Here is a 57671-nt window from a genome sequence, read left to right on the forward strand (position 1 = left end):
GGATCCCCAGGTCATTCCTTTCCTGAACTCCTTCTGGCGATCACTGGAAAAAGGCAGACCCTGTAGTATTACCTACCAGTTAACACCCACTACTTCGGGCCAAGCAACGGTTACACCCATTAACGGGGGCTATTTAGTCGAGTTTTTAACGCCTGACCCGGCCCAGCCTGTCAGTTCCCTTGGGGAAGCAATAAGTGGTCAGCTCCAGGGTGATGAGCGCCACCGGTTGTACACGTCGTTTCTGCAATCGCTCCACCAACGCGTGTCCTGCCAGCAAGCCATTATTTATACCCTGGATGAGCTACAGCAGACGCTTCAACCACTAAATCAATGGGTGACGGATAAACTGCCAAAACCAATTCCCAGGGCCGGGGTCAAGATGCTCCGGGAGCAACAGGTGATTAGTTGCCAACAACTTGAGGCTCACACCCCAGGTATGGCCTCCATATTAGGTTTGTTTGAAAGCGGCTATCGTTGCTTTATGATGGTACCCCTGCTCAAGCAGGAGCAATTGCAGGGAGCTTTAGTGGTCGCTCACCAGCAGGCCCATTTTTTTACCAGCCGCCATCAGAAACTTATCCAGAAAGCGGTAATGGAATTGACTGATAACTACCTCACCAGTTTAGCGCCAGCGTCAACACCACTCCAGCCCGGGAAGGCAACTCATCAATTACTGGACGCAATCCTATCCAACACACCGGTTGGGCTCACCCTTTTCCAACCCCTTAAACAAAGGGGAAAAATTACTGATTTCGTCTATTTGTTGACCAATCCCGCCAATGCTGCAATGTCGGGTCACCGCATAGCAGACATGGTGGGTCAACCCCTTAAAACCTTGTTTCCCGGCACGATTCGAATGGGCCTATTTGACCGGCTGGTGAACGTTGCTCAAAGTGGTATCCCCCAACAGTACCAGGAACAGGCCGAGTTTGATGGCATTTCGATGTGGGGGCACTTTTCTTTAGTCCGGGTGGGCCAGAACGTCCTGTTCACGGTCATGGATATAACGGAGCTCAAACTCACTCAGGCCCGGCTGGACCATAAAAATGTTCAGTTAGAGAAAAGCGTTGTGGCGCGTTCGAAACAGATTCATAACCTGACGGTTCTGCAAAATGCCATCCTTAAGCATGGGGGGCAAGCTATTATCTCTACCGGCATCGATGGGGTGATCCAGACGGCCAATCAGGCTTGTGAGAAATTACTGGGCTACTCGGCTCAAGAGCTACTCGGGAAGGCCGTACAGGTGAGGCCGGGCACCGCTGACAGCCCGCTTCCGGTTATTTCCTTTCAGGCCATCCACCAAGCCCATACGCTCACCGCTGCCACTCTTTTGCAACAGACCCTCAATGGGGAGGCCTATCGCTACCTGGAAGGGGTGGCCATCACCAAAATGGGCACTACGGTCCCCATACTGTTAGCCGCGATTGCGTTACAGGATGAGCATGGACTCACTATCGGTTACCTGGGAATCGCCTCCGATATCTCGGCCTTAAAGACAGCCCAGGCCCGGCTTCTTCAGAAAGACCAGGAACTGAGTATCTTCTTTGAGAATGCGCTAGACATGCATTGCATTTCCGATAGTGGGGGCGTTATTTCGAAGGTCAACAAGGCTTTTCAAGCCACTCTGGGTTACTCGGCGGCCGAGCTGAGGGCGTTTCCTTTTTTACAACTGATCCATCCTGACGAGCAAAAATGGGTGTATCAGCACCGACTGCAATCGATCCTGGAGAAACCAGTTCGCAACCAGATTAACCGAATGCGTTGTAAGGACGGTACCTACCGAATTATTGAGTGGAATGCTATTGGGATTGATCAGGTGGTGTACGGATCGGCTCATGATATTACTGAACGCCAACAGACTGAACTTGACCTAAGGAACCTCTCGCAACGGTTGCAATTAGCTACTCAGGCGGCAGGCCAGGGCATCTGGGAAAATGATATTAGGACGCATACACTACTTTGGGACGATCGCTTGTGGCAGCTCTATGGCCTGGAGCCCCGCCCGGCTGGATGGAGCTTTCAGGAGTTTACCAAATTAATTCATCCGGAGGACCTGCCTGCTTTTCTAGCGAAGGCCCAACAGGAGCGATTTACAACTCGAATTACCAATGTGTTCCGCATTATCCGCGCCGATGGTGCCATTCGATTCATCGAAACCAGTGGGTTAGTGGTTCTTGACGAACACGGTTATCCAGTCCGTACAATTGGGGTTGCCTGGGATGTCACGGAGCGGAAGCTGGCTGAAGAAGCCCTGCGGGAGAGCGAACAGCGGTTCCGGGAGATTGCCGAGAATGTCGACGAGGTATTCTGGATACACTCGGCGGATCCGTTTCGCTTACTGTATATCAATCCGGCCTATGAACGGATCTGGAACCGTACCCGTCAGAGTATCTATGACGATCCTACTTCCTTTATGGAAGGAATCTTGGAAGAAGATCGGCCGGCTATGGCTGCTTTTTTTCAATCATACCGAGCGGGTCAGGAAGGTCAGCTGGAGTACCGGTTACGCCGACCCGATGGATCGATAAGCTGGTTATCGGTTCGCACGTTTATCATTCGTCATGGGGCCGGCAATCCCGCTCGCTATATTGGGATCGTCAATGACATCACCAGCCAGAAAGAAAAAGAACTGGTCCTCCACCAATCCCTCCTGCGGGAACAGGAGCTCAACCAACTCAAATCCCAGTTCGTCTCCACGGCCTCCCACGAGTTCCGCACCCCCCTGACCACCATTCAAACCAGTACAGAACTGATCGAGCTGTATCTGGATGTACCCACCGGCCAGGCCTCGATCCGGCAACATATCGGCGTGATTTACAAACAGATCGAGCGCGTCAGTGAGCTACTTTCGGATATGCTGACCATTAGTAAAATTGAAGCGGGTCGGGTCAGTTTTACGCCCCGCTGGCTGGATCCCGTGGCGCTCTGTTCCCAGTTAATAACTACCCACTTTAGCGCCCGCAGCGACCACCGCCGGGTACAGCTTCAACTGGTGGGAAAACCCTACCAGGCCTATTTGGATGAGAAACTGATGAGTCATGTGCTGATTAACCTCCTGACCAATGCCTTCAAATTCTCAGCTCAGGACCCCCAGTTGACCATTTGCTTTGGGGCCAATGACTTGCGCCTGGAGGTGGCCTCCGCGGGTATTGGCATACCCGCGGAGGATATGGCTAACTTATTTCAGGCTTTTTTTCGGGCCAGTAACACGATCGGCATACCGGGTACGGGGTTAGGACTGGTCATTGCCCGGCAGTACGTGGAGCTCCATCAGGGGCGGCTTACGGTCCAGAGTAAAAACAAAAAAGGAAGCATCTTTACCATTTGGTTACCACACGTACCGGAAGATGTTTAGCCCTTAGTAGTCGACAACTAGTTTTTGAATTAACTGTGCTTAACCGTGCTTCGCTATGCCCACTAATATCCTACTGATTGAAGATGAAGAGCAAATTCGAAAAAACTTGCTGGAAATTCTACAGCTGAAGGGCTATCAAGTTACGGCGGGGGCCGACGGCCTGGAGGGTATCCAGTTAGCCAACCAACAACCGCCGGATCTAATACTTTGTGATATTATGATGCCCCATCTGAATGGGTATCAGGTAGTAGAGCATATTCGTACGCAAGAATCGTTATCACTGGTTCCATTTATTTTCTTAACGGCCAAATCGGATATGGTAGACTTGCGCCGGGGAATGGAATTAGGGGCCGATGATTACCTGACCAAGCCATTCAGTACAAAAGATCTACTGGCGGCCATCGAGAGTCGACTCAAACGGCATCAACAAAAGCCCACCCGTCAACCACGCCCTGTTGGCTTACAGACCATCCAGGCTCACAAAGCGGGTGGGAATATAATTCTAAATGTTGCCGATTGTCTTTACTTTTATGTGCACACCAGCGCCTATTATGTATGCCACCCGCTGGGGACCTTTCAGATCGACTTAACCCTGGCTGAATTAGAGACCCAACTCGATTCGACCCAATTTTTCAGAGCGAATCGCCAGGCTATTATTCACCGCAAAAGCATTCAGAAATACGCTTATTGGCAACTGGGAAAGTATTGTTTATACCTAATCAATGGAGCAAAAGGTAAAGAAATTATCATACCCAAGGCTCGATTTAGACCATTAAAAAAATGGCTAACCGGCTAGTGGCGCCAAAGCCACCGACTACCCTGCTGTTTTCGGCCCTACAAGTAAACATTTATGTTTACAATTTTTAACCAAATACTTGAAGGGACCTACATTTGACGATTTACAATGGCCTTTAGGGCCGATTTTATAAGCGGTATCACCCTCGCACAACAGTTGGGTAGCTAGAATCAACCGTATCATGAACAGCTACAAGCCTTGAGTCATCCCCCTACAACCCTGTCCTTATCGGCATTTATGATCCACTTTGCCACTCAATTGATGAATAAGCGGGGCGAATTGATCCGAACTGATATCACAGACCATTTCATTGATGATTTGATTAGGGCGGGCTATATAAGAATCAGCCCCTGAGCGGTAGGGCGTTAAGGACTTACTTTTGGCCTGTTCAGCATGATTCGCTATAAAGCTTTGCATACAGTAGCTGTATTCGCTTTCGACTTCGCCTTAGTCGCATCTTGACCGCACTGGGCTTGAGGGCGTATAAATTGGTAAGCTCACCAATGGTTAAACCATCATCATATTTTAAACGAAGCAACGTTCGCTCCTCATCCGAAAGCCGTCCCATCGCCTGTCTGACAGCCTGAAGCGTTTCTTCATGCAGGTCAGTTTCTGGGGTATCCGCCCGGTCATGGGTAGGGTTTTCTGGCAACCAGCTCGTGGTGGGTAATCGTTTGGCCAATCGAATCTGGTCAGCACAATAGTTGTAAGCAATCGAATAAAGCCAGGTGGAAAAAGAGGACCGATTTTGAAACGAATCAAACTTTTCAAAGGCTTTGATGAAAATGTCCTGGGTGTAATCCTGGGCCATGTCCGCATCCTTAGTCATACTCAGGCATTTTCGATAGACCTTACTGGCGTATTGATTGTAAAGGGATTCAAATGTGTCAGGTGGTGAGCTAAAGCCATGCCGACTCGGCAGCTGGTTAGCTGTTAAGGAAGTGCGTTTCATGGAAGAGCTATTTTATGGGTTAGATACTGGTAATGGTTACAAAACGAGGCTGGATGTATAAATAGTTTAGAAGATGTTATACCAAATAGTGTTCATACAATTAGTGTCTATACGTATGGTTAGTCTAAAATATAATCTACCGAATAATAAATTGGCCTATTTTTAGTGCTAAGTAAAATATATACTTCTAATTAATTAATAGCACTTTATTGAAAGCGTTTGGATAGCCTACGTGAAATTTACTAGACGGTAGGAAGATTACCCCTCCTGGGATTGAGTTATGTAGTCATTTTGGGGCTAAGGCCAGGTTGGCTGAAATTGGCTCAAACCCACGACTTATCGATTCATTTCCGCCTTCTAGTCACTACTAGGTTAAGGGTAGCTGCAATAGTGGTTGCTTTGTCAGATAGGCAAGCCCAGCTTAAAACGGTGATGAATGGGCCTATCGCAGAGGAATACTATGCAACTACTTGGATACATTTTCTTTACCCTCACGGCCATCTTCTACTATTATCCAATTGTACACAGACTAAGGCAGGCCTTGAACACACCACCCCCCAAACAATTCAAAGGCATCCGGTTTACGGTAAGCGCCGAGATGGATCGGGGGCTGGTTGACCATAAGAAATAAGGCCTTTATATCCTAAATCTTTAATATCTATCTATGGTCTTTCTAAAACTGAGCACTAAAATTAGCTCAGGTTAACTTAATGAATCGACTTATAACGAAGAAAAGTATAACTGCTAATTCAAATTAAATACAAGGCTACCGTGGTGTTCGAAAATCTACAAGTTGGTTAGATTTAGCGACGGAGACTACTAATTAGTCGTAAAATTCCCTATTAGTAATGAAGAACTGAATACCGTGTATTTGAAGTGGATAAAACCCTCTATGCTGTTAGGAGAATCCTATTACTTGTGGTGCAATTCCCGGTGTGCATAGTCATAAGAAAGCAGTAACTACGAATCACAACTAAGTGAATAGTCTTCTTAAACTGGGTATTAAATATCTAGCCCTTTTAGAGTTAGGACATTTGGTTACGATAAGAGGTTTGAACATACATTTTAGGGTTTATGTCCGCTTTAATCAGTCCCATTGTCTAACTTCTTCGGCATTAAAATCTCCCAAGTCCAATCATATATTTATCTGGTTGATACAATCGAATTAATCGGATAGTATTGTAGGCGCACAAAAGTCCGTTTACCCTCAACAATCGATAGCAATTCATTTATCTGATGTACGCACCTAATCTATCCATAGTTAACACGACTTCATTACCTATCCCATGGCTGTCACACTACGCTTAGTAGTCTATACTATTCTCATTAGTACTGCAACTAGTAGCAGCTTGTCTGCCCAGGATTCGACTCATCGGTGGCACAGGCCAAACGCCCTAAAAACGAATTTGCTGGCGCCTGTATCCCTCTTTTATGAACGAGCGCTCACAGAGCGATTTGCCCTTCAGGGAAGTATCCGCTGGTTGAGCTATACTGAACGGCATCCTGTCCAGTTTGTCAATGTTGCCCTAGAAGCACGATTTTATTTGAACGATGCCCATTGGCTGGCCAAACAAGCGCATCCTGCTGGTTTATATGTAAGTCCTTATCTAAAAGCCCGCTCGCTGAAGTACATCAATGAAATTGGTTGGGGGGCTAACAAAGTTGGTGAACTGGACGAGGTGATTATTCAGTCAATTGGGTTTGGAGGAATGGTCGGTTATCAGTGGGTAGGCCGAAGCGGCTTTACAGGCGATCTATTCTTTGGACTTGGATCTATGCCTGCCGGATTAAGCAACTACCAGCATACCATGCGCTACAGTACCGTCACTTCCACCAATGGCTTCGATTATCATCGCCTGGATTTGCGGGCAGGGGTTAGTCTGGGCTATTCGTTTTGAGCGTATGACTACCCTCGCATTGATCTAAACATCAGGGTGTACAGGTTATTGACTAAGGTTGGGCAGTTGTCGGCAAAAGGGTGGTATCGTGCCAGTATGATCGTAGACTTGACACATAATTCTTCCATTGCTGTAATTGGTCAGGCTTGTGGGTATAGGCTACTGCTCCCTTTTCATACGCCTGCTTTACGACAGGTGGCTCAAGTGTGGAGGTTAACATGACAATAGGAACCCGTCCTTTTAAGTGATCATTCAGTTGAGGGATCAAGTCTAGCCCATTAATCGAGTGGCCAAGATCAATATCTAACAAAATCAATTGAGGAGGTTCTTCATAATGCTTATCTAAATAAGAAAGCGTTTCCTGGGCCGATCGCGCATTGACAAACGAAGCTTCAGGAAAAAGCTGATTGGCTAGTCTGGCCAATAACTCGCAGATAGGTGGTTCATCATCCACTACTAAGATTGTAAAGGGCTTTACGTCTGGCATACTAGATGACTATTGAAACAAGGTAGGAATTAACAGGCGAATTACCTAACATATTTTTGGCGTGAGGCTGGTAAAGGATGTGAAGTCAACTCAGCTTCTTTTGGGCGATTGACCTGGCAACGTTGATGATCGTACTACCTGAAATAGAGTTTGGGAATTGTAGCTGTCTCAAACCAGTAAAGCCGAAGCTGTTCGACGTACATTTTCCAAGCCTGATAGGTAAAGGGCTTGACCGTGAAAGCGGTAGCTCCGCGATTATAGGCCTCTAAAGATAAGGCTTTGGTTGAGGTAGCCGTCAGGATGATAATGGGCACTAGACAACCAATGGGATGATTGCGCATTAAGGTTAAAAATTCGAAACCGCTGGGTTCAGTCTGTAGGTGGATATCCAACAGGACGACATTTGGCCCAAGGCCATCCAAATTATCAAGGTATTTTACGGCATCGGCGAAGTGCCTAACATGGATAAACCTGGCTTCTGGAAATGATTTGATTGAAACCCGCGTTAAAATGTCAGCTATTTCGGGATCATCATCGACAAGAAGAATGGTAAAGGTAGTGGGCATTGAACCAAATCAGGGAGTCATACACAAATATACTTGTTTACCCATAAGTTGCTTAGTGTTCCCTAGCTGTTTATGTGGTTTTTCTTATGGATAAGTGTCAACATTAGTTTCTACAACGTTCATGATCCAAAGCTATGGCTAGCTGGCAAACCATCATTAGGTGTCGGATTAAACGTTTGCTAGCCTCCCTGTCTTCTTGGAGGCTGCCGGAAGTCCAATAGGCTGTATTGTTGAACAAATAAGCTGCCTATTAACTACTGAAAATTGCTCCACTTAAAGTAGGCCCGCCAACCCAGAATTTATAAAGTGGTCTGACAATTACACCGACGTATTACCCCAATTGCGATTAATCACAGCCACATAAACAGGCCATCGTCGCTTTTCCAGGTCTAAGTGTATAAGTCGCTAAGGTAGAGTTTAGGGAATAACGGATCGTCAATAGGTTGCCATTGAGAGATACTTGACCGCTGATAGTGATCGGGATGCCAGCGAAACCGGCCCCAGTAAAGGTAAAATAGGTTCCTTGGGTAGAGAATGTACGATTATTGTCCAGCTTGATTTCTGGAAGAATAATGTATTCACAGCAAAGGCCCGTCAGCCGGTATGCTCCCTGATACGGAGCCAGTTCAATACAACCATCTGACCAGGTCTGCGTTGGTAATGGATCTTTTTTAGGCGAACAGCTGGCCAAAACAGTCCATACCAGAAAAAATAAAAATAGACTAGTTTTCATAAATAGGAGCGTGATCTTACCAAGAGCTAATTGACTTACAAAAGGTTGTAAAGGATATTCGGAGTTAATCCATTCGGAAGAATTTAAATGTCTGATGGACAAGCGGAAAAGTTAATCGGTAGGAGTAATATTTAGAAACTTTAATGTTATCTCCAAAGCTTAGATCGGCTACAATTGTCATTCATTTATTTGGTTTAAGCTTGATTTATTCAATTGAAGCATGGACACCCAAACTTTAATATGCCCTATAGCGACTTTATTGGTAACACAAAACGAATTATGGATACTTTTTTAAAAGCATTGTCTGAATTACCTGCAATGTTGATTCGCCTTGAAGCCCAATTAGAGGCCAATACGCGGGCACTGACAGATGCTCGTGAGCAACTCGATAATGTAGAAATCTACGAACGTGAGGCTTGTGCGTATTTGAATGTCGAGCCCAAAACTATGTATAACTATCGGCAACGGGGCCTTAACTACAAAAAGGTGGGGCGTATCATCAGTTATACACGCAAAGATCTGGACAAATGGCGTAATGCCGGAAAGGTACATAGTCATTAATATACTTCTAGATTCGATACCCACTGATCAAATAGTGTAGACGTCAAATAGGTATAATCAGGTAATCGAAACCCAGAATATAGTCCTGTACTTTCACCGGAATCAACGTGAAATACCAGCTGGCGACTCTGGTATTCTTTCGGTATGTAAACAACAGATACAGATCAAAGTATGTGGCCTCCTGGGTGATCATAGCCAGATACCACTCTTTGGTCAACGGATCCGGGAATTCTAAACCATGACGGATACATTGCCAACTATCCAGAAAGCCACATTCCTCAATTTCTTCCGGTGTTGGCTGATAATCGAATATCGTCTCCATAGCTAGTATTAGGCAATTAGTAGGAGGAAAGCAAGATAGTAAAATAGGAAACTATCCCCAGATTTGCTAGTGGACTCTGGGGATAGTTTCCTATTTAAAAGGGGGATTAGATGACTATCCGGCCAGTTTTCGCAACTGACTAGATTCTCGAGCAGTTGGGCGAACATTGGAAATCTTCAGATTTTGAAAGGCATTCAACCCACGAGCGGAGGCTATCGCCGACAAACCTTGTTCGTTGGCAGTAATTCGTATCAGCTCGTTCATGGTCAATGATGCGGAAAGAGTGAAAAGAATTTCCGCATATGATCGTACCACTTAACAATCTTATCAATTTCCCATATTCGCTTCACCTGATTTATGGGAACTGACCAATCACCAATTGGCTCCTTTAAGTCCTCATCGTCAAGATGAAGTGCAAGTCTCTGATTAGTGACACCATCAAAGTAGCCGATTCGATAAGTGATGTATTTTCTTCCAACAACTCGACATTCAATAACAACGAAGGTACCTGGTTCGGGGAGCGTGTTTTGTGGAATTGGGAGACAATGCAAGTCATATCCTCTCCACATAATAGGGGCCAGTGAATCACTACTTACTATGAAGCGCTTCAAGGGAATATCTTTGTAGAACTTTCCGCTGATAAGTGGTGTCTGAATCGGCTTACTATTCATAACTCACCCCCTTTTCGTAGTTTTTGGTGTATCCAGAATTGTTATTGAAACATGGAAAGGTGTCTCGGATTTGCTCAATAGATGAAATCAGACCAATAAGAGGGAGAACTACTTTAGTTTTTCTGTCGGGATTGCCATTTGTAGAGGTAAGCCAAAGATGCAACAGGGTGCATATTTCCGGTATTCCACTTTCACTATCGCTTAAGTCCCATATCAGGCGAAGTAGCTCAAACAGGTCATCTTTGGCTTCGTAGTCACTGGAGATCTTTTGCAAAAAGGCATCTCGCCATTCTTCCCGTGTGATAGGGGTCGGGGTTTGATGGTTAGTCACGATACACCTCCTGTTCCTGATCGATTATACAGCTTAGGCGTGTCCAATCCTCTCCGATTTCTGTAAGGAAATTAACCAGACGTAAGGCGGCAAACAATTGTTCCGAATTGGCATCTTTGGCTAAATCAACCTTTCCGCTACCGATCCAAGCGTAAATCAGGCTATTAATAACTTCAACCAGATTGCCAGCACCCTGCTTGTCAAGTAGACTGTCAACTGATATTAATACGCGAAGCTGATTGCTGTAAACATTTTGATTTACCCTCACATAGTGGGACTCCTTGTTGATTGGCCGATTATCAGCCATAGGAGGGGTTTTGGCCGCATTTTGGGCCACTGGTGGAGGGGTGCTAACCGTTGAATCAATAGGGGCACCATTTTCGTGTGGTAGGGTTGTAGAATCCCCTACCGGTGCATACTTTTGCTCCGTCATCTTTTAATTCGTTAAAAGGTTGATACTTGACCCCTCCGCTCCTACTTTCCACGGCTGAAGCAGAGGGGTTTACTGTTTTTTAGGCACAACGAAGCATCCTACAGTCCAGCGGGCAACCATCCTTCAGGTACTATTTCGCCTTTTCTGATCCTTTTTTGTGACTTACTTAGACAAATATACTTAGACCGTACTTCATTGCAAAGCAACGTACTACAATTATTTTACAAAACTGATCTCCTGCCTTGAAAGCGTGTTCTTAGGGATGCTGCTTTTGGGTATCTGAAATCCTCTGATCCATATCGGCCTTTGCAATCCTTTCCCTATCGTCAAAAAGGAGTTTTACGGCTCGTTCCAATATTTCCGTTTGACTCTCTTTAAACAGAAGAGCAAGAATCTCTAGGTGCTTTTTCGTCTGATCAGACAATCGAAAGGAAGTAGTTGATTTTGCCATTATAAAGGTAGTATATGGCAAATATATAGCACATATGCTTTACAAGCAATACAAATGTATTACTGTTGCGCATGCGGCTTATATATGGATTTTCACGCTCAGAATTGGATTCGTTTTTGATTCGCTATCGACGAAGACGTTCGAGATAATAGACTAAGAATCTCCAGTCAGATATTTAAGTTTGCTTGAACCATTTCAAGTTTAATTGAGAAACCTCAACGTCTGACTTTCCTGCGATGCCTGGCCATAAATCCATCAAATTCAGGGCGAACAATCCAAACCCGACTGCCATATTCCGATGGAGTTAGCTCTCCTTTCTTCAAATATTGATGCAGCGTTGAGCGGGCAACCTTCAAATACTGAGCAGCTTCTTCTAGAGTAAAGGGATCATTCCCTTTTGCCTGGTGGCGTGCTTTCTCTAGTCAAGTCTACATGCCTCAAGTGTAGACTGTAGAGTGCCCAAAAGCTCTTCTTCGACGGGTATTTTCATATTAACTGTTAACTAATCTGCATCACAATCTCTCTCCAGTAGCCACCCAATAATCTGTCAATATGGAAAAAGCCAACGACTTCTAATTCAAGTAGCTACGATAAGTATACTGGGCTCAATGTTGAGCTTACTGAAAGGGCACTACTTGTATTATAAGTAGCTATGTTAACTGCTTATAATACAAGTAGTTGACTTTGAAGAAATAATTTTCTAACTAGCCATACTATGCAAAATCCATTTGACGAATTGCACAAACAGATTAGCCAGCTGGAAGGGATGATTAGTCAGCTACTAAGCCAAAAAGCCGAAAGTTCGAATCAGGTATCGGTTCACAATCCGCTTGATGTTAAGGGTGCCTCAACGATTTTAGGTATTGCCATAGGAACGATCTATCAAAACATTGAAGTTATTCCACATTATAAAAAACATGGAAGGCTTTATTTCTTTGAAAATGAGTTGCTTGATTATCTGAAGTCTAAACCTAATAAAAAGGTTATTCCCATTAAACAGACACGCCGGACAAGAAAGGCTCGGGCGGCCTAAAGGTACTTCTTGAAGGGATAAATGCCTTTTTAACGGCAATCAGTGGGAATTGAAGAAGGGCAGGATGAAAGAAACAAACGTCTTTATTCCACCTATAATGGCAATTAACATACACCCCGTTCGCGTTCTCAAAAAGGATTTCCTTGAAGCTACTCACTGTTTAATTTTCCATATATCATCGAAAAACATCTAAGAGGTATGCCCAAAAGTCAATATCTATAAACTATACACTTGGTCGATTGGGCCGGATGTAAGCTTTTTTAGAATCGCTTTTTTCGTCTTTTCGGCTCTTCACTTCTTAAACCTGCAAGTTTATGCACAATCCTTTTGATGAACTTCAGGCGCAGTTAAATCGTATTGAGGGGCTAATGAATATGATCCTCTTGCGAAATGACGCGGCTCCAATTAGGGCTAACGATAAACAACCGCCAAATGAACTGCCAGTAGATATAAAACGCACTGCGCAAATTCTAAGCATTTCTACCAGTGCCATCTATAAGAATATAGATCTGATTCCAAGCCATAAACACCATGGGCGTCTTTATTTTTTTGAAACAGAGCTACTTGCTTATATAAAGGAAAAGCCTGAGCGTAAAGTAAAATCAATCACAATTCCACGACGAACAAGACAATCCAAACGCCTAAATACATAACGCCCGGAATCAGCATGGACCCAGGCGTTATACTCCAGTAGGTAATCATTTTACAGAATCCCTTTGGCTCGTAATCCATCGGTCAATCCACTAATCTTAGTGTTCATTTTATCAAGTAGTTCATTGGTTTTCGCTGTGTTGCTGTTGGTACCACCCGTGTTGCGATCAATACTGGAAAGAACCAACAATTGCTGATTGATAAGCCGATTCGTATCGGCCTGTGATATTCGCATAGCATTCATCTGGCCAGCAAGTACGGACCCCGTTTCTTCGGTCAGTGATTTGAATGATCCTGACAATGCATTTGCCTGACTGGCAGTCGTGCCGGTTGGTTTGAATATATCAAACCCCTTTGACTTGGCTCCATCCTGAATTTGCTTTAGGTAGTCAGTTGTAAGGTTAATGATCGTACCCGCATTCGTAAAAAACTTTGCGGCATCATCATCTATTTGCTGATCACCTCCCGGCATCAAGGAAGCCTCAATATCTTTACCAAATTGCTCAAGATACGGGCCAAGTACCTTTGAGTAAAGTAGCTTGGTGGTAAAGTCCTCTATGATACCTTCAAGAGTTGTCTTAAAGCCCATTGCCGCATCTGTTCCATTTCTGAACGCGTCAACAAGTGAATCTCCAAGCTTATCCCCAAAACTACCTACAAGGTCTTTAACAACTGCCTTTATGGCTTCGTGAGTAGCCTCTACCTGTTTCTGCCATTCAATGGTAGACTTGAGCGTCTCTTTTGTGGCATCATCGACTAAGTTATTATCGATCAGCGTTTGCGCTAAGGAGACATTCAGCTCATCGACTCCATCCTTTGACTTTTGGATTAGTTTCGGATAAGCCGTAAGGAGGTTGGTAAACTCATCCTCCTTTTTCTTACCTCCAAAAAATCCGATAATCGCACCAATTCCAGCACCAATGGCTGTACCAATTCCGGGTGCAATCGCCGTTCCGATAGTCGCACCATTTACTGCGCTCTTGCCAACCGCATTCCAGTCAACGGCATTACCTTGCCCACTTTTTGCCTTTCCTTCGGAGAGCTTTTTAAGGGACTCCTGATACTTCTGTTGAGCATCATCAAACTGATTAAAATCAGCCTCTAACTCTTTTAGGTAATCTCTACCAAAAATACCATTGGCCGCATTTTTGGCCTGAATGCCATATTGCTCGTTCAACAGTAGATTATACTGTTGCTGCTGGGCAATGATTGAAGCATAGTATTCGGCTTCGGCTCTTTTACGTTGAGCCGCTGCGGTGGTTATAATGTTGAGGATTTGAACGGCTGCTCCGATAGCGGCCTGCGTTTTTTGGGCATCGGTGGCCGATTTGCTGAACGCCGTAGACAATCCATCAAGATTAGATGTCAGGCCCGAAATCAACCCACCAACCTGTCCAGCTGTACCACCTAACTCAGATAGGGCAGACGCAAATTGACTGACGGCGGCACCATAGGACGAAACGAACTTTTGAATACCTTTGCCCGTGGACTGCTTTTGTAGCTCATCTAGTTTTTGTTTGGCCTTTTTATAAACCTCACTATTGACACCATCCAATTCTTTGGCCTTATCAACTGCCAGCTTTTGAAGCCTAATTTCTTCTTTGGATCGCTTTTCAGCATCACCCAAAATTGTCTTTGTGGTATTTTTGTATTCCTCCGTTTCTTCAAACCTACGCTGCCTATAATCCTCAAACGCTTGCTTTTCGGCATCATCAATTACCTTGAGAGCCTGCTTATAATCAGCACCCTTATTGCCGTTATACCTTTTGTCTAGCGCAGCCCTCTTTTCAGCAAAATCCTGCTGAATGGCTAGCTGTTGTTCGCCGGATGAGGCATAGGAAACCAGGAACTGATTTAAGCGATTTTGTAATTCAGTTTCGGTCTTAACAATTTCATCAGCTACAATTTTTTGTTTATCATAATCCTCCTTGAAAATAGGCTTCGTGCTTTTTAGATCATCTTGTTTCTGCTTTAGCTCTACGAGATACTGAGCCAAATTACCCGCCGAAATCCTAGACTTTTCTAAATCTTCATTGAATAATTCAATAGCTGTTTTCTTGCCGGTTATTTCATTTTTCTGATCTGTCAGGTTAGATAAATTTGCTGCATCGGCTTGCGTAAGCTTGCCCGTATCACGCTTTGACTCAAGTAATGCTATTTGATTGTTGAGGTACTCAAGATACGATTGGCTCGATTTCAACAACTCCCCGAATTGAGCATCAGCCGCTTGTTTAGAATAAGCCTGCACCCACTTTTGATACAGCTCATATTGACGTTTCTTTTCTTCAATCTCTTCCTCAAAACTCCTAATGGCCGTCAGTTTCCGAACCTCCTCAAGTTGCTTTTGGGCATTAATAATGATCTGCTTTTGCTTCTCAATGCCCGATGCATCCGTTTTTGAAGTTTTCGACAAAGCCTCTTCAGCGAGCTTTACTACATTTTCCCAGTATGAAATAGACCCATACGGTCCAACTTTCTCCGCGTCCTTTTGGGCTTTGGTTCGCTTGCCTAATGCGTAGCTAATATCGGCGTCCAGCTTATCTAATTGAGTCTTTTCCTGACTACCAATAACAGCACCGCCCAACTTCTCTTTGACCTTTTTTTGTAGGGCTTGCAATTGATCTTCTGTCTTGGCGGAAACCTTGACCAATCGAAGTTGCCCCGCCGTTTCAGCCTCTGCCAGTTTATCGGCAAATGACTTAACAGCCAACGGGGTCTTGTTTAGTTTTTCTAGTTGCGCTTTGTGTTCTTTTAGTCGGTCTTCAGTGATTTTATAGGCAAGCGTCAATTTATCCAGCGATGCCAATCTTTGCTCATCGGTAGCAATAGCCGCTTCCAGAGATTCTTTGCTGCCCTGAGCCAAGCCCTCACCAATCGATTGTTCGACCTTTGCGGTTGTTTTTTTGGCCTCCTGTTCATCTAGGATTGCCTGAGCTAATTCCTGCCTTTTTTTCTGAATTTCTAAAGTGAGCGCAATTCCGGTAGCATTGCCTGAACCATCGGGGCCACCTTGTCTTGTTTTATTTTCCTGCTCAGCTGCCTTTTTCTTGAGTGCATTTAATTCCTCCTGAACCTTTTTTGTTTTTTCGGCTGCATCTAATTCCTGTTTAAAAGCATCCTTAAAGGCATCCTGACCTGATTCAAGCCGAATTTTCTTTTTCAGCGATTCGAGGTATTCATTTAGGGCAGTTGTTAGGTCAGCAGTTTTAGCTTTTTGAAAGTCCAGACCTTCCAGAATTTTAGGGGATATTTCATTTAGCTTTTGATAAGCCTTTAAACGCTCACTCTCTGCTACATTCTGGTTTTTGAGTATTGATACCAAACTTACCACTTCGGCCCTCTGGGTGGCAAATTTGGAGTTTGTGTCTTCAGCAGATTTAGAAAGTAAAGATTGCGCCGTTGTTAATTCATGCGCATCCTCTTTCAGCACAAAGTAGGCGGTAGCCAGGGCCGCAATGGCCGTTCCAACCAATACAATGGGATTGACTTGCATTACTGAATTTAAAAGGACTTGTGCCCTGGCCGCGATTGTTGCCCCTGCTGCCTGTGCCTGAGAAGCTTGAGCCATTGCAATGGCTGCATTTCTCTGAGATAAAGACAACGCCACATTGGCGCTAGCAGCTTCGGCCTGAGCGATTGCCTGCGCTTCGGTAACGGCCTTATTTCGGATTTGGGCCATGGTTACTAGTTCCTGAGTAACCGAAGCCAGAACCAAAGCAGCGCGGTACCCACCATACGTTCCCACCAAAATACCCAGTACATTTACCACATCCTGATAATGCTGAACGACTTCGGTGGCCGTGGTAAAGACACTAGCGGCCAATCCTTCATTCTTTTTGCCGATGTCGTTTAGCATTTCATCCCAAGCACTCCCCAGCTTTTCTTTAAGACCGGTTAGGGACTTGGCTTGTGCATCGAGCATACCGGAGAATATACCCCCGGTTGAGGTCATGTTTTTAAAGGCTTGTTCAACTTCTTTAAACCCAACTTTGCCAGACTCAACAAACTGATTAACCTCCGAAACGTTGATTTTTAGTACTTTGGCCAGCTCCTCGTAAATCCCAATTCCACGAGAGGCAAACTGGCGAATATCGGTGGCGTAGGCCCGGCCCTGAGCGCGGAGGGTTCCATACAGGTATACGATGTCGCCCAAAGGCGCGCCTACACCGGCCGCTACATCACCCAGCATATGCAGGTCTTTAACCACCGATTGCGCCGAGGTACCATAAGCTAGTAACTGCTTCGCCCCGTTGGCAACATCCCGCAAGCTAAGTGGCGTTTGAGCCGCTTCCTTAACAACTTCGGACAACAGGGTCTCACCTTTGATTTTACTTTTCAATAAAACCCCAAAGGCAATTTCAAGGCCTTGAAACTCTTGACGAACCTTTAAAATTTGCTGAGGTAAGTCCGCCAGTCCATTAAAGGCAAAGGTGCCGACAGCTAGCTTGCCTAAATTTTGAAAGACGCTGTCAATTTTAGCCGTTTCCCGGACGGCCGTCGTGGAGATGCCTCTGATCTGATTCTCCATCCGGGTCAGAACGGCATTGAAATTAATGTCATTTATTGTTGCCTCGAAACTGAGGGGTCCATTTCCATTCATTGGTCAGTTTTGTTTAGTGTTTTACGCTTACCTGTTCTTCGCACCCAAATAGCGCCCTTCACCCCATGGGGATTCTTAATCCTGATCGCCTATTTCCGGTTTCTCCATCAGCGCTGGCGCTGTTGTTCTCGGTTGAATCGAGAGATACCTAACCGAGTTGACAAGATTCCCCAGATTGCTGATGCTATTGATGAGGATCGTTAATTGCCACATCTTCTCCGGGGTCAAATGCCACAGAAAATAGCGGGCATAAATTGGGGTCAGAAACCTAATTTTCCACCAACTATTCAGGTAGGCGATGGCAATGATACGGGCGCATCGATGGGTATTTTGAGCCGTAAGCCGCTTAGCTTCGTTAATTGAATCGACCTGAAGGGCGCCTTCAGCAAAATCCATGGCCAGCCATTCGCGTGACAACTGATTCAACGTACCCAGGAAGGGCTCATGGAGTATAAATGTCTGTTCAGGGGCTCCGAAAAACTTAAACAGACTTTGCTTTTGAGTTCGGAAGCTCATTCCGGATTGGATCAACCGAATGATCTCGCTTTGCTCAGCGCCAATGGAGTCGAATTGATCTATTGTTTGGGTTTTCATAATACGCGTTATCAGATTAATTGAGATGAACGGATTCGTTAAATATGTAGGAAAGAGCCAGGCTACCAATCGCCAGTACTGATCGCTTACCCTGAATGCGAGCGCAGAAACTGCGGAGCTCCTCATCAGAGCGATGCCGGGAGTGAAAACCCATGGTGATCACGTACTGCTTAAAGCTGGGATTCCAGCTCACGAACTGTAGATACAAGGCTGATAGTCGGATTTGTGCGGGGTTCATGGTCGATTAGTTGGGGATGAAAACGAGTTAAGGGGAACCGGGTGCTAGGGGCCTACTTGTCGTGGATGGGCTAGTTTAGCTTTCGGCAGTAATCGAGCAAAAATTCTTTCTCATCAGGGCTTAACGCTGACCAGTCCTGCTGAACGGCCTGGTAGGCTTTGGCTAATTCGGGGAAATCCGAGAGCAGATTGATCTGATTGGCTCGAATCGCTTTCAGGAGTCGAATCTTCAGTTCTCGGCCTAGTTGAACCTGCCCGCTTGCATCGAATTTGATTTTTCGAAGCAGTTGGTTCACCTGGTGCAAATCCTCCTGGGAAAGTTCATCGCTGCTTAGTTGCTGGTCCTGCCTGGGGTGATAGAGTTCAGGAAAGTAGGCCATGTCCACCATTCCGTCCCGAATCGACCTTAACAGCTTATAGGTTGTTTTCGGCTGAAGCATAATGGTTGGATAGCCAGCGCTGTCATAGAAGAAAGCCATAGCGAATAATAGGTTTAGCTTAAAAAGTCATAGGTTTCGGCCGGAATGGAATCCAGTTCAATCGCCTGGTCAGCTCTTTGGCTGAGGATCTTGGCTATGCCTGGGCGCAGTGGAGGGCTGACGATTTCAACCACATCGCGCTCGGGATTCCCCTGCTGCATGAGGTAATACAAAAACCACTGGGTGATAAAATGAATAGGTTTGCCGGTATTACCTTTCAGGGCCACCAGTGCCAGTTTATCATTTACTTTGATGGCCGTCCGAATCAGCCGACGGTAGCGCGGATCTCCGGGCAGTAGTTCGATATAGCCGTTGTTTGGCGTGTTCATGGGCTATGGGGTTTTAAGATCTGGTCGATTAAGGCATTGATTTGGCTATCACTCATCGAGTCGAGCCGGGTATTTACATCAGCTTTGACGTCGATGGTTTGGGGTTTGGGTAGAATGTAGGCCATCATCTTTTCCATAAACAGGAGTCGATCTTTGGCATCCAGATGCTCCAGGTCATTCTGTAGCGATGGCCAGTTGTGATCGATCAGATCGCTGATGGACTTACGCAGGTCTTCGGTAGCTTTGTTTTTCTTCCCCCGTTTCCGGCCACCGGTTTTTGATTTTCCTTTTTCAAATGGCATCTCTCTATTCTATTTCATTCTATTTTAGAATGGATGGGTCTGTCTGGCAGGTTGAAGTGACGTTGAATCCGGTGGCAGGCCAGCTCGTAGCGGGGCAGTAGCTCGTACCACTGGTTCTGAAGCAGTGTCTGCCGAATGTCGCCCAGCACAAGCATCGTGAACAGTCGACCAATGTCCGGATGGAGGGCAATGAACTGTCGGATCGCCCTGTATACGCGGGTTAATCGAATGGCGTTGCCCAGCAGAAACCAGCGTACTTCGAAGTCCACCTTATCGGCCTCCTCAATCAGGTAAAGAAAGCTGGCGTGGTGCGGGCCTGTAATTGCTTCGTTATAGTAGCCATTCTGCTGCCAGAGATAGCACACCACGACCTGAGGGTTGATACTGCTGTTGGCAAAGAGTTCGGGAATGGTCAGTGGTTCGATCATGACGGGTTTGCAGATTGTGATCTGGCTTATCCAGGCGTGTTAGCGAGCGTGCTGTGCGGCTTAAATTCGAAAGGTTTTCTGGGCTCGTTTCCGGGCGTACAGGTAGCGTTCCATCAACTCATACCACTCATTCAGTAATAGCGTCTCCTGAACGACGTTAAACACAAACTCAGTCATTGACCGGGCTGCTTTCTCATCGTAGGCAATGAACCCTCGAATCTCCTGGAATAACCGGTGTAATGTCTTTGGTCGACCCATCAGGTAGCCTCGTAACCAGAAGTCCACGTCATCCGTATAAGCTAGATAATCCAGGGCTTTCTCGCCAACCCCAGCGTACATACCAGCTTTCAGATACTGCGGGTATTTGCAGAGGTAAGCCATAAGTTCACCTGTATCAACGGTCGTTTGATCGAAGTGGGTAGTAGCCTGGGATGCGTTTTTCATGAATGAACAAGTCTAGTTTTGGTGATCAGTGGCCTGGACAGGACTATACAGATTTAGAAGCGCCTGGGCGCAGGCCTGAGCATCAACCTCGTACACAGTCAAAAAGCCCGTAGCCTGTTGATAGAATTGGTTGTAGTCATCCAGACAGAACTCGATTTCAATGTCTTGGATCTGCTCCTCAGCCACCAGTTGAAGCCTGGTTTCATCGGGTAGCTCCTCCTCGGCCAGAATCTCCAGATAACCGGTTGAATCTGCTACCTCGAATTGATACGGACGTAGTGCCTCACGAAGCGAAGAGAAATCGTGGGCCATGGTAAGCAGTTCACTATACTGTTCAATCTGAGTGGGTAGCCCATCGGCCATCATTCCGGAAAAGCAGGCGTGAAGTTCGTTGATGGGTTCATAGGATACGCGGTACGCTTCGGGCTGCCGCTGCTGATAACGATTATGCTCTTCGATATAGGCCTGGAAGTGGCCAGCGGCAAAGTCAGTACAAACCCGGTGGAGACTATCGAGTTTGGTGTACAGGTTCTGTGCCTGGAGGTGAATTTTGGTGAGTTCAACTAGCTGCTCCTGACAGAGCGCTTGATCATTGTTGCGGCTATTATACCAACTGCCTTCAACCTGATTTTTGAATGCCGATGAAATGACTACGGTTAGTGTCTGAATATGATTGAGATTGATCATGGGGTTGATTAATGTTTTAAGTTGTAAGATTTAGGATACGTATTCAGGTAGAGTTTTCGATTGAGCTTGGCTAGCAAGTAGTGCGTCATATTCCGCATCTGTCAGATCGAATGGAATAACGCACCAGCGTATACGTCGTAGCTGCTCATTTGTATTCCAGTTTAAAGGAGCAGTTGAAAAGGTGATTCGGGGGATTGAATGCGCAACGTTCATAGGTCTATTCATGGGCTAAGTAGCTGGAGGTTAAAAGGGAGCAGTTGTCAAAGGCTGCCATCCGGATAGATTGGACACTGACTCAGTTACAGGAGTATCCGATAACTCCAGTTGAACCTTTCGTTTCTGCTGGTATTCGATCTCAGTTTCATAATAGCCGCTAGTCTCTGCATACCGACCTGTGGGAGTATCAAAGTGAAAAGTCTGAAACCCCAGCTTTCCATTGAAAAAAAACTTCACTTTCTGTACATACACATCTGTAGTGTCATCTGCATAATTTCGATAGACACATAAACCATTATCGGTTTTGTTGAAGAAATTGGCGCTACCTGCAATGTCATATAGGGTAGGAATTTCATAATGGCCTGTATTCTTGTCTTTGCGCATCTTGGTCGGATGAGCTACTAAAAACACGTGTACATCACTCAGCTTGGCGAAACGCTTAATTTTACGCATGACTTCGCTGACGTACTCGGTTTCTGTTTGCCATTGATTCCGATTAGTCTCAATACAGTTATATGGGTCGATAATCAGGGTGTCAATACCTTTGCGGATTCTGATCTCCTGGGCTTTATCGAGAATGCCATCGATGGTTAAATCAGCCGTGTCGATGTCGATAAAAAAGAAATGATCGTGAATGAAGTTCAGAGCTGCCTGACGCTGAGCCGTGTTCATTTTGGCGCTGACGTCGGATCGGTAATAGGGTAATCCGATGTATTTCTGAGCAAGCTTAATGACTTTAATCGGTGCAGGTTCTTCATAGGAGAAGACCGCGGCTTTCCAACCGTAGCGGGCTGCTAATCGAATCGTTACCTGATCAATCCACTCTCCCTTGCCGTGGCCGGGAATGCCCGTAACAGTGGTGACTTCACTACGACGAAACCGAAGTAAATCATCAAAGCCCTGGTAGCCAATAGGGTCTGACTTTGGCCAGCCCTTGAGGTAGATTATATCGAGTTCCTCCCGGAGGTTATCGACTAGTAGCACGGATTCTAATGGTGGAGCCGTAGCGAACTGCCAGAGTTTACGCACGGCCTCAAGGCCATATTTTAGCAGGACTTCATTCGCATCCTTGCAGCCTTCAGGGTAGTTAACCACCCAGCACCGATGTTTGCCCAGCCGACGCATTAGCTCATTTTTGAGGTAGTTCCCAGCCTCGTCCCCGTCGACGGCAATAATAATCTTTTCCATTCGCTCAAATGCTGACCAACAATTGTCAAGGTATTCTAGTTTTGCACTACCCTTACTGGCCCCGTTGGGTACGCTGACAGCCCCATAATGGCCTGCCTGATAGAAGGTCATACCGTCGATTTCACCTTCACAGATAAGCATATCTGTACGATCTTTGAGCGCGTCAAGGTTGTAAAGAATCAACTCGGCGTCTTTAGTCATGCGAAAGCACTTCAATGAATCGCGGTACTTAACGTTTATTTTTTCACCGCTCCGGAAGTAGTTGAAGTTGATACAGTTTCGGGTACCCGCTTTGTGTTCCCCACGATCGGGCATCCATTCAGTGGATTCGCTAACGCGGAAATATTGAAGCGTTTCGGGCTCAATCCCCCGGCCTGCAAACCATTTGATGGTGTTATCCGACAGTGGTAATTCGATAACCGGCGGCTTGGCGTACTGCTTGCGTTCGGCTCTGAGCTCCGCATCGGTTTTATCTGTCACATGACCCGACCATGCGCAGTAGTGGCAATTGAAGACGCCCTTGTCCAAATTGACCGATAATGATTTGTCAGCTTTGTTTTTACGCTGGTGGGCACACATAGGGCACTTGACCTTTTGAATTCGTGGGCCGTGAGATTTAATGTCGATTTGCAGTTCTTCGTAGGTTGCCATCGGGTTAGGGAGTTAAACGACCATTGATTTTGATCTGGGCATTGGTACTTGACTGGCAGTTGTGTTATTGGAGACCCATTTGCGCGCAGCTGCATTCCAGTCTGCCATTGGACTATTGCCAACTTTCCAGCCTTTAGAGGTGTAGAAATCGAACATCTGCACAGCCATCGTCTCAGTACCACCTTCTCGACTGAGTACAAAGGCCATCAACGTCGGCAGGTCTGGTTTAACCATTTGGCCATTTCCATTTTTTTTGACCGCTGTATCAATTGCATTCGATGGATTGGTACCACCTGTTTTATCAAGATTATCAGGCACGTCTACTACCTCCTTAGATATTTTAATATCTTTTCCTTTTCCCTTTCCTTTTATGGCATTTTCCGGAAGTTTTCCAGCCGAAAACTCTGGCTCAGTTTTATTTTTGCGGTTTCTGTCGTTCTGACGCATACCGGCCACTTTGCCAAGGCGCTTCTGAATGCCACCTGAAGTCAATTTTTGCTCGTTCTGGAAGCATTCTTTATCGAATAAATTAACCTCTAAGCAGAAGTAGACAATGTTTTCCAACTCATTGACACTCATATCCAATCGTTTTCCAAGTGTTTTCCAACGGAAAACCACTGACATATCCAGTTCACCAAATTCGGTCTGATAGATTTCTTGCAGCAGCTTGATATAAACGGCAAAGCCTGTAAGGCCAAATTCAGCCTCAAGCATCTCGATTTTGTCGTCCATACGGCAGTCAAGCGGGAAATATTCCAAGCCAACTTTCTGAGGTCTTGCCATAATTGGCTTGTGGATTTAGGCGTTACTCCTTGTCGATAGCCAGGTTTGTAAACTCAGATCGTCAGAGACTATATGGGTTTCCGTTCCGGGTTCAAGCTGCAGGCCTTTAAGGCATTTCTTCGTCGTAGGGATAATAATTCGGCAGGAATGTCCGCTTATGGCAGCTCTAACAACAAAGCCCCATGAGGTAGAGTCGCAAAGCAGTACTTCACCGTTCGTTGCTCGAATGGCAGAGGTGATTTTATAGAGGGTCATGCGACTTTACGTCCTCCTCTACGCTGACTATATGCTATGTGATGATCAGCTTGTGTAGCCCGTTCAGCGTTAGTTTTCACGCGACTTCCCTGTAGCCATGCATCAATTTCAGATTGACGAAAAGCTAATCGTTTGCCATTACGTGAAAAAGGGATTTCGCGTCGTTGTACTTTACCGTAAAGAGTGGTCACGGCCGGATGGCCAGGTAGATAATCACTAAGTTCCTCGATAGAGAACCAGCGGTCTGGGGCAGGTTGACTCTGTTCAGATTGGGAACGTAATAAAGCGGTTAGATCGTCAACCTTGCAGCCTAACTGGTAGACGTAGGCCGGTAGCTGGTCAAATGTAATTGGGATACCTTCCATTGCTGGCAAGTCGTTTTAGTGAAACTTGTCAGCAATAGTACAAGGTTGTTAAGCACAGTTATTTTATAAAGTACTAGAAGTATTAAAAGTAATCAAATAGTAGTTAATTAGTACTTGACCAAGTTTTTGAACGATTTTCATACTTATTAAAATTAGTCGGTAATGAGTCTTTCAAGTGAGCATAATTCGAAAAATTATCGGTTAAAAGCAAAGTATACTCTTTCTGCTTCCCTCTTGTTGGAGCAAAACCTAAATTAATGCATTTCCTATAATAGTTATAAAACAATGCGCCCATAATTTCCATGTCTCCATCGCTTAAATTAGCCGTCAATATACCAATGTTTTCATTTTTGCAAAATGCTTTATCAATAAACAAATCTACCTGATCTTCTGTTAAAAATGCCTCACTATTGTTTAAGCTCTTTTTTTTGGCTAAGGGTATAAAATATTTCCTCACCTCCTCTATTGGCATTTCATTAAATTTATTTTTGTTACTTTGGCTTTCAGCAGGCACTAAAGGTATATGTTCAAAATTTTCATAGCCTTTAAGTCTAACCTTAAGCCATTTTAAATAATCTATTAGTTGGTATGCTCGCTGACAATCATCAAAGTGGGGCCAGATTGCCTGCCAAAAATCTTCGAAGCTACAGGTATAATCAGTATCGCATGATAGTACATAGCCAGCAATTACAACTACACTATTCGTTTCAACCTCAAGCCAATTTTTACACTCTTTTAGTTGAGCACTAGCGCGTTGGTATTCCTCTCTAATAAATGGAATAGCTTCTTGTTCAGGAGATAGTAACCTTTTAAAATTGACCTCAAAAATCTGTTTTTGACGATTCAGTTCTTCGTTCCTTGGTTTTACAAGTTCCTGCTCAATTAACTTTATTTTGCTGAAGTAGGATAAGGGCTCTGTATTTTGTTCATTAACAAAAAGGTCTGTTTTAACTCTTAGTCGATCTTTTTTTTTTAGGCTTCCGGAATTTAGATAGTCCTGAAACTTCTTCCCTAAATCTATCCACCCGAACTCTCTCTCCTCGTAAGTAGTTTTTTTTTCGTGCAGTTCGATAAGTTCCTGTACGTGTTTAGATAAGTGAACTTTAAATAGATTGGATTCATGATGTTTATCGGAAAAGCCTTTTTTCGCTAACTCTCGTTCAAAAATCTCTTTAAAATCATCAGCATTGTCTGCGCTGGCCAGTCGTTTCTGACTAAATGCGCGATGGGCTATTATAATTACTTCTCCATCTTTATTGGTATAAGTATCGTCCTCCCCATGATAGCATACTATTTCTAGAAAATTACGACACCAAACGGTTTTTCGAGTCCCAGGATCCTCATAAACAGTAGGACTGTAGCTAGTAATAGTAAATTGATAGCTATCTGCGACATGTCCATCATACCCATATTTGGGATGATAAATATTACAGTCAATCGGTTTATCATGAATATCATGATAAAAGAAGCCTACAATATCTGGAGCCTTTACCAATAGGAAATCATGCAACGCAAATTGCTCATTTATTCCCCTCCAACGATCTTCACTTAAGCTAAGTCTGTCCATATTAGAAAGTCAGTTTAATTCTATCTGCGGCATCCCGCTTGGATTGGTCAATAATCTTGGCGTAAATCTGCGTCGTCTTTAGCTCTCGGTGTCCCAGCATCTTGGAGACCGTATAAATGTCTGTTCCAAGCGACAATTGTAATGTTGCATATGTATGGCGAAAACTATGGAACGTAATCGGCTTAGTTATCCCTGCATCTTTTACCCACTGCTTTAAAATCTTGTTCCAATGAGCCGAATAAGATAGGCCAGGCAATACGGGCTGGTTATCTTCCAATCGTTCACCTAAGAGCAAAACGGCCTGTTCAGAAACCGGCATATACTCAACTCCATCCGTTTTCTCCTGTCGAAAATCAATTGTATACCCGTTTGCAGGATCATGCCGAATTTTTTCCCAAGTCAAGGCTTCAATGTCGGAGTAACGTAAGCCAGTCAGAGCCGAAAACAAGGCTGCTTGTTTGAGGACAGGTACAGACAGTAGGTCTGTTTCGGCAAGAGCTTGTAGTTCAGCTAAAGTCAAATATTCACGCCGGGTTTCTTCAGGCTTGATACTCTCCACCTTTGCATTAAGATCAGTGTTAATTAGCCCGTCTTTGTACGCTTGTTTCAGCGCTGCTTTGAATTTGTTAAAGTACCCAACCGTTGAATTTATGGCCAATGGTTCGCTATTGCGCTGACTTGGAGCTTCCATCAGATACGCTCTATAGTCCCGACACTTCTTTAGCGTTAAGTCTGATAGTTTGAGCGTTCCGCCAGTGAAATCGCGCAGGTAGTTCAGAGCACTATCCCAACCGTCTTTGTTGCTGCCGGTTCGAACTGCTGCCAGTCCTTCACAATAAGCAACAAAGCAGGTATTGAGGTTCTTTTTGGATAGAAATCCATAGGCTCCGCTTTGAACCTCGATCTGTCGCTTAGCACGTATATTTTCAGCTAATGCAAGCGATTCAGCATTCTGTTCTTTATCGGCTGGCGTTTTTGGCCGGTTAAATAGGTACACCCCCAGAAATTCTCTCCGGGTAGGTTTGCCGGTGTCAGGGTGAGGGATAGCCGGATAGTAATCTAAATATAGGCTCGTTCGCCCGTTGCTGATTGGTTTCTTGCGTACTTTGACCTTAATCATAGTAGGGTAGGAGGGTTGGATAGCAACTGGTCGATTCTGTATTTAGGCACATACGCATAGATGCTGCTATACTGCTTGGGAATCTCATGCCGATGAATAAGCTCGTAGAGTGCTTTTTCAGATATATCGTATTTCTCTCGTATTTCCTTCATGGTGTAGCAGTCAGCCAACGCAACCGGTTCCGGACGGCTTTTCTCCATTAGCTCGGCTGGACGATCAAACAGACGGTCAATGTCCGAACGACGGATAACGGTACGGCGGTTGAGTTTGACAAAGGGTAGTTCACCCCGTTCATTGAGCCGGTATAGACTACGCCGACTAATGCGAATGAGCTTGGCTGATTCATTAACTGTCAGGAACTCCTGCGCCTTTATATCTTCGATGGGCTTGAGTTTTATCTGCAACGTCTGCTCATTACTCGCCTGGGCATTTGCTGACCTCTGACGCGCTTTATAAGCTTTTTTTGCGCAGTTATCGCTACACGTTTTAGTCGTTGTCTTACGTGCTTCAAACTCGTTGCCGCACTGCTGACAGATACGGATGATGCGTATGTTTGAACTCATATGTCAGACCGAGTCAACTCAATGACTCAATGTGTGCTAATGTGTCAGTTTGTGCCATTATCTCGCCTAAAAAACGGGATTCTATAGGAAACCCGCTAATGAGGTACAACGAAGGTACAAATATTTACTTAACAAACAAATACTATCACTCACTAAATCAGTAGTACTAGGCGTAGAAAAAGCCCACTTTCAGGGCTTTAGATACTATTTAGTGATAGGATACAAAAAGGTTAGTCAAGACAGTTACTTTCCAATACAGAACTTACTAAAAATAGACTCTAATAAATCGTCTGTTGTAATTTCGCCGGTTATTTCGCCCAGATGTTGTAACGCAACGCGTAAATCCATCGCTAACCAATCGGGAGTTACGTTCGAATCCAGCCCGGCAATGGCACGGGCGAGGGCCTCATCGGTGGCGGTGAGATGTTCGTAATGGCGGGCGTTGGTCACGACAGCACTGCCCGTTTGGACGGCAGCATCGGTCAGTACACGGGCCGAAAGGGCAGATTTCAGTTCCTCTAAATGCGTTTGTTTCGCAGCCGAAATCCAGACGACCGTTTCTCCCAGTATGTCTTCTAAGGCCAGGCGTTTCTGATCTGTAATGGCATCCAGTTTATTCCCTACGAGCAGGTAAGGCTTACCCGATTCGCGTACTTCTGTAACGGCTAGCTGCAGTTCATCAGGTTCAATATTCTTGCCATCGAACAAATAAACGACCAGAGCCGCATCGCGCATTTTCTGTTGAGTTCGCTCAATACCGATGGCTTCGATCCGGTCGGTGGCCTGGCGTAAACCGGCCGTGTCGATGAGCCGGAAGCGGATGCCGTTGATGAATAATTCGTCTTCAATAACATCCCGGGTGGTGCCGGGAATATCAGAAACGATGGCTTTCTCTTCGTTCAACAGCGCATTCAGTAGGGTTGATTTGCCCGCATTGGGTTTGCCGACAATTACCGTAGGTACGCCGTTTTTAATGGCGTTTCCGGTTGAGAAGGAGTCGATCAGCGGATGGAGCACCCGCCGGATATCGAGCATCAATTGCCGGAGCCGGTCGCGGTGGGCGAACTCTACGTCTTCTTCGCCGAAATCCAGTTCCAGTTCTACTAAGGCCACAAAATCAATGAGTTGCTGACGCAGTTCTTTCAACCGCTTCGAGAATCCCCCCCGCAACTGGTTCAGGGCGGCCCGGTGACTGGCCTCGGAGTCCGACGCAATGAGGTCGGCTACGGCTTCGGCCTGAACCAGATCGAACTGGCCGTTCAGAAAAGCGCGCTGGGTAAACTCGCCTGGTTTAGCCAGTCGGGCCCCTTCCTGCGTAAGCCGACGCAGAATCTGCTGACTGATAAACTCCGACCCATGACACGAAATCTCGACCACATCTTCTTTGGTGAAGGACTTAGGTGCCCGGAAAACCGTTACCAGCACTTCGTCGATGATGCTTTCGGTACCCGACGCGTCAGGTCGATTCCTCAAGGTGCCGAAATGGGCAGTATGGCTAGCCTGTTGGGTGAGGTCTTTACCCCGGAAAATACGGTTGGTGATCTCAATGGCACCCTCGCCCGATACGCGGATAACGGCAATGGCACCAATGCCCGGCGCGGTGGCAAGGGCGGCAATGGGTTCTAACTGAAACAAGTTTGTAGTTTGTAGTTTGTAGCTTATACTATAAACATTAGAAACTGTCTGAAAATTAATTCCTAATCAGGCTAAAACCCCTAAATCCCCTGAAGGGGACTTTGCTCACTCTTAGATAAAGTCCCCTTCAGGGGATTTAGGGGTTTTTAGACGGCTTCTTACACTTTATTCGGGAAAATGGGGAGCTTATTTAGCAACCCAATCAGGCGTTTCTCGACGGATACGGTTGGAATCCCAAGCCAGTCGGCATAGTCATCGCCCAGGAAGAAACGCATTTCACCGGCTGCGAGGTTCCGCATACTATCCGTTCCGATGTTGCTCCGTTTGGTTTTGGCTGACTCTTGTTTAGTTAACTGGGGGTTATTAGCTACGTCGGCCATCGCATTCAGCAACGAGCGGGTAAGGCCTACGCCTGCTTCGGAAGGGGCAAATTGTCGCCGGGAAATGACCTGATGGAGCATAAACGCTTCCCGAAGGTTTTGGGGAAGCAACGCATCAACAACGCCATTCAGGTAGTTGACTACGCTGATATGGTGGAGATAATCTTCTTCTTCCTGTTCAGTTGCCGCATTGAACATAGACCGTCCAGCTAGCTTGCGCAGGCCGAGTATCACAATGTAGGAGAAAGCAATGTTCGTTCCGGCCATATCTTCCTGATTAACCGGATAGCCCCAGTCCATCGTCCATCGGCCCGAATGCAGCGAGAACCAGCGGGCTCCGGCATGAATCAGGCGAATTTTCAGGATTCTGGCAATGGCGTTGCCGGTTTTCCACTCTTTGGGATTGTTGACCGCAAACACCCATTCGCCGGTTTCCTGCAATCGGCGGGCGGTGTCGTTTTTAATGCGCTCGGTTAACCACAAAACCTGCGCTCCGTGGGCGCCCAGGTAGGAGTAGGGGAGTGAAAAGAAGCCCAGGACGAGGCCAATCTGTTGGGCGTTCTTCTGGAAAAAGTCCATGCCCCGCTGCATCGCATCTGGTTTAGCCCAACTGGGTAGACTCGCGTATTCGCTAAAAAATACCTGAACAGCAGGATGTTGTTCAGCCAGCGAAAAATCAGCTGTATCGGCCAGCCAGCGCATCAACGACCGTAGTCCGGCGGGGCCATCTGCGGCAATGATAGCTGCAATGACGTCGTCGGCGGGTGCGTCGCCCTGTTGCCGGTAGTGTTGCAATAACTCATCAGAAAATAAACGGGTCGGCTTAATCAGAACTGGCATCGGAGTGGGGAGTACGTATACGCATCTGGGTAACGTTGGGTATAACCAATTGGTTTTTGTGATTGCCACCAATGCGTCGGATTTTCCGGCAGTTGTATAGCGTAGTCTGAAACTTTCCCGTTAATTAATTGTAATATTATGATCTATTAGTAAAAGAGGTACCTATTTATGTCTGCTTTACCGACTGACATTAGTTTAACGGATGATACACTGTGGCTACAGCTACAAGCGGGCGATAAACAAGCGTTGGGTTCATTGGCAGAACGGTATTATCGCTCCCTATTTCATTATGGCACGAAACTGACAACGAATCATGCCTGTATTCAGGATTGTATTCAGGATTTGTTTCTGACTATCTGGGAGAAACGACAGTCGATCCAGGTTTTACAGTCAATAAAAGGATACCTCTTCGTTGCCTTACGCAACAATATACTCCGTCAGGTAAAACAGGATAGTCAGCATGATGATGTCGATCAGTCGGAGGTACTAACCGATTGGCTAAGCGACCCCGAATCGCTCTATGTACAGGCCGAAAACGAACAGAACAAGCAGGCGTATTTAAAGCAGGCACTCGAACGCTTACCCAAACGGCAACGGGAAGCCATCTACCTCAAATACTACGAAAACCTCAGCTATGAGGAGATTGCCACGGCGATGGGCGTGAACCGGCAGGTCGTGGCGAACTACCTACAGCATGCCCTGCACAACCTCCGCGATCACTGGCAGGATCTGTCCCATTTTTTATTCTTCATTACGTTTTTTTATTGAGTGATCTACAGAATCGAGTTGGATTCTATTGATTCTCACATTGCTCGTTCTTACGTTCCCCCGTTCTCGCTTGGCTACGCCGAGTGAGGACTATATTTTTAACGGCCTCTGGCCGGTGTCGTATGGCCAAAACGGGCCAGAGGCCCTTGAAAAATAGCCCTCACTCGGCGTAGCCAAGCGAGAACGGGGGATTGGCCCTAATCGAGGTTTCTTAAAACCTCGATTAGGGCCAATCTGACTCGATAGGTTTTGAGAAACCTCACATGTCAGTTTTAAGAAACTGACATCACCAGAACAACACCAAAAAGAATCCGTAGAATCACTAGAATCCAAAGAGTCACTAGAATCTCCGCCTTGCCTGCACACTTAAGTTTTATTTTTTAAAAGAATTTTCATAGTCGACGGTTACTTTTTTGACCCTTGCCACTCCTCGTCGTACAAGTGGCACCAAAGCCGCTTGTTCAGAACAGACGACGCGCCTTGACACCGCAGCAATTTATTGAGAATGAATCGTTTCGGCGCTGGGTATTTTCCAGCACACCGATTGAGGTGGCTTATTGGGAAAATTACCTGACTCAGTATCCAGACGATCGGGAAAGTGTTGAGCTGGCCCGAACTTTCCTGCTCACCGCAAAAGGTGAACTGCCCGAAGTGCCCGATCAGCAGATCGGCGAAGCTGTCGAGCGTATTTTGTTGGCGGTTCCGGATGAACGCCGTGGCCTGGTTCGTTCGCTGTCGGACTGGTCGTACTGGCAACCGCTTCGGGTGGCGGCTTCCGTTGCCCTGTTGCTGTTGACGAGCTGGTTTGGCTGGCGCTATTGGCAGCAAAACCGACGCGGGCCAGTCATTTCGACTAAAGAACAAGCGGCAACATCACCCGCAGCGCTGCTCGAGGTGGCTAATCGGAAAACCACTCCCCGGTTGGTTCGGTTGGCCGATGGGAGCCTGGTTGTACTGCAACAAAATGCCCGAATCCGTTTTCCAAAGCAATTTGCTGGCGCTAAACGGGATGTATTCTTAACGGGGAAAGCCTTCTTCGAAGTTGTCCGGAATCCAGCGAAGCCGTTCCGGGTGTTTACCGGCGATGTAACGACCGAGGTGCTGGGAACCAGCTTCCTGATCAATGCCCCCGAAACGGGCGGCAAGGTAAACGTAGTGGTCAAAACGGGGAAAGTCGCCGTGTCGACTCATCCGAAAGGCAGTGATCAATCGAAAGCTGGCCTGTCTCAGCGAATGGCCGTTGTGCTCTTGCCCAATCAGCAGGCTACGTTTTCGAAGGAAGATGCCCGCCTGGTTAAAAGCGAGGTCAGCCGGGCCGAAGCTACGGTATTACCCGCCACCACGCAGTCCTTTTCGTTCCGACGGACGCCCTTACCGCAGGTGCTGGATGCGCTCGAAAAGGCATACGGGATCGACATTCAGTTTGATCGCGATGCTTTATCGGGCTGCACACTTACCGCGCATCTGGATGATCCGTCGCTCTTTGCCCGACTTGATGTGATTGCTGCCATTACCGGCTCAACCTACGAATTGCAAAATGGCCAACTGGTTATTCATTCATCGGGTTGTCGCTAGTTAGCCCCACCCGAAAACGTACCCTTTACTCAACACAATCATGATGAAAACGCTACCCCATCGTTCGTACCTCCGCTGGTTTATGCGACTGACTTTTATCCCGTTCCTGTTGCTCATCAGCGTCATGGGCAGCCTGATTGCCCGACCCGTTCATGGCCAAAATCCACTGAAACGAACCGTAAGCCTGTCGATAGCAAACCAGTCGGTCGAAACGATTCTGGAACGGCTGGAAAAGATTGCCGATGTGCAGTTTGCCTACAGCTTCGAGCTTATTAAAGCGGATCGGAAGGCCAGCCTGACGGTCAAAAATGAGCGTCTGGAAAAGGTGCTGAACGAATTACTAACACCTCTCCAGATCGACTACTCCGTAACCGGTCCACGACTGATCCTGCTGAAACCCAGATCCGGTGAGGCCGTGCTGCCACCCTCGTCCGACTTCCGGGCCTCCCTGGCCCCCGAAGCCCCAGCGAGTGTCGATAAGGTGGTTACGGGAACCGTCGTGGATGAGAAAAGCCAACCCATTCCGGGTGTCAACCTGGTGGTGAAAGGAACCCAGACCGGCACCACCACCGATGCGCAGGGGAATTTTCGGATTACGGTGGCCGACGATCAGGCCGTTATCCTGTTCTCTTCCGTCGGGTATCTGGGGCAGGAGGTGGCAGTGGGTAATCGAACAACCCTGACTGTCACTTTGCAGGACGATAATAAATCGCTGTCGGAAGTGGTGGTGGTGGGCTACGGATCGCAAAAAAAATCGGATCTGACGGGGGCGGTTTCGACGATTACGGCTAAAGACATCAGTCGCCTGCCTGTGGCGGGTATCGATCAGGCATTACAGGGAAAATCATCGGGTGTTCGCGTGACCCAGTCAACGGGTGCTCCGGGCGAAGGGGTTGCTGTCCGGATTCGCGGGGTGGGAACGATCAACGATAATAGCCCGCTGTTTATCATCGACGGCGTACCGACTAAAGACGCCTTCAGCGTATTGAATCCCGCCGATATTGAAAGCATGTCGGTGCTGAAAGATGCCTCTTCGGCGGCTATTTATGGCGCACGTGCGGCCAACGGCGTGATTGTGGTGACGACCAAACGCGGCAAAAGTGGTGCCCCTCGGGTAACGTTTAATGCGTATACCGGTATTCAGCAACACGGTCGGTTGATTCCGATGGCCAACTCGCAGGAGTACATCAATATCTATAACGAAGCGGCTACTAACGATAACGCGTCAATTACCAACCCGAGCCTGCAACGCCAACTGATTCCGAGTACGCTTCAGGTGGCTGATACCGATTGGCAGAAAGCCATTTTTCGCACGGCTCCTATTCAGAATTATCAACTGTCGGTTAGTGGAGGCACCGACAAGTCGCATTACCTCCTATCGGCCAATTACTTCGATCAGCAGGGTATCATTCTCAATTCGAGCTACAAACGCTACGCACTCCGGGCCAGCATCGATACGGAGATTGCCCGGAAAGTGAAAATCGGAACTAACCTGAATATCACCTATTCGCAGCGCAGTATTGTGGGGAGTTCGGGCGATGGGTACGGGGGCAACGGCGGCAGTATTGTTCGGTATGCGCTGTTCCGGACGCCCGCCATTCCGGTGTACGATCAAAACGGCGACTATGCCGATCTGCCCCAGTTCCCGGCCTTCTTTGGCGATGGCTACAACCCGGTTGGGCTGGCGCAGAAACAGGATAATAAAGAACAACAGTATCGGGTGTTCGGGGATATTTTTGGGGAGTGGCAGATTCTGAAAGGGCTACGGTTTCGGACCGATGCCGGGCTCGACCTGAACATCGTCAACCGGAAAACCTACAACGAAAACTGGGGCACCAATAACCGGATCAATAGCCCCTCCACACTCGTCAACCGGTTTAGCCCGGCTAGTACGATTACCTGGAACAATACCCTGAATTATGATATCACAATCGGCGAAAACCACCAGATAACGGCGCTGGCGGGTACCGAAGCCATTCACAGCGTCAGTCGCGATGTGGGCGGTTCCGACCGGAATTTCATTGATCAGGTGAGCAACCTGCGTTACCTCGGCCAGGGGGCCGACATTACCGGGCGGCAATCGTTCGAAAGCGATTCCCGCTGGTCGCTGTTCTCGCTGTTTGGGCGCGTCAACTACGCGTTTCGGGATAAATACCTGGCATCGGTCAACGTCCGTCGCGATGGATCGTCGCGCTTCTCGCCTACGAACCGATACGCGAATTTCTTCTCGGGTTCGGCAGGCTGGAACATCGACCGGGAGGAGTTTTTTCAACCCCTGTCCCGCACGATTTCCCTGTTGAAACTACGGGCGAGCATCGGTCAACTAGGGAATCAGGATATCGGTAACTATCCCTATGCATCGCTGGTAGGTAGTGGCTACAACTACGTGTTTGGGGCTAGCCCGCAAACTGTAGCGGGTTATGCCGTTGTGACGCGGGGAAACTCCAACGTAAAATGGGAGTCGTCGACCCAAACCGACGTGGGCCTGGAAATGGGGTTTCTTCAGAATAAACTCCAGATCACCGCCGACTATTTCATCAAACGAACCTCCGATATTCTGGTGCCAATCCCGGTTCCCAAATCGGGCGGTAGTGCGGCTGCTCCCTATGTCAATGCGGGCCAGGTGGAGAACCGTGGCCTGGAGCTAGACCTGATTTTTCGCGATAAAAAGGGCGCTTTTTCGTACGACATTAGCGCCAATGCCTCCTTCATTCACAACAAAGTCCTGTCGCTCAGCGAAGGTCGGCCCATTCCCGGCGGGCGGATCGACAACGGCGTGTTCGGTACACTGACCGAGCCGGGTTATCCCATTGGCTCGTTCTACCTGCTTCAGCAGGACGGAATTTTTCAGAACGAAGGCCAGATTTTTACCAGCGCCTTTCAGGGCAACAACATCAAACCCGGCGAAGTCCGCTTCAAAGACATGAACGGCGATGGCCTCATTAACCAGTTGGACCGGTCGCATGTGGGGAGCCCGATTCCCACGCTGACCTACGGCCTGACGGCCAACCTGCAATGGAAAAACTTCGACCTGTCGGCCTTCTTTCAGGGTGTTTCGGGCAACAAGATATATTACCAGGTTGCCACGGATATTGAAGGATTTTACCGGGCGTTCAACGTAACCCAACGGGTGGTCGACGACCATTGGCATGGCGAAGGAACCAGCAATACCCAACCTCGGGTATCGTGGAGTGGATCGGCCAATAACAAGCAACCGTCGACCCGTTTTCTGGAAGATGGAGCCTACACCCGCCTGAAAAACCTCCAGCTCGGCTACACGCTGCCCAGCACCCTCACCAAAAAACTGGGTTCCTCCACCATCCGGGTGTATGTGAGTGGGCAAAACCTGCTCACGTTCACCAAGTACCCCGGCCTGGATCCCGAACAGCAAAGCAGCGACAACGTGAACAACGAGCAGTTCAAGGGCGATGTGGCCGTGGGCATCGACTGGGGCACGTATCCAAGCGCCAAAACCTATACGGTTGGATTAAATGTAAGCTTTTAGCGCAATCCGTTATGAAAAAGACATACCTACTCATACTCTCCATTCTGCTGATTTCGGTCAGTAGCTGCTCTAATTTCCTAAACGAAGAGGTGCGGGCGGCTTATTCGGAAGACACGTTTTACAAGACCCAGGCGCAGGCGTTGCAGGCCCTGAATGCCGCCTACCAGACCCTATCGTTTTCATCGGATAATAACCGCTTGTGGGTGTTCGGTGATGTGGCGTCGGACGATGCCGCCAAAGGAGGGGACCCCGGCGATCAGGCCGATATTGGTCTGATCGATGATTTCACGGTATACCCAAACAATGGGCCGGTCGAATCGGAGTGGGGATTGCTATACGAAGGCATCAGTCGTTGCAACCGGGTTATTCAGCAGGTGCCGACCATCGCAATTGCCGCCGATCTGAAAGCGCGGATTCTGGGCGAAGCGCGATTTCTGCGGGCGCTGAATTATTTCTACCTGGTTAATATTTACGGCCCGGTGCCGGTGCTGCTGGAACCTAAAAACGCCGATCAGCTACAAATTCCGCAGTCGCCGGTAGCGGATGTGTACACCAACGCCATTGAAGCCGATTTGCAGGAAGCGATTAAAAGTCTACCCGCCACGTATACGGGTGCCGATGTAGGCCGGGCCACTAAAGGGGCGGCTCAGGCATTGCTGGCGAAGGCGTATTTGTACGAAGGGAAATGGCAACTAGCCGCCGATGCTGCCGGGCAGGTCATTAGCAGCGGGGTTTATTCGTTGCTGCCAGTGTACTCGCAAAACTTCAACCAGGTCTTCAAAAACAGCAGCGAGACGGTCTTTGCGGTGCAGCACCTGACGGGGCAAGTGCCATTTACGGGGAATCGGCTGAACCAGTGGTTTGCTCCGCGAAACCCCGAAAACGGCTATTTCTTCAATGTGCCAACGCAGAATTTCGTCGATGCCTTTGAGAAGACGAGCGCGGGCGTTGTTGATCCACGTCTGGATTATACCGTAGCGCGGGCGGGCCATCCCTGGATCGACGGGACAACCTACGATCCACTCTGGTCGCCAACGGGTTACCTGAACAAAAAGCACGTTCAGCCCATCACAGAAGTTCCCAAAAGCACGAAGGGCGATGGGAACCTGAACTACGTAACCATCCGCTACGCCGAAGTACTGCTGATTCAGGCCGAAGCGCTCAATGAACTGGGGCGCTCAGCCGATGCGCTGGTGCCCCTGAATCTGGTTCGGAAGCGGGCGCGCGAGAGTTACCTCTACGACATCAGCTTAAGCATGGCCACGCCAACGCCAGTGGTTCCAACAGGTCTATTGCCCGATGTAACGAATACGAGCCAGTCGAGCCTGCGCGATATCATCCGGCACGAGCGTCGGGTGGAGTTGGGCTTCGAGTTTCACCGCTACTTCGACATCATGCGCTACGGCAAAGACTACGCCCAGAATGCCCTGCGCGATAAACCCTCCTTCAAGTACGAAACCAACCGCTATTTCCCAATTCCGCAGAGTGAGCGGGATACCAATAAAGGCCTTGTTTTTTAATTCAGTTTGTTCACTAATCAATTTGTCAAAACCCAGTACGCTCATGAAAAACTTACCTGTTTCGGTTACTGCCTTACTACGGAGTCTGATGGCTCTATGCTTATTGCTGGTTGTGCTTCAGGCCTGCAAAAAGAATGATGATACCCCGGTTACGCCCATCGACAAAACCGCCCTCAAAGCCCGACTCGACAGTGCCAATGCTTTATACACGGCAGCCGTAGAAGGAACGGCTATCGGCCGGTATGAAACGGGCTCGAAAGCGACTTTCAAAACGGCGATCGATGCGGCCACGACCGTAAACAGCGACAATGCCGCCACGCAGACGGCTGTCAACAACGCTAATGTGAACCTCGGGCAGGCCATAGCGACCTTCAAGAGCAAGCAGGTTGCCGAAATTGCCCCGGACAAACTCATCCTGCACATGCTCTTCAACGGCGATGCGACCGATGTATCAGGAAAAGGCTTCAACGGGACCCTGAAAGCAGGTAGCGCCTTATGGGGTGCCGGTACGCCCACACTCACCGCCGACCGATTTGGGGTGGCCAACAAAGCGTATCATTTCGATAAAGGGGGCAACATTGAGATTCCGTATAATTCGGTGCTGAACCCATCCAAAGAAATCACGATCAGCATGTGGATCAAACGGGATACAACCCGGGCCAGTAATTACCTGTTGGCACTGAACCGCTGGAATGGCTATAAAGTCCAGTTGCAGGAGGCTAATAAAGTATTCTTTACGGTGAAAACAACCGCTGGTGCGAAGGACAAAGACGATGAGTCGGTGACATTGGCCAACAACAAGTGGTATCATATCGCCGTGAGTTATAAATCGGGAGAAATGAACTTCTACATCGATGGCACGCTGGTGAAAAGCTGGACCGACGTAACGGGCGATCTGGCACCGGTAAAAAGCACGATCAACATGACGATCGGACAGGATTTGCCAACGAGTTTGTACAACGCCAATGAGAAAGATGATGCCGACGGCAACAACTTCAATGGCCCCTGGGGTGGCTACTACACCGGCTCCATGGACGATGTTCGTATCTACAATGTGGTGCTAACCAGCACGCAGATTACGTCGTTGTACAACGCGGAGAAGAGTCAGTAGTACAAGGAGAGAATGGATAATGAATAATGTAAAATGGATAATGGTTTACGTACTCATTATCCATTTTACATTATTCATTATCCATTCTTAAAAATCAAGCATTTTGTCTTAAGTTTCGTGTATGCAGAAAATCGGGTGGGTTGTTTTTATCGGGTGTCTGGTGCTGGGAGGCTGTCGGCAGACGCAAACGGAGCGACCGTTGCTGTTCTGGTGCTCCAACAATGCCGGTGAGATCACGTTCGCCCGGGAGTTTACAGACCGCTGGCAACGCGAGCATCCCGATAAACCCCTGCACTATCAACCCATTCCCGAAGGGCAATCGAGTGAGGAGATCATTCTGGCATCTGTCGTCGGAAAAACTACGCCCGATATCTACGCCAACATGTGGCAGGGGAGTGTTGAAATGTACGCCAAAGCGGGCGTGCTGGTACCCCTCGATACCATCAGTGGGTTCATGGAGTTTCTGCGTGCACGCTGCGATAGCCTTGTTATCCAGGAAGTTACTTCATCAGACGGACATATTTATCAGGTTCCCTGGAAAGTGAATCCGATCATGACGCTCTGCAATACCGGGCAGGTGAACGAGCCGGGTCTGAAACGACCGCCTTACACCTATTCCAGCTATATGGAAGCCGGGAAACGGTTGAAGCACGACCTGAATCACGACGGTTATACGGACCAATGGCTGGGGTACACCGAGGTAAAAGTGATCTGGTACCAGCGTTTTTTTAATTTTTACCCGCTGTATCTGGCTGCGTCTAACGGGGCTCCGCTGGTGAAAAACAACCGGGCGGCCTTCAACAACAAGTATGCAGTGGAGGTATTTCGGTTTTTGCAGCAACTGTACCGGGATGGCTACTTCTCGAAAGAGCGGCTCTCCGCTACCCGTGACCCGTTTCTGGATCAACATATTGCAACATCCTTTACGGGACCCTGGCAGGTGGGTTTTCTGGAAAAATACAAGGACCCCAGCCTGCACTACGATACCTGGCCAATGCCCGTACCCGACAACCATACGGGGCCGGCCTACACCTACGGCGACCCGAAAAACATTGTTATTTTCAATACCTGCCCCGATCCGAAAGCGGCCTGGGAGTTCATTAAAACGCTGGTCGACAAACCCGGCGATTTACGGCTGATGGAGTTGACGGGCCAGTTTCCGCACCGGCGGGCTGTTGATACCGACCCGTATTTCAGCGTGTTTCTGCAAAAGAATCCAAAGCTATTGCCCTTCGCCCGACAGTCGCGCTACATCAAGGGTGTCGACAATAGCGAGGTGATTGTCGAAGTGTTCGATATCATTTCGCAGGAGTACGAAGCCTGCGTCGTGTACGACCGAAAAACGCCCGAAGAAGCCATCCGCGACGCGGCCAAAGCGGTTGATGTCTTATTGGGAAATTAAATCATGAAGAAACTCATTCCTTATTGGCTGGTTTCGCCGTATATCCTGTACTTCTGCGTGTTCGTGGCGTTTCCGGTGGTATTCTCCATTGTTCTCACGTTTCATAGCTGGAATATTATTTCGCCCATGAAGTTTATTGGGCTGGACAACTACCGACGGTTGTTTCAGGATCGGCTGTTCTGGCAGGCGATTTACAATACGCTACGGTTTCTGGTCGTGCATATCCCGCTGCAGATTGTCGTAGCACTGGCATTGGCGGAATTTCTCAACCAGAGTATTCGGGGCAAGTCGTTTTTTCGGGCCGCTTTTTTTCTGCCGGTCATCGTGTCGGGGGTGGTGGTTACGATTCTCTGGCAGCAGCTTTTGGGTTTCAACGCGGGTATTCTGAATCGGGGATTGTCGGCGTTGTCGCTGCCGAAAGTGCCCTGGTTGGAGGACCCCGGCATTGCCATGTATGCCATTGCGCTGATGGCTACCTGGAAAAACGTAGGGCTTTACGTGATCCTGTTTCTGGTGGGCCTCCAAACGGTGCCGGTTCAGTATTACGAAGCTGCCGACATGGAGGGCGCAACACACTGGCAGAAGTTTCGCTACATCACCCTGCCCATGATCAATCCCACGATTTTTATGGTCGTGGTGCTGTCCACCATTGGCGGTTTTTCTCTTTTCATCGAGCCCTACATTATGACCGAGGGCGGGCCACTTAATAGTACGCTTTCGGCGGTCATGTACATTTACAAACAGGCCTTTCAGTACTACCACATGGGCTATTCGGCCACGCTGGGATTCTTTTTTGCACTCTTGATTTTAGGTGTGGTAGCGATTCAAAAACGATACGTCGAACAGGAGGTATAAAGGGTAAATGAATAATGAATAATGGATAATGGATAATGAATAATGAATAATGAATAATGAATAATGAATAATGAATAATGAATAATGAATAATGAATAATGAATAATGAATAATGAATAAAGGATAATGGTATGTTGTTTAAATTCAGTTTGTTACTTATTGGATATTATGCATTGTTCATTATGCATTGTCCATTATCCATTATCCATTATTTACTCATTTAGTATGAAACTACTCCGATATACATTTCTAATCCTGGCGGCTCTGTCGTTCATTTATCCGTTTGTCTGGATGGTGAGCGCGTCGTTGTCGTCGGAGCAGGGGATTGGCTCGCTGACGCTATTGCCTATTGACCTGACGATCCGAAACTATACCACCGTTTTTGAGCGGATACCACTCGGTCGTGCTTTCATCAATAGCTTGCTGGTGGCACTCGTCACGACAGGGTTAGTGCTGGTTTTAGGGGCTATGGTCGGCTATGCACTCGCGCGATTGCGGTTCCGGGGGCGTAACCTGATTTTCTACCTTATCATTTTTACAATGACGCTGCCTTTTCAGATCACGCTGATTCCCAACTACATCACGATGGTGAAGCTGGGTTGGGTGGATTCGTATTTTGCGCTGATTGTTCCGTTTGTGATGAACTCGCTGGCGGTGCTGCTGTTTCGGCAGGCGTTTGCCGGATTACCCCAGGCCCTGATCGATGCCGCTCGAATTGATGGTTGTGGGGAGTTGCGCATCATTTTTCAGATTCTGCTGCCCAACATTATTCCAACCGTTCTGACCATTACCATTCTAACATTCATGGGCTTATGGAATGAAGCCCTCTGGCCGCTGATCGTAATTCGTAATGAATCGACTATGACCATGCCCCAGATGGTGACGCTATTTTCGGTAGGTGGCCGGGCCGATGCGCAATTAGGTGTGAAGATTGCCGCAGCCGTCATGCTGGCCATGCCAATTTTGATTGTATACCTGTTTTTTCAAAAGCATTTTATCCGCAGTATGGCCTCGTCGGGGTTGAAAGATTGAATAATGAATAATGAATAATGTTATTTAGTTGATAGTTAGGTTATTATGCATTATAAATTATTCATTGTGCATTAACCATTATCCATTAACCAACTACTCTATCGCTATGAAAACCCATTATCGTTTCCTCTGGCTTTTCCTGTTTCAGCTTCCGCTGTTATCGGTTTCCTGTAACAAAAACCAGCCGGTTCAACCCACGCCCGGAAGTGCCCGGCTGGTTAATACCATTCACCTCGATCAGTTGTACCAGGCTGTCAAGCTGAATGGTGCTGATGTAGGGTTGATTAATATCTATAGCGAGTATCCTGATTACAAATGGGTTGCCGACGACGACGAAGGAGCTGCCTGCGTCGATGATATAGCCCGAACGGTTCTGTTTCTGGTACACGAACCCGATTTGACGACCAACACCGCCAAGCAGGATAAGCTGCGTAAGCTGACGGAATTCGTGTTGCAGATGCAGTCGGATAACGGGTACTTCTATAATTTCATCTTTGGCAACCTGTCGATCAACAAATCGGGGAGTACCAGCATCAACCAGCCTAACTGGTGGTCGTGGCGGGCACTCTGGAGCCTGACCGAAGCGTATACGTATTACAAAACGGCCGATCCTGCGCTAGCCACGCGCCTGCAAACAGCCAGTCAGCGGCTCGTAACGAATATGGTTCGGGATTTTGGTAGTAAAGCGCAGGCCTACAATTTTGTGAAGGGGCTGAAAATTCCAACCTGGTTGCCCTACGGTTCCGGCTCCGATCAGGCAGCTATCATGATGCTCGGCCTGCTCAACTACCAGCAACAAACTCCCGATAGTCAGGTTCTTAAGCTGATTGGTACGCTGGGCGATGGGATTGTTCAGATGCAGTTTGGTGGGCCTGATCAGGTGCCGTATGGTGCGATTTTAAGTTTCGACAATGGCTGGCATGCCTATGGGAGTGATCAGTCCTATGCACTTTTACGGGTGGGTAAAGCCCTGAACCGCGCCGACTGGATAGCCGTTGCCAAACGGGAAATTGATAACTTTTATCCGTATTTGCTCAAAGAGGGTTTTCTGGAATCGTTTGATGTGAGTCAGCAGGGCACAGTGCTTACCTTCGGTAAAAAATCGCGTTTTTCGCAGATTGCCTATGGCGTGCGGCCGATGGTGTGGGCGGCACTCGAACTGTATGACCAGACAAAAGATGCCCAATACGTTACGCTGGCGGGGCAACTGGCGGGCTGGTTTTTAGGCAATAACCCCGCGAAGGCAACCATGTATGATAAAACAACTGGTCTGGGCTTCGATGGGATTACGTCGGATACTCAGATCAATAAAAACTCGGGTGCTGAGTCCACCATTGAAGCGTTGCTGGCTTTTCAGCGACTGGAGAATTACCCCGATGCCGTAACCCAGGCAAACAAATACCCTTAATTATGGCAGAAGTTAAACTGGTGCATATTGCCAAAGCCTACGAGAAAGGCCCACGCGTTATTCGGGACGTCAACATAACCGTCAACGACCGGGAATTTCTGGTGCTCGTTGGGCCATCGGGTTGTGGTAAATCGACGTTGCTGCGCATGATTGCAGGTCTGGAAGAAATCACCGAGGGCGAACTGCTGATCGACGGGAAACGCGTTAATGACGTACCTCCCAAAGACCGCGACATTGCCATGGTGTTTCAGAACTATGCCCTCTATCCGCACATGACTGTGTTTGATAATATGGCTTTTGGGTTAAAGCTGGCGGGTTTACCGAAAGAGGATATCAAACAGCGGGTCAATCGGGCGGCTACTATGCTCGAAATAGAAGCATTACTGGATCGAAAGCCTAAAGATATGTCGGGGGGACAACGGCAGCGGGTGGCCATTGGTCGGGCCATTGTGCGCAACCCCAAGGTGTTTTTATTTGACGAGCCCCTGAGCAACCTGGACGCGAAACTGCGGGTGCAAACACGAATTGAGTTACAGAAACTTCACCGGGAACTGAACGCAACGATTATTTACGTCACTCACGATCAGGTGGAAGCCATGACCCTCGGCGACCGGATCGTGGTGCTGCGCGATGGTGATGTGGTGCAACAGGATACGCCGATTAACTTATACAACCATCCCGCAACGCAGTTCGTGGCCGGATTTATTGGCACACCACCTATGAATTTCGTGCCGGGTCGTCTTGTGGATGATACCTCATTACGCTTTATTAGTGCGGGTAATCAAGTACTGATTGATCTGTCAACATTGCCCTGGGCCAGCCGATTACGGCCGTATGCGGGTAAGCCCATTACGCTTGGTATCCGGGCCGAACACCTCAGTGAGCAGCCACCGACAGCGCAGGCCGTTCATGTACAACCCGTAACGATTGAGGCCATTGAAAACATGGGCAATGAAACGCTGGTTTACTGCCCGATTGATGAGGGACGGCTAATTGCCCGTTTATCGGCGGGCTATGTTGCCCCGTTCGGACAACCTGTCAATCTGTTCTGGAATCTTGATCAATGCCACTTTTTTGATGCCGAAACGGGTCTGGCGATTTAGCCTGTAGGTTAGAACCCACGGCTACAACATGAGCTATCCCTACGGGATTTGGTTTGCCGTAGCTGCCCTTACTGCTGTAGTTGATAAAAGAAAACTATTAGTTGTAACTCCTACAACCGAATTTGCAAACCATCATAGCCAAGGCGAATGCCAGCCGGAAGCTCTTTCTCGACCTCGTTATGCAGACCAAGTTTGTGGCTGATGTGCACGAAATAGGTGCGGTCGGCATTGACGCGTTGCGCCAGGGCAATGGCCTGATCGAGCGTGAAGTGCGAAATATGGGCCTGACGCTGAAGTGCATCGACTACTAGTACTTTAGAGCCTTTTACTTTTTCCAACTCCTCGTCAGCAATGTAATTAAGATCGGTGAGGTAGCTGAAATCGCCGATTCGGTAGCCAAATACGGGAAGTTTGTGGTGCATGACCTCGATTGGGATAATTGGGATGCCCAAAACCTCAAAGGGCTCGTTACGGATTTCGTTCAACAGAACGTGGGGCGTGCCGGGATACTTATGCTCGGCAAAAATGTAGGCAAATTCGCGCTGTAACTGCGCCAGTACAGTTGGGCGACCATACACAGGCATATCCTGCCCCGACCGGAAATTATAGGCTCTCACCTCATCTAAGCCCGCCGTGTGATCTTTATGTTCATGGGTGAACAGAACGGCATCGAGTTGCAGCAAATTCAGTCGAAGTACCTGCTGGCGAAAGTCAGGACCCGTATCGATCACAAAACTGCGTCCATTCACCGAAATATGGGCTGAGGTACGAAGCCGCTTATCCCGAAAATCGACTGACCGGCAAACATCACACTGGCAGCCAATGAGTGGCACGCCCGACGATGTTCCTGTACCCAGCAATGTGATAATCATAAGGAGGAAAGGGAGGATGGAGAAAAGGGAGGAGAGGGATTTGGTAGTATAAACCCTTTCCTCCCTTTCCTCCATCCTCCTTTCCTCCCTTTTTATTTGTCTGTAAGCTGATTAACGACTTCTACCAGACGGTCGAAGTTGAGGGGTTTTACAAGAACGTCGTTGAAACCGGCGGTCTTAAATTCTTCCTCGGTGTAGTTTTTAGCATTACCCGTGATTGCAACAATGGGTACACTGGCTTTTTCTTTTTCGGGTAAGGCCCGAACGCGCCGTACACACTCCATACCGTCCATCAGGGGCATGTTGATGTCCAGCAGGAGAATGCTGAAATCTTCTTTCTCCAGAATCTGTAACACTTGTTCGCCATTTTTAACAGCGGTGATGTCATAGTTCTGAAACTCAAGAATTTTGCGGGCCAGATTCTGGATAACGGAGCTATCTTCGGCAATCAGGACGCGTTTGGAAGCTGACATAAGGCTTGTGGTATCGTTGTTACGTTTAGTGAGGTGAAATTATAGAGTTAAATCGGCAAACGCAAAAGGGGTTTTGCGTCAAAATAAGTGTAGCGTATCTTTTTTACTGTTTATGGGAATATAGTAGGGGAATGGTACAAGAAGAACGAAAAAAAATCCTGATAAAGATGATTATATCGTTTTCTATCTCATGACTTTCTTCATTTTTGTGACTTTTTTGTCGGCTCAAATCAGTACTTTTTCCATAACCATGAATTCCAGGGGCTGTTTGGGGAGGCCAAAACTTGGGTCGTTCGGAAATGGCTTGGTTTCACCCGTAGGTTGGTAACCCCGGCGTTCATACCAGGCAATCAGTTCATGCCGTGCTGTAATAACGGTCATGGAAATAGCCCTACACTGTTGCGTAAAAGCCCTTTTCTCCGCAACGGCCAACAATTGTTTGCCAATCCCGCCGGCCTGCGCTTCGGGCGAAACGGTCAGCATACCCAGGTACAACTCATCGCCTTTCTTTTCCAGATACACACACCCAAGCAGTTGGCCTTCAGCTTCATATTTTAGAATAGTGGCGTTTGGGTTATGGAGCATGATCAGAAGGCCTTGGGCATCTGTCCGAATACCACCCAATAAATCGGCTTCGGTCGTCCAGCCTTTTTTTGAGCTTTCGCCCCGATAGGCACTATTCACGAGCTTATCTAATGCTGGAATATCCTGCTCAGTGGCCGGGGAAATTTGTTCGTTCATTGTCACAGGGTTTGAGGTTTGGAGTTCGAAGTCTGACGTTTTTGCTACGTAAACTTCGAACTCCAAACCGTAAACTTCGAACTATTTAGGCACTTCCCTAAAATCCAGTTGCTGAATCAGCGCCGGATTCTCCGGGGTTAACGTGAAAAATACGTCGATGTTAGCTTTCTCGCCTTCCAACAGGAAGTGGCCGCGCAACTGATTTTCGGGAATAAGGTCGCCAACGCGCTCAATTTTACCCACTTTAGCGTATAAATCCTGCACTACTTTCCGACGTATGGCCACGGACTTGTCCGGGAAGAAGTTTTCGGCAAAAATGCCGCTTTGTTCAGCCTTCGTCCAGTCGGGGAGGAGTTTTAGTAGTTCAGCTTTGCGTTGGGCGAGGATGGGCGATACGGGTAGCTGGCGTGGGGGCAATTTTCCAATACCCACCAGTGTGTCGAGTACAACTGCATTTACTGCCCCCATCCCGGCATAGGTCAGGTTGGCGTAGGAAATAATCCCAACGCCATAATCGGTCAGGATGCGCCACTGACTGCCGAAGCCCGGAAGTCCGCCCGTATGCCCTATGCCTACCTGCCCTTTGCAGTTCTGGCCCCATCGTAGTCCGTAGCCGTAGCCCGTTACTTCAGGGCATAGCTGGCCCGCCGAATTTTTTGCCTGCGCATTCAGCCCTGATAATGTCCAGGGTTTCTGCATCTCCCGTAGCGAACTCCGTTTGATGGGTGATGCGGCATTCCGACCAGTATCAGGCGCATTACTTGGTGGCCAGGCACTTTGGTGGAGAGCAACATATTTACTGAAATCATCAATAGAGGTAATTAAGCCACCCATTGCCCCGTACGAACCATCGTGCAGGAGTGGTTCTTCGAGCCACTTGTCGTCCTGCCAGCGGTAACCCAGGGCTAGTTTCTCGGCGGGCACTTTGGTGTATTCCCACTGCGTATCGTTCATGCCCAGTGGCTTCAGGATCGTTTCGGTGATATACTGCTGATACGGCTTTTTCGATACAACCTTAATGATGTGGCCCAGCATGGCGAAACCAAGATTACTGTATTCGTAGGTAACGTTCGGCACATTGGAATTCGAGATGCCCTCTTTGATCAGCTTGAGCAAATCGGCATCTGAATCATCCAGTTGCCGGTCGCCCCAGGGATTGTCTTCGGGAAAACCGGCCGAGTGGGTCATCAGGTTACGAACCGTAATTTTGGGCGCGTCGGCCGTCAGGTATTTATGCGATTTTAGTTCTGGAATATAGTTTTCGGCCGGATCATCGAGTTGTAGTTTGCCTTCATCGCGGAGTTTCAAAATGGCCATCGACGTCAGACTCTTGGTCATCGATGCAATTCGAAACAATGATTTGGCCGTTGCGGGTATTTTCTTGGCGACATCCGTGTAGCCAACTCCTCCCGAATACACGAGTTTGCCATCCAGCACAATGCCGAAGGCGATACCCGGCAGATGACGTTTCTCGGCCGCGTCCTTATATATTTTTTCGACAACAGGGAAAGCCGCTTCCAGCCGTTTTAGCCGGTCGGCGTCAGTGAAGACGGGGGGCTGGTAGGTTGTTACATGGGCCACTGTACGCGTTGCACCCGTCTGGGCAAAAGCGGAAGAAGCCATCAGGAAGAGAGCCGGGAGAAGCTGTTTCATAGAGAGGTTGTGTTCAAGTCGGCTAACTTACCAAATAATCGCATCTGGATTTATAGTGCTTGTCGGCTCGGCAAGACAAACTTGATTTTTTCGACAGGATTTACGGGATGAACAGGATTTCAATCGCGTAAATCCTGTTCATCCTGTCGAAAATAACTACACAATTTCCAGCACCAGAACGCCCAGCGGAGGCAGATCTATGGGCACACTGTTTGGGGCTTGCAGGTTCGTTTTGGTTCGGAAAATATCCCGAAACGAATGGATGTCAGCGCTTTTTAGTTTCATTTTCTGCCAGGCATCATCTGGAATATTGACCAGGGTGGACGCTGACTTCGTTTTGTCGAAGTTGCAGATAATTAGTAGCTTTTGTTTGGCGGAATAACGCAGGTAGCTATATAACCGCTTCTGGTCATAGTCGGGATTTTGACGATTGCTGGCCTGTAAATCGTAGAAACTACCCGTTCGGATGGCGTCGCTGGTGTTGACCAACTGGTTGAGTTGCTGGTAAAATTGCCGTAGTTTTTTCTGATTAGCGGTTAGTTTCCCGCCATCGAATTTCCTGCCATTCGTCCAGGCCTGATATTCTGGAATACCCCAATAATCGAAAATAGTGGTGCGCCCGTCATCGCCCTGAAAACCTTCGGCTTTTGTCGGATTTACACCCAGTTCCTGCCCAAAATAAAGCATGACCGGACCCGTGTGTAACGTAGCCGAAAGGGTCATGGCCGGAACAGCCGTCCACGGATCGCCCGCGAAAAAGCTGGACGCAATGCGCTGTTCGTCGTGGTTTTCCAGGAAGCGGACCATATGTTCCGAAATATCCCCGGATTCGGTTTGCCAGACTTTTGTAATATCCTCCACCGTTCCTTTGCCCTCCATCAGTCGCCGGAGCGAATCGTAGAGGCCGACCTTGTCGTAGAGGTAGTCGAATTTGCCGGTCTGAATGTAGTTTTTGTATTCGCTCGGATTATAGATTTCGGCAATAAACACCAGACTGGACCTGAACGCTTTTACCTGCGGGATGGCCCAGCCCCAGAATTCAACAGGAACCATTTCGGCCATATCGCAACGGAATCCATCAACGCCTTTTTGGGCCCAGAACAGCAGAATATCCCGCATCTTGAACCAGGTCGACGGGATAGGGTTGAAATGGGTCTGGCGGTTATTCTGGTAGTCGACGCCGTAGTTTAGCTTGATGGTTTCGTACCAATCATCGAGGTTGGGTTTGGCCTTGAAAACATCGTTTCCTGTTGCTTTGGCAGGCAGTTCGATATACGGGCCGGATGACAGGCCTTCTGGTACATGGACACCGTCGGGTACATGAAACAATTCCTTGGGCAGGTAATAAAAATTGTTTTTTGGATCAAACGCTTTCGTCTTGTCGTCGGTTTGTCCCATGTCCTCAACGCCTGATGGCTTCGCATCCGAATGGTATTGACGAGCCAGGTGATTCGGTACAAAATCAATTATGACCTTCAACCCATTTGCATGCGATCGCTTGATCAGAGCCTCGAATTCCTGCATCCGATTTCTAACATCCACCGCCAGATCAGGATCGACATCGTAATAATCCTTAATGGCGTAAGGCGATCCCGCCCGACCCTTGACAATCTGGGGGTTATCTTTCGGAATACCACTTGACGAATAATCGGTGATGAGCGCGTGTTCGATAACGCCTGTATACCAAACGTGCGAAATACCGAACATCTTCAGTTCCTGCAACGCCTTATCTGTAATATCGTTAAACTTCCCAACGCCATTTTCATTGCGGGTGCCCCAGGGCTTGTTGGTTGTTTTCTGATTCCCAAACAGGCGGGTAAAAATCTGGTAAATAACGAGTTTGTCGGTCCGTGAAACGGCAGGATTCAGGAGGTTATCGGCGGCTTCTGCGAAGGTGTTACTCAGTACAGCAGTTGAAATTATCCCGGCTGTAAATCCCCGACGGGAGAGGGTAGACGAATTGGACGCGTTTTGTGTCATAGAGTTGAGATAAAGATTTTGACAGGATTTACAGGATGAACAGGATTTTTATTAGTGGTGTCAGATGCTTACATCTGGCACGGGAGGTTTCTCAAAACCGAACCAATTACAATAGGTTTTGAGAAACCTCGTATGTCGGTTATTAGTAACCGACAGCACGGTCAACTCCATAAATCCTGTCAAAACTAATCTACTTCATTGCTTTTATCCAGTCCCGAATCAATTCTACACTTTCGGCATGAACCGTTTTGCGGCCTAGTTCGGGCATCATGGCGCCGGGGTCGGTTGAGTTGAGTCGATACATCAGGATGGATTCATCGGGTTTGCCCGGTACAATATCGAACGGATGTCCACCCGATCCGCGACCAGCGGCAACGGGCGTTTTTAAGATACCCAGGGCCGTTGGGTCTGTTTCTGAAATTCCCAGATTCAAGCCCGATGTCATGGCTGGGCCTTTGGGGTTGTGGCAATGGGCGCAATTGATGTCGAGCCAGGCGCGCGCCCGGTCGTTGAGCGAACCGGTTTCGGGCTTGTTCCAAACGGGTGTTTTGGGGCAGTTGGCTAAGGCGGGCAAGCCTGTGAGCATACCTGCCTGTTTCCAATGTGCCAGCTGATTTTCGTTCGTTGCTCCGTAAGCCAGTTCACCATTGAGTTGCCGCACCGATGGGCCAATGGGCGTCATCACCTCGTTCCGATTGTGGCATCCTTTGCACTGGTTCAGATTCGGAATGGTGTAGTTATGCTGGCGAGTCGCACCTTTCGCATCGACATAACTGACGCTTTTGGTATCACCCGCCACCTCCAGCAGGGCGTCGGTTTGTTCGTCATTCCACACATAATCGAACGCTTTCCAGCCTTCGGACTGGTGAATAAGTAGGCGCGTTTCCATCAACCGTCGTCCTTTGGCTGGATCCCGAAAATCGTTCGGATAATAGAACGTTTTGATCAGTGTGGTACCGACGGGGAAGTTGAGAACAGCCGTATCGTTATATGCAACCGATTGACCAGCAGGTAGCTTTACAAACCGTAACTTCTCGGCATAATCCGAAAATAAAGGCGTGTTAAGGGCATAGGGCACAACGCCATCTGTGGGTTCCTGCCTGGCTGGGTTCCCCTTGAAGAAGTTGTATTCCGATAGTTTTTCGGGTACGGCAGCCGTTCGCCAACTGACTAAGGTCAGCCAGGAAATGCCCAGAAACAGAGACCAAAACAGGTAAGTACGCATCGTTCTTAGCGGGCACTCGTCATTGTTTTCAGTGGCTCCAACTGGCAATCGAAGGGAGTTGCGCTAAACGAAACGTTTTGGAATTGCCGTCCGGCATCGAGGTTGACGACGCTCTGATTTTTGTTGTTCCGGATGCAGATGCGTTTGTCAGCCAGCGGCTTTCCGTCTTTATCGAAGGTAGCAGGATCAGCGATACCGTCGTATATGATATGTGGTACGGCCTGACCTGATTTGAGAATCTTATCGAAAATCTGGTTGTAACGACCGCGCGAACTGGCTGGGCCTGGATTTCGCTCGTAGACATTATCATGGATGGAAACCGCCGTTGAAAAGGGATAATAGGCTTTATCGGTAATTGGGCGTTCGGTAAGCAGGTAGCTAATGATGCCCGTTCCCAGGGTTTGGTTTCGGATAAAGCGGTTATTGAAGACTTCCACGCCGTTGGCCGCCAGAATCATTAAACCTGTTCCGTCCGATACGCCCGCCACGATGTTGCCAGCGGGAGCAAAATTGGGCAGGTTATTATCGTGCACGTAGTTGTTGAACACCCGTACATTTCCGCCCTGTTTCTGCACCAGATCGGGCAAGTCGAATATCAATATGCCACCGGTATTGTCGTAGGCTTCATTGTCAAACACATCGGCGTTGCGCGAATTCTCAATCTCGATACCTGCTACGTTATGGTAGGCTTTGCTGTTCTTCACAACAATCCCGCGCGACTGCCCAACGTAGATGCCCGCGTCGGAAGCACCAATGGCCGTGCAGCCATCGATCACGACGTTGTCGCATTGGACTGGATAAAGGCCGTAGCCGCCGTTTTCGGCTTTGGGTGGGCCTGTCCATTCAACCTTTACGTTTCGGAAGGTAATGCCCTTTACGTTCATGGTTTTGATGCCGTCGCCTTTGGAATCCTGAACGGTCATATTTTCGATGACGATCTCTTCGGCATTGGATACGCGCAGGCCCTCGGCCCCATCGGTTTGCCCTTTGAAACTCAGGATGGTTTTGTCGATGCCTTTCCCTCGGATGACAATGCGTTTTTTGTCTTCAAGCGAGAGCGTACCCGTGAACGTAAATGTCCCGGCATCTAGGTCGACGGTGCTCCCGTTATCGGCCATGATCAATTTGGTCTGGTAGCGTTTCTGAACATCGGCCTGGGCGTAGACCAGTTGGGTACATAGGCAGGTAGTAATGAATAGAAGATAGGGTTTCATAGACAAGGGGGGCTGACTGGTATATATTCCGTGGTGTCGGTTTTGAGAAACCGACATTATTTAGGTTTCTTAAATCCTAATTGACAATATAAAACAAGGTTTTAAGAAACCTTACTTGTCAGGTTGAAGAACTTGACATCACGAACGATGGCATCGGCGGCCCCTCTACCTTCGCAAAGGCAAAGTGGAGTCAGAGAAAATAGCAATAAAATCTCGATAATTCTCTATTAAAATTTGCTTTCTAATCATTTTTAAATAGATTCTTTGCTACTCTTCATCATTCGCAAAATCATTAATAAATTGCCAGCCTAAACATAATCGTTGAGTAATGCTCATCGATGTCTCCTCTTATTTACAACCAAGCATTTATGAAACACGTCAGTACGTTATTACTGTGTCTTTTCTGTTCATCCGCACTTCTCGCCCAAAAATCCTACTACGGCACCGAAGAAAAATGGCCGGAACAGGACACCGCTCGTAAAGTATACACCGTAAAAGGGGAACGGCACGGCATTAGTTACTTCAAAAAACATAAGTTTAAAGATGTTCAGTATCAGCCGGGACCAACGCTTACGTTCGACACCTACCATACGCCCGATGTGATGTATAGCTGGTGCCGGAAATGGGCCGAACAATACCCGAATCTGGTTGAGTTGTACGAAGTAGCCAAGAGCTACGAAGGTCGGCCGATTCTGCAAATGACGCTGACGAATAAGAAAACGGGCAAGCATACCGATAAGCCCGCTGCTTATTTTGAAGGCGGTCGGCACAGTGGTGAGGTAACCAGTAGCGAAGCCGTTCTCTGGCTGACGAAACACCTGCTGGACAATTACGGGAAAGACCCCGCCATCACGAAACTGCTGGATACCAAGGCGATTTACCTGCGCCCGGAAAACAACCCCGATGGCGCGACGATGTATTTGTACACGGCCCAGCGTAACCGGAGTTCCATGCGTCCCTACGATAACGACCGCGACGGTTTGTTCGACGAAGATTCTGAAGATGACCTCGATGGCGATGGCGTCATTTATCAGCTTCGGAAAAAGGCCGTTACGAAAGAAGAGCTGGAAAAAGCCGATTACGTCATTGATCCCAAAGACAAAGCCGGCCGGTTGATGAAACGGGTTCAGGCCGGAAAGGGTACGTACCTTGTTTACTCGGAAGGTATTGATAATGACGGCGATGGAAAATATAATGAAGATGGAATTGGCGGTTTGGATAACCACCGGAACTATCCCGAAAACTGGCGGCCTGATACGGATGGTGATTTTACAGGCCGGGGTTATACACAGGGTGGAGCCAGCCAATATCCATTGAGCGAACCCGAAACCCGAGCTACCTACCTTTGGCTCATGGGTCATCCGAACATCACGGTCGTGAACTCGATGGATACGAGCGTACCGATGCATTTGCGTCCGCCCTCCACATCGAGCAGTGTTGAAAGCATGTTCCCGCCCGATCTGGCCATCTACAAACATATGGATAGTCTGGGGCTTTCGTTTACGGGCTACCCTTGGGCGGGCGACGTGTATGAGACCTATAACACGCGCAACAAGTTCAACCGCTTAACGGGTGACCCTACCAAACCGACGCCCTTATTTGGTCACGGCCCTGATTTTGGCTATTTCCAGTATGGTGCGGTGTGGTATGGCGATGAGCTTTGGAACAACGGAGCCATGAAAGATTATGATAAAGATGGCGATTACGACGACTACGATGCCCTGATGTGGGATGATGAAGCCAACGGCAAACGCGGGTTTAAGGTCTGGACAAAAATGACCCACCCGCAGTTGGGCGAAGTGGAAATTGGGGGCTTCAATCCTAAGTTTTTCTCACAGAATGGTCCGGCCTGGCAGTTGGACAACTGGATTTCGAAACAGTCGAAGTTTAACCTGGCGATGGCCAAAGAACTTCCGCAAATTGAACTGACCGATGTGACCGTGAAAGCGCTGGCTAACAACGAGTATGAAGTTAAAGCGACTTGGACAAATTCAGGTCAGTTGCCGGTTGCGTTAGAGCAGGCGAAACGCGTGAAAATGGTGCAGGAAGATCGGGTAACGCTCGACTTCGACAAGACGTTACTGAAAGGTGATGCTGACGCCAAAGTCGTGATCACCCAGCCGACGCTGTTCGACAAGACGATCTATGCGGGTTACACGAACGTTGGTGAAAAAAAGGAAGCTATATTCCATGTAAAACTCAACCAGCCGGGTTCCGTGAAAGCGAAACTCAAACTGCTTTCCACCCGTGGGGGCTATAAAGAGAAAGAGATTACAATCGGGAAATAAGTTTTAAACACAGAGTCACAGAGAACACAGAGATTATGATTTATTTTAACTCTGTGTCCTCTGTGGCTCTGTGTTTAAATAATTTTTGTTTAGTCGACTTTCAGCGGGGGGCCTACTACCTGCATGTCATAGTCGGCAAAGATTTTGGCGATTTCTTCTTTTGAGGGCTCTTTCTCTAAAGCGGCCATCGTTACGAAAAACTCCTCCATTTTACCGGCTGGCTGGAAAATGACGGTCATTCTGCCCCGTTCACTGACTTGCGTCCAGGCGTGGGGCACTTTTCGGGGCAGGAAAATGCTGTCGCCCGTTTTGAGGTGGAATGTATCCTGACCGACCAGAAATTGGTATTCCCCATCCTGAACATGAAACATCTCATCCTGATTGGGATGTATGTGGGAGGGAGTGCCTCGTTTAGGCGATAAAGATGTCTGCTCAAACACCGCCAGATCACCATTGGTATCTTTCCCCGATACTTTCACATCGAGAATGTTTGAGTTGACTCCCTTCAACTGAATATGCCCATGAAATCGACCCTCACCAGCATTCACTTTGAAACCTTTTGTTGGGCGATCAATAGTGGATGAACGTGCAGTAGTGGCCGCTAACGGCGCAGCGGCCAGGGTTGTTTGAAGAAATTTTCGACGCATCATAATCAGTCAAGTTTAGTTTGGATCGTGTTGATAGCCAGTTTCTTGACTGACCACCTAAGCTACCCTAAAGACCCTTAACTGCGTCGCTGCTCTTAGTAAGCGGTATGATAATGCTATCGTGTGGAATCCTACAAAGCTGTCAGGTGCCTTCCACTAGTTCTTTTAAACCTTTCAGGATACTATCCCAGCCTTTCTCTGAGCGTTCGTAGCGTTCCTGAGCGCCCTTGCCCTGACCCACATCATCGGAAATGGATAAGATCGTTTCGCCATTTTCGTAGGTCAACTCATCCGTCACAGTCGAAAAATTGTCAGGGTCTTTGTCGTCTTCGTTGGCCAGCGTGTATTGCAACAGCTTATTCGGCTCTATTTTTACGATTTGCCCTTTCATCTCAATCTTTTTGATCAGGAATAGTTTGCCTGTAAATAGGATCGTACTTCCCACCTCCCAATCCGAATAGACCTCGCAGTTGAAAAAGTACTGTTTCGTTTTTTCGGGATTGGTCAAGGCATTCCAGACCTCAGAAGGCTCCGCTTTGAGGCTGATTTGTTTCCGCACAACAAATTCGTCCATGGTCGTTTAGCTATGTACCCACAGGCTGGTCCGCATTCGGCTTCAACCTGTATAGGTACAGAACACGGGCTGAAGCTCATGGGTACATTTCCGGTAACTATTTTATCCTGTGGCTAAATCTGAAAAAAGAGCCATATTCGTCACACGGAGACAAGGCCCTCTTTTCGTAAGTGTAAAATTGCGTGTTAACTAAAATAAGGCTGTGTTGATTTTTTCGTAGGTTACTACAACGTTTGATTATACAACAGAAAAAAGACTACGCGTTATGCAAACAAATCGCTCAAAGTATGAGATGCCTTCTTTTTTTACTAACAATTGTGTTAGGTAACAGCTACCAATCGTCTGCTCAGTCGAAGAATCGATTCAATATTGGTGCTGGTTACTCCTATTCCAATACAATCGTTGCCATAGAGAATACTTTGTTGATTGGAATCGCTCCAATCAAACCTAAGCCTGGGTTTTATGTAAGTTTAGCCTATGAACATCAACTATCAGGGCTGTTTACTACCCAGTTAGAGCTAAATCTTCAACAGAAAGGACATCGATACGAGAGTTCGGTTGAGCAACGGCTCGTACCAGTCCGTTACACTTATATAGGTATTAACCCTACGATTGGTGTTAAACCAGTGAAGAAGTTAAGCTTTTTGATTGGCCCTGAAGTAAATCTACTAATCAGTAAATCAACCAGTTGGTCTAACAGAAAACCTATTGAAATAGGTTTAACCGGCCGTGGCCGTTACCAGTTTAGTCGCATCGGTATAACAGGGGGTTATTTTAGAGCAATAACTTTTTACGACCTAACGAGTACGGGTACTTACTCAT

52 protein-coding genes and 1 pseudogene (1 of these 53 running past the window's edge) are annotated in these 57671 nt (G+C 47.7%); 19 read left to right on the forward strand and 34 right to left on the reverse strand.

Annotated features, from left to right (window positions below; all coding sequences use genetic code 11):
• Positions 1-3355 (forward strand): PAS domain S-box protein (locus ACYVGO_RS31125; RefSeq protein WP_460972647.1); only part of this gene is annotated, 3355 nt, incomplete at its 5' end.
• Between the two features lie 55 nt (positions 3356-3410).
• Positions 3411-4151, forward strand: a complete 741-nt coding sequence (locus ACYVGO_RS31130; RefSeq protein ID WP_460972648.1) for a response regulator — start codon at positions 3411-3413, stop codon at positions 4149-4151.
• A gap of 388 nt (positions 4152-4539) precedes the next feature.
• On the opposite strand, the gene ACYVGO_RS31135 is transcribed toward ACYVGO_RS31130, so the two are convergent.
• The gene (locus tag ACYVGO_RS31135) at positions 4540-5103 is read right to left on the reverse strand and encodes an RNA polymerase sigma factor (RefSeq protein ID WP_460972649.1); all 564 of its coding nucleotides are present in this window, start codon (positions 5101-5103) and stop codon (positions 4540-4542) included.
• 460 nt (positions 5104-5563) lie between these two features.
• Between ACYVGO_RS31135 and ACYVGO_RS31140 the strand changes: the two genes are divergently transcribed.
• Together ACYVGO_RS31140 and ACYVGO_RS31145 are read left to right on the forward strand one after the other, a co-directional pair.
• Complete coding sequence (locus ACYVGO_RS31140; protein ID WP_460972650.1) at positions 5564-5734, forward strand: hypothetical protein; 171 nt, start codon at positions 5564-5566, stop codon at positions 5732-5734.
• Between the two features lie 655 nt (positions 5735-6389).
• A complete protein-coding gene (locus ACYVGO_RS31145; RefSeq protein WP_460972651.1) occupies positions 6390-7001 on the forward strand; it encodes a hypothetical protein in 612 nt (203 codons plus the stop codon).
• Positions 7002-7053: 52 nt separating this feature from the next.
• Here the strand turns inward: ACYVGO_RS31145 and ACYVGO_RS31150 are convergent, their stop codons facing one another.
• The 3 genes from ACYVGO_RS31150 to ACYVGO_RS31160 all read right to left on the reverse strand — a co-directional run bounded on the left by ACYVGO_RS31150 (position 7054) and on the right by ACYVGO_RS31160 (position 8787).
• On the reverse strand, positions 7054-7488 hold the full coding sequence (locus tag ACYVGO_RS31150) for a response regulator (RefSeq protein WP_460972652.1): 435 nt from the start codon (positions 7486-7488) through the stop codon (positions 7054-7056).
• A gap of 134 nt (positions 7489-7622) precedes the next feature.
• A complete protein-coding gene (locus tag ACYVGO_RS31155; RefSeq protein ID WP_460972653.1) occupies positions 7623-8054 on the reverse strand; it encodes a response regulator in 432 nt (143 codons plus the stop codon).
• A gap of 346 nt (positions 8055-8400) precedes the next feature.
• Complete coding sequence (locus ACYVGO_RS31160; protein ID WP_460972655.1) at positions 8401-8787, reverse strand: hypothetical protein; 387 nt, start codon at positions 8785-8787, stop codon at positions 8401-8403.
• Positions 8788-9066: 279 nt separating this feature from the next.
• Between ACYVGO_RS31160 and ACYVGO_RS31165 the strand changes: the two genes are divergently transcribed.
• Entirely contained in the window at positions 9067-9348 is a 282-nt protein-coding gene (locus ACYVGO_RS31165) for a helix-turn-helix domain-containing protein (protein WP_460972656.1), read from the forward strand.
• Positions 9349-9391: 43 nt separating this feature from the next.
• On the opposite strand, the gene ACYVGO_RS31170 is transcribed toward ACYVGO_RS31165, so the two are convergent.
• The 4 genes and pseudogenes from ACYVGO_RS31170 to ACYVGO_RS31185 form a co-directional block, all read right to left on the reverse strand.
• Positions 9392-9670, reverse strand: coding sequence for a hypothetical protein (locus ACYVGO_RS31170; protein WP_460972657.1), 279 nt, complete (start codon positions 9668-9670; stop codon positions 9392-9394).
• Positions 9671-9784: 114 nt separating this feature from the next.
• Positions 9785-9934: a hypothetical protein gene (locus ACYVGO_RS31175; protein WP_460972658.1), complete on the reverse strand. Its 150-nt coding sequence runs from the start codon at positions 9932-9934 to the stop codon at positions 9785-9787.
• A gap of 730 nt (positions 9935-10664) precedes the next feature.
• Positions 10665-11105, reverse strand: a complete 441-nt coding sequence (locus tag ACYVGO_RS31180) for a hypothetical protein (protein WP_460972659.1) — start codon at positions 11103-11105, stop codon at positions 10665-10667.
• A gap of 666 nt (positions 11106-11771) precedes the next feature.
• Positions 11772-11927, reverse strand: a pseudogene (locus tag ACYVGO_RS31185) (helix-turn-helix domain-containing protein); the annotation flags it as partial.
• Positions 11928-12271: 344 nt separating this feature from the next.
• Here ACYVGO_RS31185 and ACYVGO_RS31190 point away from each other — a divergent pair.
• Together ACYVGO_RS31190 and ACYVGO_RS31195 are read left to right on the forward strand one after the other, a co-directional pair.
• Positions 12272-12589, forward strand: a complete 318-nt coding sequence (locus tag ACYVGO_RS31190; RefSeq protein ID WP_460972660.1) for a helix-turn-helix domain-containing protein — start codon at positions 12272-12274, stop codon at positions 12587-12589.
• Positions 12590-12903: 314 nt separating this feature from the next.
• Complete coding sequence (locus ACYVGO_RS31195; RefSeq protein WP_460972661.1) at positions 12904-13242, forward strand: hypothetical protein; 339 nt, start codon at positions 12904-12906, stop codon at positions 13240-13242.
• A gap of 50 nt (positions 13243-13292) precedes the next feature.
• Here the strand turns inward: ACYVGO_RS31195 and ACYVGO_RS31200 are convergent, their stop codons facing one another.
• The 17 genes from ACYVGO_RS31200 to ACYVGO_RS31280 form a co-directional block, all read right to left on the reverse strand.
• Entirely contained in the window at positions 13293-17840 is a 4548-nt protein-coding gene (locus ACYVGO_RS31200) for a tape measure protein (protein WP_460972662.1), read from the reverse strand.
• A 75-nt stretch (positions 17841-17915) separates the two neighbouring features.
• Positions 17916-18434, reverse strand: coding sequence for a hypothetical protein (locus ACYVGO_RS31205; RefSeq protein WP_460972663.1), 519 nt, complete (start codon positions 18432-18434; stop codon positions 17916-17918).
• Between the two features lie 16 nt (positions 18435-18450).
• Entirely contained in the window at positions 18451-18672 is a 222-nt protein-coding gene (locus ACYVGO_RS31210; protein ID WP_460972664.1) for a hypothetical protein, read from the reverse strand.
• Between the two features lie 70 nt (positions 18673-18742).
• Complete coding sequence (locus tag ACYVGO_RS31215; RefSeq protein WP_460972665.1) at positions 18743-19150, reverse strand: hypothetical protein; 408 nt, start codon at positions 19148-19150, stop codon at positions 18743-18745.
• Between the two features lie 14 nt (positions 19151-19164).
• Complete coding sequence (locus ACYVGO_RS31220; RefSeq protein WP_460972666.1) at positions 19165-19479, reverse strand: hypothetical protein; 315 nt, start codon at positions 19477-19479, stop codon at positions 19165-19167.
• The gene (locus ACYVGO_RS31225) at positions 19476-19781 is read right to left on the reverse strand and encodes a hypothetical protein (protein WP_460972667.1); all 306 of its coding nucleotides are present in this window, start codon (positions 19779-19781) and stop codon (positions 19476-19478) included. The genes ACYVGO_RS31220 and ACYVGO_RS31225 overlap by 4 nt, the downstream gene beginning before the upstream one ends.
• Positions 19782-19795: 14 nt before the next feature.
• Positions 19796-20209, reverse strand: a complete 414-nt coding sequence (locus tag ACYVGO_RS31230; protein ID WP_460972668.1) for a hypothetical protein — start codon at positions 20207-20209, stop codon at positions 19796-19798.
• Between the two features lie 60 nt (positions 20210-20269).
• Positions 20270-20653 carry a hypothetical protein gene (locus tag ACYVGO_RS31235; protein ID WP_460972669.1) on the reverse strand — a complete coding sequence of 128 codons (384 nt, stop codon included), beginning with the start codon at positions 20651-20653 and terminating at the stop codon, positions 20270-20272.
• A gap of 12 nt (positions 20654-20665) precedes the next feature.
• The gene (locus ACYVGO_RS31240; RefSeq protein ID WP_460972670.1) at positions 20666-21340 is read right to left on the reverse strand and encodes a hypothetical protein; all 675 of its coding nucleotides are present in this window, start codon (positions 21338-21340) and stop codon (positions 20666-20668) included.
• 243 nt (positions 21341-21583) lie between these two features.
• Entirely contained in the window at positions 21584-23395 is a 1812-nt protein-coding gene (locus ACYVGO_RS31245) for a DnaB-like helicase C-terminal domain-containing protein (RefSeq protein WP_460972671.1), read from the reverse strand.
• Positions 23396-23407: 12 nt separating this feature from the next.
• On the reverse strand, positions 23408-24178 hold the full coding sequence (locus ACYVGO_RS31250) for a DUF4373 domain-containing protein (RefSeq protein ID WP_460972672.1): 771 nt from the start codon (positions 24176-24178) through the stop codon (positions 23408-23410).
• Between the two features lie 251 nt (positions 24179-24429).
• A complete protein-coding gene (locus ACYVGO_RS31255) occupies positions 24430-24798 on the reverse strand; it encodes a helix-turn-helix domain-containing protein (protein WP_460972673.1) in 369 nt (122 codons plus the stop codon).
• Between the two features lie 103 nt (positions 24799-24901).
• Positions 24902-26365 carry a hypothetical protein gene (locus ACYVGO_RS31260; protein WP_460972674.1) on the reverse strand — a complete coding sequence of 488 codons (1464 nt, stop codon included), beginning with the start codon at positions 26363-26365 and terminating at the stop codon, positions 24902-24904.
• Position 26366: 1 nt separating this feature from the next.
• Positions 26367-27485 carry a tyrosine-type recombinase/integrase gene (locus ACYVGO_RS31265; protein ID WP_460972675.1) on the reverse strand — a complete coding sequence of 373 codons (1119 nt, stop codon included), beginning with the start codon at positions 27483-27485 and terminating at the stop codon, positions 26367-26369.
• A complete protein-coding gene (locus ACYVGO_RS31270; protein WP_460972676.1) occupies positions 27482-28048 on the reverse strand; it encodes a helix-turn-helix domain-containing protein in 567 nt (188 codons plus the stop codon). The genes ACYVGO_RS31265 and ACYVGO_RS31270 overlap by 4 nt, the downstream gene beginning before the upstream one ends.
• A 243-nt stretch (positions 28049-28291) precedes the next feature.
• Positions 28292-29683, reverse strand: a complete 1392-nt coding sequence (mnmE, locus tag ACYVGO_RS31275; protein ID WP_460972677.1) for a tRNA uridine-5-carboxymethylaminomethyl(34) synthesis GTPase MnmE — start codon at positions 29681-29683, stop codon at positions 28292-28294.
• 158 nt (positions 29684-29841) lie between these two features.
• Positions 29842-30903: an oxygenase MpaB family protein gene (locus ACYVGO_RS31280; protein WP_460972678.1), complete on the reverse strand. Its 1062-nt coding sequence runs from the start codon at positions 30901-30903 to the stop codon at positions 29842-29844.
• A gap of 168 nt (positions 30904-31071) precedes the next feature.
• Between ACYVGO_RS31280 and ACYVGO_RS31285 the strand changes: the two genes are divergently transcribed.
• From ACYVGO_RS31285 to ACYVGO_RS31330, 10 genes are all read left to right on the forward strand, one after another.
• Complete coding sequence (locus tag ACYVGO_RS31285) at positions 31072-31671, forward strand: RNA polymerase sigma factor (protein ID WP_460972679.1); 600 nt, start codon at positions 31072-31074, stop codon at positions 31669-31671.
• A gap of 420 nt (positions 31672-32091) precedes the next feature.
• A complete protein-coding gene (locus ACYVGO_RS31290) occupies positions 32092-33246 on the forward strand; it encodes a FecR domain-containing protein (protein WP_460972680.1) in 1155 nt (384 codons plus the stop codon).
• A gap of 40 nt (positions 33247-33286) precedes the next feature.
• Entirely contained in the window at positions 33287-36751 is a 3465-nt protein-coding gene (locus tag ACYVGO_RS31295; protein ID WP_460972681.1) for a TonB-dependent receptor, read from the forward strand.
• A gap of 11 nt (positions 36752-36762) precedes the next feature.
• On the forward strand, positions 36763-38271 hold the full coding sequence (locus ACYVGO_RS31300) for a RagB/SusD family nutrient uptake outer membrane protein (protein ID WP_460972682.1): 1509 nt from the start codon (positions 36763-36765) through the stop codon (positions 38269-38271).
• Positions 38272-38314: 43 nt separating this feature from the next.
• Complete coding sequence (locus tag ACYVGO_RS31305) at positions 38315-39382, forward strand: LamG domain-containing protein (protein ID WP_460972683.1); 1068 nt, start codon at positions 38315-38317, stop codon at positions 39380-39382.
• Positions 39383-39503: 121 nt separating this feature from the next.
• Entirely contained in the window at positions 39504-40784 is a 1281-nt protein-coding gene (locus ACYVGO_RS31310) for an extracellular solute-binding protein (RefSeq protein WP_460972684.1), read from the forward strand.
• Positions 40785-40787: 3 nt separating this feature from the next.
• On the forward strand, positions 40788-41639 hold the full coding sequence (locus ACYVGO_RS31315) for a carbohydrate ABC transporter permease (RefSeq protein ID WP_460972685.1): 852 nt from the start codon (positions 40788-40790) through the stop codon (positions 41637-41639).
• A gap of 225 nt (positions 41640-41864) precedes the next feature.
• A complete protein-coding gene (locus ACYVGO_RS31320; RefSeq protein ID WP_460972687.1) occupies positions 41865-42671 on the forward strand; it encodes a carbohydrate ABC transporter permease in 807 nt (268 codons plus the stop codon).
• A gap of 106 nt (positions 42672-42777) precedes the next feature.
• Complete coding sequence (locus ACYVGO_RS31325) at positions 42778-44079, forward strand: hypothetical protein (RefSeq protein ID WP_460972688.1); 1302 nt, start codon at positions 42778-42780, stop codon at positions 44077-44079.
• A gap of 2 nt (positions 44080-44081) precedes the next feature.
• The gene (locus ACYVGO_RS31330) at positions 44082-45182 is read left to right on the forward strand and encodes an ABC transporter ATP-binding protein (RefSeq protein ID WP_460972689.1); all 1101 of its coding nucleotides are present in this window, start codon (positions 44082-44084) and stop codon (positions 45180-45182) included.
• Between the two features lie 110 nt (positions 45183-45292).
• Here ACYVGO_RS31330 and ACYVGO_RS31335 read toward each other — a convergent pair whose 3' ends face one another.
• From ACYVGO_RS31335 to ACYVGO_RS31365, 7 genes are all read right to left on the reverse strand, one after another.
• A complete protein-coding gene (locus ACYVGO_RS31335) occupies positions 45293-46054 on the reverse strand; it encodes an MBL fold metallo-hydrolase (RefSeq protein ID WP_142774556.1) in 762 nt (253 codons plus the stop codon).
• 92 nt (positions 46055-46146) lie between these two features.
• The gene (locus tag ACYVGO_RS31340; protein ID WP_046575488.1) at positions 46147-46527 is read right to left on the reverse strand and encodes a response regulator; all 381 of its coding nucleotides are present in this window, start codon (positions 46525-46527) and stop codon (positions 46147-46149) included.
• A gap of 225 nt (positions 46528-46752) precedes the next feature.
• Positions 46753-47268 carry a GNAT family N-acetyltransferase gene (locus ACYVGO_RS31345; RefSeq protein WP_460972690.1) on the reverse strand — a complete coding sequence of 172 codons (516 nt, stop codon included), beginning with the start codon at positions 47266-47268 and terminating at the stop codon, positions 46753-46755.
• A gap of 81 nt (positions 47269-47349) precedes the next feature.
• Positions 47350-48921: a serine hydrolase domain-containing protein gene (locus ACYVGO_RS31350; RefSeq protein ID WP_460972691.1), complete on the reverse strand. Its 1572-nt coding sequence runs from the start codon at positions 48919-48921 to the stop codon at positions 47350-47352.
• 156 nt (positions 48922-49077) lie between these two features.
• A complete protein-coding gene (locus tag ACYVGO_RS31355) occupies positions 49078-50901 on the reverse strand; it encodes an alpha-amylase family glycosyl hydrolase (RefSeq protein ID WP_460972692.1) in 1824 nt (607 codons plus the stop codon).
• Between the two features lie 190 nt (positions 50902-51091).
• Positions 51092-52126 (reverse strand): SO2930 family diheme c-type cytochrome, encoded by a 1035-nt coding sequence (locus ACYVGO_RS31360; protein WP_460972693.1) that lies wholly within the window; start codon positions 52124-52126, stop codon positions 51092-51094.
• A gap of 5 nt (positions 52127-52131) precedes the next feature.
• Positions 52132-53340: a parallel beta-helix domain-containing protein gene (locus ACYVGO_RS31365; RefSeq protein ID WP_460972694.1), complete on the reverse strand. Its 1209-nt coding sequence runs from the start codon at positions 53338-53340 to the stop codon at positions 52132-52134.
• A 368-nt stretch (positions 53341-53708) separates the two neighbouring features.
• Between ACYVGO_RS31365 and ACYVGO_RS31370 the strand changes: the two genes are divergently transcribed.
• Positions 53709-55628 carry a M14 family metallopeptidase gene (locus ACYVGO_RS31370; protein WP_460972695.1) on the forward strand — a complete coding sequence of 640 codons (1920 nt, stop codon included), beginning with the start codon at positions 53709-53711 and terminating at the stop codon, positions 55626-55628.
• 89 nt (positions 55629-55717) lie between these two features.
• Here the strand turns inward: ACYVGO_RS31370 and ACYVGO_RS31375 are convergent, their stop codons facing one another.
• A complete protein-coding gene (locus ACYVGO_RS31375) occupies positions 55718-56278 on the reverse strand; it encodes a cupin domain-containing protein (protein ID WP_460972696.1) in 561 nt (186 codons plus the stop codon).
• A gap of 139 nt (positions 56279-56417) precedes the next feature.
• Positions 56418-56849, reverse strand: coding sequence for an SRPBCC family protein (locus tag ACYVGO_RS31380; protein WP_142774547.1), 432 nt, complete (start codon positions 56847-56849; stop codon positions 56418-56420).
• 233 nt (positions 56850-57082) lie between these two features.
• Between ACYVGO_RS31380 and ACYVGO_RS31385 the strand changes: the two genes are divergently transcribed.
• Positions 57083-57671: the 5' portion of a hypothetical protein gene (locus ACYVGO_RS31385; RefSeq protein ID WP_460972697.1), read on the forward strand. Its footprint extends 53 nt past the window's final position; 589 of the gene's 642 nt are visible here — the first part of the coding sequence; its start codon is at positions 57083-57085; its stop codon lies beyond the right edge, outside the window.

It is taken from the genome of Spirosoma migulaei (genome assembly GCF_054776855.1).

Coding starts and splice junctions, on each gene's coding strand:
- ACYVGO_RS31230 (WP_460972668.1), bottom strand. CDS start 20,209: ATGATCGAACCACTGACCATTCCCGAACTCTTTGCCAACAGCAGTATC.
- ACYVGO_RS31315 (WP_460972685.1), top strand. CDS start 40,788: ATGAAGAAACTCATTCCTTATTGGCTGGTTTCGCCGTATATCCTGTAC.
- ACYVGO_RS31255 (WP_460972673.1), bottom strand. CDS start 24,798: ATGGAAGGTATCCCAATTACATTTGACCAGCTACCGGCCTACGTCTAC.
- ACYVGO_RS31160 (WP_460972655.1), bottom strand. CDS start 8,787: ATGAAAACTAGTCTATTTTTATTTTTTCTGGTATGGACTGTTTTGGCC.
- ACYVGO_RS31260 (WP_460972674.1), bottom strand. CDS start 26,365: ATGGACAGACTTAGCTTAAGTGAAGATCGTTGGAGGGGAATAAATGAG.
- ACYVGO_RS31245 (WP_460972671.1), bottom strand. CDS start 23,395: ATGGCAACCTACGAAGAACTGCAAATCGACATTAAATCTCACGGCCCA.
- ACYVGO_RS31145 (WP_460972651.1), top strand. CDS start 6,390: ATGGCTGTCACACTACGCTTAGTAGTCTATACTATTCTCATTAGTACT.
- ACYVGO_RS31340 (WP_046575488.1), bottom strand. CDS start 46,527: ATGTCAGCTTCCAAACGCGTCCTGATTGCCGAAGATAGCTCCGTTATC.
- ACYVGO_RS31345 (WP_460972690.1), bottom strand. CDS start 47,268: ATGAACGAACAAATTTCCCCGGCCACTGAGCAGGATATTCCAGCATTA.
- ACYVGO_RS31250 (WP_460972672.1), bottom strand. CDS start 24,178: ATGGCAAGACCTCAGAAAGTTGGCTTGGAATATTTCCCGCTTGACTGC.
- ACYVGO_RS31335 (WP_142774556.1), bottom strand. CDS start 46,054: ATGATTATCACATTGCTGGGTACAGGAACATCGTCGGGCGTGCCACTC.
- ACYVGO_RS31200 (WP_460972662.1), bottom strand. CDS start 17,840: ATGAATGGAAATGGACCCCTCAGTTTCGAGGCAACAATAAATGACATT.
- ACYVGO_RS31270 (WP_460972676.1), bottom strand. CDS start 28,048: ATGAGTTCAAACATACGCATCATCCGTATCTGTCAGCAGTGCGGCAAC.
- ACYVGO_RS31280 (WP_460972678.1), bottom strand. CDS start 30,903: ATGCCAGTTCTGATTAAGCCGACCCGTTTATTTTCTGATGAGTTATTG.
- ACYVGO_RS31320 (WP_460972687.1), top strand. CDS start 41,865: ATGAAACTACTCCGATATACATTTCTAATCCTGGCGGCTCTGTCGTTC.
- ACYVGO_RS31195 (WP_460972661.1), top strand. CDS start 12,904: ATGCACAATCCTTTTGATGAACTTCAGGCGCAGTTAAATCGTATTGAG.
- ACYVGO_RS31215 (WP_460972665.1), bottom strand. CDS start 19,150: ATGGCTTTCTTCTATGACAGCGCTGGCTATCCAACCATTATGCTTCAG.
- ACYVGO_RS31140 (WP_460972650.1), top strand. CDS start 5,564: ATGCAACTACTTGGATACATTTTCTTTACCCTCACGGCCATCTTCTAC.
- ACYVGO_RS31350 (WP_460972691.1), bottom strand. CDS start 48,921: ATGAAACAGCTTCTCCCGGCTCTCTTCCTGATGGCTTCTTCCGCTTTT.
- ACYVGO_RS31240 (WP_460972670.1), bottom strand. CDS start 21,340: ATGATCAATCTCAATCATATTCAGACACTAACCGTAGTCATTTCATCG.
- ACYVGO_RS31310 (WP_460972684.1), top strand. CDS start 39,504: ATGCAGAAAATCGGGTGGGTTGTTTTTATCGGGTGTCTGGTGCTGGGA.
- ACYVGO_RS31370 (WP_460972695.1), top strand. CDS start 53,709: ATGAAACACGTCAGTACGTTATTACTGTGTCTTTTCTGTTCATCCGCA.
- ACYVGO_RS31205 (WP_460972663.1), bottom strand. CDS start 18,434: ATGAAAACCCAAACAATAGATCAATTCGACTCCATTGGCGCTGAGCAA.
- ACYVGO_RS31325 (WP_460972688.1), top strand. CDS start 42,778: ATGAAAACCCATTATCGTTTCCTCTGGCTTTTCCTGTTTCAGCTTCCG.
- ACYVGO_RS31155 (WP_460972653.1), bottom strand. CDS start 8,054: ATGCCCACTACCTTTACCATTCTTCTTGTCGATGATGATCCCGAAATA.
- ACYVGO_RS31180 (WP_460972659.1), bottom strand. CDS start 11,105: ATGACGGAGCAAAAGTATGCACCGGTAGGGGATTCTACAACCCTACCA.
- ACYVGO_RS31380 (WP_142774547.1), bottom strand. CDS start 56,849: ATGGACGAATTTGTTGTGCGGAAACAAATCAGCCTCAAAGCGGAGCCT.
- ACYVGO_RS31225 (WP_460972667.1), bottom strand. CDS start 19,781: ATGCCATTTGAAAAAGGAAAATCAAAAACCGGTGGCCGGAAACGGGGG.
- ACYVGO_RS31170 (WP_460972657.1), bottom strand. CDS start 9,670: ATGGAGACGATATTCGATTATCAGCCAACACCGGAAGAAATTGAGGAA.
- ACYVGO_RS31360 (WP_460972693.1), bottom strand. CDS start 52,126: ATGCGTACTTACCTGTTTTGGTCTCTGTTTCTGGGCATTTCCTGGCTG.
- ACYVGO_RS31285 (WP_460972679.1), top strand. CDS start 31,072: ATGTCTGCTTTACCGACTGACATTAGTTTAACGGATGATACACTGTGG.
- ACYVGO_RS31330 (WP_460972689.1), top strand. CDS start 44,082: ATGGCAGAAGTTAAACTGGTGCATATTGCCAAAGCCTACGAGAAAGGC.
- ACYVGO_RS31150 (WP_460972652.1), bottom strand. CDS start 7,488: ATGCCAGACGTAAAGCCCTTTACAATCTTAGTAGTGGATGATGAACCA.
- ACYVGO_RS31365 (WP_460972694.1), bottom strand. CDS start 53,340: ATGAAACCCTATCTTCTATTCATTACTACCTGCCTATGTACCCAACTG.
- ACYVGO_RS31175 (WP_460972658.1), bottom strand. CDS start 9,934: ATGAACGAGCTGATACGAATTACTGCCAACGAACAAGGTTTGTCGGCG.
- ACYVGO_RS31220 (WP_460972666.1), bottom strand. CDS start 19,479: ATGAACACGCCAAACAACGGCTATATCGAACTACTGCCCGGAGATCCG.
- ACYVGO_RS31300 (WP_460972682.1), top strand. CDS start 36,763: ATGAAAAAGACATACCTACTCATACTCTCCATTCTGCTGATTTCGGTC.
- ACYVGO_RS31355 (WP_460972692.1), bottom strand. CDS start 50,901: ATGACACAAAACGCGTCCAATTCGTCTACCCTCTCCCGTCGGGGATTT.
- ACYVGO_RS31210 (WP_460972664.1), bottom strand. CDS start 18,672: ATGAACCCCGCACAAATCCGACTATCAGCCTTGTATCTACAGTTCGTG.
- ACYVGO_RS31295 (WP_460972681.1), top strand. CDS start 33,287: ATGATGAAAACGCTACCCCATCGTTCGTACCTCCGCTGGTTTATGCGA.
- ACYVGO_RS31130 (WP_460972648.1), top strand. CDS start 3,411: ATGCCCACTAATATCCTACTGATTGAAGATGAAGAGCAAATTCGAAAA.
- ACYVGO_RS31190 (WP_460972660.1), top strand. CDS start 12,272: ATGCAAAATCCATTTGACGAATTGCACAAACAGATTAGCCAGCTGGAA.
- ACYVGO_RS31235 (WP_460972669.1), bottom strand. CDS start 20,653: ATGAAAAACGCATCCCAGGCTACTACCCACTTCGATCAAACGACCGTT.
- ACYVGO_RS31305 (WP_460972683.1), top strand. CDS start 38,315: ATGAAAAACTTACCTGTTTCGGTTACTGCCTTACTACGGAGTCTGATG.
- ACYVGO_RS31375 (WP_460972696.1), bottom strand. CDS start 56,278: ATGATGCGTCGAAAATTTCTTCAAACAACCCTGGCCGCTGCGCCGTTA.
- ACYVGO_RS31135 (WP_460972649.1), bottom strand. CDS start 5,103: ATGAAACGCACTTCCTTAACAGCTAACCAGCTGCCGAGTCGGCATGGC.
- ACYVGO_RS31165 (WP_460972656.1), top strand. CDS start 9,067: ATGGATACTTTTTTAAAAGCATTGTCTGAATTACCTGCAATGTTGATT.
- ACYVGO_RS31265 (WP_460972675.1), bottom strand. CDS start 27,485: ATGATTAAGGTCAAAGTACGCAAGAAACCAATCAGCAACGGGCGAACG.